This window comes from Novosphingobium sp. FW305-C-111 (assembly GCF_058783565.1).
Genome location: NZ_JBYSYP010000001.1, coordinates 385,745 through 438,171, shown reverse-complemented (window position 1 = coordinate 438,171; position 52,427 = coordinate 385,745). Strand labels below are relative to the sequence as shown.

The window sequence follows — 52,427 nt, the reverse complement described above, 5'->3', positions numbered from 1 at the left end:
GCGCCCCCGCCGCCGCACCGCCGATGATCAGCATCTCGTGCGGGATTGCGTGCATGACCGGACCGAGCGCGCCGCCGGTGAGGGCAAATCCGCCGAAGACCATGACGATAAGGATGACAATTCCGACAACTGAAAACATGGGACGGGTTCCGGATGGGGGCGGCGCGGCTCAGCCGAGCGCGTCGAACAGGGAGAGGCGCGAGAGGCGGGCGAAGCTCGCCTGGCTCGCTTCGAGGACGGTCATGGTTTCCTGCAGGCGGGCGACAGTCTCGGCGAGGTCGGTCGCCCCGATCTCGCTCTGCTCTCCGGCGCGTAGTTCTGACAGGGTCTCGCGGCGCTGGGTGTTGAGCTCGATCCAGGCGAGACGCGAGCCCACCACCGTTTGCGCCGTCGTGACCGACTGCAGGCCGCTTTCCAGGGGGTCGAGGGCGGCCTTGGCGGCGGCGAGCGGGTCCGCAACCCCGCCTTGCAGCGCATCGGACAGCCCCTTGATCGTCGCCATGAGATCGGTGCCGCCGAAGCTCAGGAACTCGGGGCCCGTGATGCCGCGCATGACCGACTGGCCCTCGCCCAGCGACAGCTCGCCCGCGCTGGCGGTGCCGACGTATCCGGCGTTGCCGGCGGCATCGAGCGTATAGGCCGGGCCGCTCACCTCGCCGCCGAACAGCGCGTGGCCCGCACTGTCACGACTGTTGGCGAGGGCGACGAGGTCGCCGTGGAGCTGGCCGAGCTCGACGCCGATCCCGGCGCGCTGGGCGGCCGTGAGCGTTTGGTTGGACGCCTGCGTCGCGAGTTCCTGCGCCCGGATCACGAAGTCGGCGAACGAGGACAGGGCATCGTCCGCCAGCTGGAGATCGGCATTGGCGCGATCGGCGTTGGTCGTGTCGATCTTGGTCAGCGACTGTGCCCGGGCAAGCACGCGAAGCCGCGAGGCGGCAACCGGGTCATCCGAGGAGCGCGACAGCCGCTCGCCTTTCCCGATCTGCTCCTGCAGGTCCTCCGCGCGCTGGCGCAGGCCGCCGATCGAGAGCGTGGCCCGGTCATAGAAAGCGCCGGTGCTGGTGCCGCGAATTTCGGTCGTCATGGGATCCTCACCTGATGGACAGCAAGGTTTCGAACAGGCTCGAGGCGACCTGCATCACCCGCCCGTTGGCCTGGAACGCCTGCTGGTAGCGGACGAGGTTGACGGCCTCCTGGTCGAGATCGACCCCAGCCTGCGACTGAAGCGAGATCCGGGTGGTGTCGGCGATGGTCTTCAGCGCATCGCGGGTCACGGTGCGCCCCGCAACGGTGCCCGAAATGTCGAACAGCAGCTTGTCGGTCTCGCCCGCCGGGTCGCCGCTGGCCAGGGCGGCGCGCAAGCCGTCGAGCGCTGCCGGGTTGCGACTCTGCGGACCCGAGCCGGCCGGTGCGGTTGCCATCTGCGAACCGTCGTTCAGCGCCAGCGTCATGCCGCCCGCCCCGCCACCGACCCCGGTGAAGAAGGGCTGAGCCGCATTGCCGGCGAGGTCCACGCCGCCCGCCTGCGCGGTGTTCGCCGCCGACATGATCGCCTCGGCCACCGTATCGAGCCGGCCGCGGGTGTCGACGAGCTCGGCCAGTGCCAGCGCCTTGCCGGCGAGCGAGCCGCCCGAGACCGTCACCGGACCGCCCGCAAGCGTGAAGGACAGCGTGCCGTCGGCTGCCTTGCTGACGGCCAAGGCGCTCGCCGTCCCGCCGCTGACCAGCGTCGGCCCGGTCGGTCCGCCAAGGCTCACCTCCACGGTGTCGTCGGCGGAAATCCTCGTGGCGACATCGGTGTACTGGCTCAGCTGTTCGAGCAGTGAATCGCGCTGGTCGAGCAGGGCCGACTTATCGCTGGTCGAATCCGCTGCGCGCGAGAGGCGCAAGTTGGTTCGCGCCAGTTCGCCTGCCAGGCGGTTGACCTGCGTCACGTCGTCGTCCGCGGTGAAGTGAAGGCCGTCGCGGGCGGAATCGAGCGCGCTGGAAGCGATGTTGAAGGTGCGCACCAGCGTGCGCGCATCTTCGAGCACGGCCGCGCGCAGCGACGGATCGACCGGGTCTCCGGCAAGTCGCTCGACCGCGCCCTCGAAGCCCACGATCGCCGGATAGACGCCCGATTGCTCGACCGCGGTTTCGATGTTCTCGAGCCCCGCGACTTCGGCGTCGGCGCGGGCGAGGTCGGCGCCGGTGCGGCGGACCTCGGCCTGGCGGAACAGGTCGGCCTGGCGGACCACGCTGCGCAGGCGCACGCCCGACAGCGAAATGTCACCGATCCGCCCCTGCCCGCCCGCCGAGGCGACCTCGGCCAGGCTGACGGTGCGGCGCACGTAGCCGTCGCTCGAGGCATTGGCGATGTTCTGCGCGGTGACGTCGAGCGCGATCCGCGCTGCCTGCGCGCCGCTCTTGCCGATGGAGAGCAGGTCGGAGGGCACTTACACCTCCCGGTCCCAGATTACGCCAGTGCTGTCCGTTCCCCTCCCGCTTGCGGGAGGGGTCAGGGATGGGCCGGGAGCCACTGTGCTGTCCGGATCAGGCCCACCCCCGGCCCCTCCCGCATGCGGGAGGGGAGAAATGCGCGCCGCCAGCGCCGCCTCGACCTGCCTCGCAATCCCCAGCGCGCCGGTCTCGGCCGCGATCTCGGCGAAGCGTTCGTCCTGCATCTGGCGGAAGGTGCCCAGCGCCTGGCCGCCCAGCAGCGCATCTGCGCCGAACGAGGTCTTGCGCGCCTCGGCCAGCATCTGGCGGACGAAGATCGCCTCGAACTGCTTCGCGGCGGCGGTCAGCTGCGCACGCTGCGTGTCGGCACGGGCCGCGGGAGGGATAGGGGCGATGGTCATATCACCACCATCTCCGCCTTGAGCGCCCCTGCCTGTTTCAGCGCCTCGAGGATCGCAACGAGATCCGAGGGACTGACGCCGAGCGTGTTGAGCGCATCGACCAGCGAAGACAACGACGCGCCGGGTTTCAGCAGTGCGACGCGGTCGCCCTGCTCCTCGGCGCTGATCGCGCTGTTGGGCGTGACGGTGGTCTGCCCGTCGCTGAACGGCGCGGGCTGCGAGACCTGGGGCTTCTCGTCGATCCTCACCACCAGCTTGCCGTGGCTGATCGCGGCGGGGGAGAGGCGCACTGCCGAGTTGATCACGACCGTGCCGGTGCGGCTGTTGACGATGACTTTCGCGGCGCTTTCCGCCGGGGTCACGTCGATCATCTCGATTGCCGCCATGGACGAGGCGCGGAGGTCCGCTCCATCGGGGAGGTACAGGGCGAGGGTCACCCCGTCCTCGACCATGGCGGTGCCGGGGAAGCGGGCGTTGATCGCGTCGCGCACGCGCGCGGCGGTGAGGAAGTCGGCGGTGAACAGGTTCCAGCGCAGCACTTCGCCCGATGCGAAGCCGGTCGGCACCGCACGCTCGACGCTCGCACCTTCGGCGATTCGGCCGACGGTGGGCACGTTGACGGTGAGCTGCGAGCCGTCCTTGGCGGAAATGCCCAGCCCGCCGACCGCGAGGTTGCCCTGCGCCATCGCATAGATCTGCCCGTCCGCGCCGTAGAGCGGCATCAGGATCAGCGCCCCCCCGCGCAGGGACTTGGCCTTGCCGAGCGTGGACACGGTCACGTCGATCCGCTGCCCCGGCTTGGCGAAGGGCGGCAATTCGGCTGTCACCAGCACCGCGGCGGCGTTCTTGAGGCTGGGATTGACGCCCTCGGGCAGGTTGACGCCGAGCCGCCCGGACACGCCCTTCATCGCCTGGCCGAGGTATTCGAGGTTGTCGTCGCCCGTTCCGGCGAGACCCACGACCACGCCGTAGCCAGTCAGCTGGTTCGAGCGCACGCCCTGGAACGCGCCAAGATCGCGGACGCGCTCGGCGTGAGCGGGGAGGGCGGCCAAAACCATGGCGAACAGGAAAAGCACCGCGATCGCGGCGCGGTGGATGCGGCGGGAGGTCTGGATCGGCATGATTCCTCGCCTTCAGAACGGGCTGATCGTGTTGAAGAAACGCGACAGCCAGCCCTCCCGGCCGGCCCGTTGGACCGATCCGTTGCCAGCGTACTCGATCCGCGCATCGGCGACGCGGGTCGATGCGACGCGGTTGTCGGGGCTGACGTCGGCGAGCCGGACGATCCCCGAGAACTGCACCCATTCCTGGCCCTGGCTCAGCAGCAAGCGCTTTTCTCCGCGGACGAGAGCGGTGCCGTTGGCCCGCACCTCGGCGATGGTGACGGACACCTCGCCGCCGAGCGAACTCGTCTGCGTGGCATTGCCCTGCCCGTTGAACGACGAACCGCCCGACGCTTTAAGGGCATCGGGATTGAGGAACGACAGCGGTCCGGCGCTGGGCGGGACGACATTGAAGCTGCCCTTGCGGTCGCTCTTGCTGCCGGCGGACTTGGTCGTGGTCATCTGCTCGACCAGCACGATCGTGAGCGGATCGCCGACCGCGCGGGCGCGCTGGCCTTCGACGAGGCCGGCGTATCCGGCGGAGGCGTTGAAGATCGCCCCGTCGGCCGGCTTTTCGGCCGGGGCTGCAGGGAGCACGGGCTGGAACCCCTGCGGCGCCTTGCGGGCCTGGGCGGGGGAGAAGACAACCAGCAGCGCCGCGAGCGCAACCATGCCCCCCTCCCGCAAGCGGGAGGGGCTGGGGGTAGGCCAGGAGCCGGTGTGCTTTCCGGGCAGGCCCACCCCCCGGCCCCCTCCCGCTTGCGGGAGGGGGAGACAGGAGCTTCGTTTCATTGCACCGCTCACAGCGTCTGGTTCGCGTTCTTGAGCATCTCGTCGACGGCCGAGATCATCTTGGAATTGATCTCGTAGGCGCGCTGGCACTCGATCATGTCGACCAGCTCCTCGACGACGTTGACGTTGCTCGCTTCGAGGTAGCCCTGTCGCACGTTGCCGCGCCCGCCTTCGCCGGGAACGCCAAGCTGCGCCGCGCCGCTGGCCGCGGTTTCGAGCAGGAAGTTGTCGCCCTTTTCCTGCAGCCCCGCAGGATTGGGAAAGCTGGCCACGGTGATTTGGCCAAGCTGGCTTGGCTCGGCCTGTCCGGCGAGCGCGGCCGACACGGTGCCGTCCGCAGATACCGTCAGCGAAGTCGTGCCTTCGGGCACTGTCACCGGCGGCTGGAGGGCATAGCCTTGCGCCGTCACCAGCAGGCCCTCGGCGCTGCGGCTGAAGTTGCCGGCGCGGGTATAGCCAAGCTGTCCGCCGGGAAGCTGGACCTGGAAATAGCCGTCGCCATCGAGCGCGAGGTCGAACGCATTGCCGGTCGCCTGGAGCGATCCCTGGGTATCGATCCGGCTGGTCCCCTGCACGCCGACCCCGGTGCCGAGGTTCAGGCCGACCGCATAGGCGCTTTCGCTGCTCGACTGCTGCCCGGCGACGCGGGCGTCCTGGTAGGCGAGCGTGGCGAAGTTGGCGCGGTCCTTCTTGAACCCGGTGGTGCCGACGTTGGCGAGGTTGTTGGCGATGACCTGCATGCGCAGGTCCTGCGCCTCCAATCCGGTGCGGGCGACGTGAAGGGCGGAAGTGGGCATGGGCGGAATTCCTTCAGTTCAGGCGCATCAGGCTGGTCCCGCCCTCGTCGATGTCGCGGGCGGTGGCGATGATTTTGGTGCGGATGTCGAACAGGCGCTGGGCCTCGACCATTTCGACGAGGACCTGGGTGGGATCGACGTTGGATTGCTCGAGGGTGCCGGTCATGACACGGGCTTCCTCGTCGCCGGGCAGCGCGCCACCCCCCTCCACGCGGAACAGCCCGTCGAGCCCCTTGGCGATCTTCGTGCCGGCGGGTGACGCCAGCTTGATCCGGGCGAGCGGCGCGGGCGGGGCTTCGGGCGTTGCCGGATTGGCGACGAGCACGGTCCCGTCGGGCGATATCGAGACCTTCGATCCCGGCGGCACCGTGATAGGTCCTGCATCGCCGATCACCGGGCGACCATCGCCATTCTGGAGCACGCCGGTCGGCGACAGCGATAGATCGCCGCGCCGGGTATAGGCCTCTTCCCCGTCCGCGGCCTGCACCGCGAGCAGCGCCTTGCCGGTCATAGCGAGGTCGAGCGCATTGCCGGTCTGGACCAGCGAGCCCTGCTTCATGCTCGCCCCGCGAACCTCGCCGCTGGTCATGGCCCGCGCTTCGAGCTGCGGACCCTTGAGCGTCATCGGCGTGAAGTTCAGCGTCTCGGCGCGAAAGCCGATGGTCTGGGCGTTGGCCATGTTGCTGGCGATGACCCGCTCGCGCACGTGGCTGCCGGTCATGCCGGAATAGGCGGTGAAGATGAGGCGGTCCATTTCGGCTCCTGGTTCCCCTCCCGCGAGCGGGAGGGGTTGGGGGTGGGCGCGGACCGGGGCAGGGCACCAGGCCCACCCCCGGCCCCTCCCGCATGCGGGAGGGGGGGGACGTTACGTCCGCAGGTTGATGATCGTCTGCGAGATCTGGGTCGCGGTATCGATGGCCTTGGCGTTGGCCTGGAAGTTGCGCTGGGCGGTGATCAGGCCGACCAGTTCCTCGGCGATATCGACGTTCGAGCGTTCGAGCGCGCCCGACAGGAGCTGGCCATACTGCGCGGTGCCCGGCTGGCCGTACTTGGGCGCTCCCGACAGCCCGGTCGCCTGCCAGTTCGAAGAACCGACCTGCTTCAGCCCGGTGGGAGCGATGAACGAGCCCAGCGCGACCACGCCGACGACTTGGTTGGTGCCGTCGGCGAACGAGGCCACCACAGCTCCGTCGCCATTGACTGTGAGCCCGGCGAAATCGGCCCCGGCAGCGTTTGTGGCCGGCACCTGCGCGTCGACCGGGGTCGTGCCCGAAATCGCTCCGGCGGCATCGACCGGGAATACCTGCAGCCGATTGTTCGACCCGTCGTGGATGAACCCCGAATCGTCGATCGTGAAGCTGCCGTTGCGGGTGAAGAGGGTCTGCCCGGTCAGCGCCGACTTGGTCGTGAAGAACCCGTCGCCGTTGATGGCGAGGTCGAGGGCGGAGCCGGTCTGCTCGACCGGGCCGAGCGCGAAGTTCTGGCTGATCGCCTCGACCGTCGCGCCGATCCCCTGGATCAGGCGCGGGTTGGTGTAGGCCGAGCCCGCGACGATGTCGGCGAAGTCGGTGCGGCTCTTCTTGAAGCCGGTGGTCTCCACGTTGGCGATGTTGTGGGCGATCACGCCGAGGTCGGTCTGGGCGTTCTTGAGGCCGTTGAGCGAAGTGTAGAAGGACATGGCTTTCTCCGGTTCAGGCGGAAGTCGTGGGCGCGGCGGCGGCCTGCTGGGCGAGCACGGCGTCGAGCTTGGTGGCGATCTGCTTGAGCGTTTCGCCCATCTCGGTGACGCCCGAAAGCGAGGAGAACTGCGCCATCTGGGCGAGCATCTCCTTGTTATCCATCGGGCTGAACGGGTCCTGCTGCTGCAGCTGGGCGGTCATCAGCTTGAGGAAATCGCCGGCACCAAGCGCGGCGAAGCCGGCCTTGGCGTCCTTGGGCAGGATCGTCGCCGATCCGGCGGAATTGACGGCAGATACGGTCATGGGAGGCTCCCGGTCACTTGTTCCTGAGGGTTTCGAGCATCAGCTGCTTGGCGGTGGACAGCGCCTCGACCAGGTTCTGGTACTGTCGCGAGGCATCGAGCATCTCGACCATCTCGGCGTTCTCATCGACCGGCGCCGACCAGACATCGCCATTGGCGTCGGCCAGCGGATGATCCGGATCATGTTCTCGCAGCGGAGTTGCAGAGGACCGGTAGACGCCCTGCACGCGAACGGTGGCGAGCCCCGTGGTGCGATCGAGCTGTTCGGCGAAGACGGGACGGAGCGGGCGGTAGGCGTCCTGCTCGGACGCCGCGACCGACCCGGCGTTGGCGAGGTTCGAGGCGGCGGAATTCATCCGCACGAGCTGTGCCGACATGCCCCGCTGGGCGACGTCGAACAGGGTCATGGGGGCAGGCATCGTCATTCGCCCTTCAGCGCGCGGGTCACCGTCTCGACCCGGCCGCGGATGAACGAGAGCGTGGCGGAGTAGCCGACGGCGTTCTCGGAAAACGCGGTCTGTTCGGTCGCCATCTCGACGGTGTTGCCGTCGAGGCTGGGCATCACCGGCACCCGGTACTGCGCCGCGCCGCGCATCGCCTCGTCAAGACCGGCCCCGCCGGTTCGCGCCTTCAGTGCGGCGGCGAAATCGATGTCGCGCGCCTTGTATCCGGGGGTCGCCGCGTTCGCGATGTTCGAGGTGATCAGGCCCATGCGCTGCGAACGCAATTCCAGCGCCGCGCCGTGAATGCCGAACAGGGTCTCGCTCATTGTTCCTCCGCAGGGGATCGTGCGACCGACAATCAGCAAAGCGCGTGCCAAATGCCTAAAAGCGCAGAAGACTGTGGAATTGCGCAAAGCTGCGGGGCATCACCCGGCCAGTTGCTGCCGGGTCCGGCAAAATCGCGCCGCCGGGTGAAATGCCCCGCTGCCCGGCCGTCCTAGGAAGTCCCGGCACACGAAAGGCGCGACGACGGCGATGGAACTGGCAAATCTGCTCGACGGACCATCAGGCGCGATCGTCGTCGGGGGGACTTTCCTCGCAACCGTGTTGCGCGCCGGTCTCGGCGACAGCATCGCCGCCGCCCATGCGGTCGCCGGGCTGCGCCGGCGACACTTCGATGCGGCCGAAACGAAAGCGGTGCTCGCCGGGCAGGTCAGCGCGATCCGCCAGGACGGGCTGCTGCGCGCGGCCGTCCGGCACAGCGGCGATGCCGAGTTCGACGAGGCGACCGACGCGCTGCTGGAAAGCCGCTCGCTCGCCGCGCTGATCGAACGCCACGAGACGCACAAGGCGCGCCGCACCGCCAGCGCGGACAAGGCGGTCCGCACGCTGGCCCAGGCGGCGGAGCTGGCACCGGCCTTCGGGCTGGTCGGGACACTGGTGTCGTTGTCGCAGCTCCCGGCGGGCGGCCTTGCCCAGGGTGCGTTGTTCGGGGCCATCTCGATGGCGGTGCTGACCACGCTTTACGGCGTCCTTCTGGCGAACCTCGTGCTCGCCCCGCTGTCACGCGCGGTCGAACGCGCTGCCGAGGCCGAAGAGCGCCAGCGGCAGGAGGTGCTCGACTGGCTGGCCCTGCAGGTGGCGCCCGCCATCCCCCATCTCGCGCCCGTTGCCGAGCGGCCGCGCGCGCGTCGCCGCGCATGAAGGCGCGCGCTGGAAGCGGCTGGCAGACCGTGCTCGCCGACCTTTCGCTGATCCTGTTCATGCTGACGGCGGCCGCCGTTTCGAGCGCGCCTGCCGCGCCGAAGCCAGGGGTCGAGCCGGCGCCCATGCGGGGCGATCCCGTCGCGGTCTGGCGGCCCGGCCCCGGCGCGCCGCTGCTCAGCGAATGGCTCAAGGCGCAGGCCGCCGACCCGCGCCTGCGCCTGACGATCGTCGTGACCTATGGTCCGGGGCGGCGCGATGTTGCGCTGGCGGAAGCACAGCGCCTTGCTGCGGCGGGCGACACACCCTCCCGGGTGATCGTCGAGCCGGGACAGGAGGGCGGGGCCTTCGCGGCCCTGACCTATGACCTCGATGGGCTGGCACGCGGCTTGCAGTGATCCGGGGCAAAGCCACCGGAAGGAATCCTGTCGATGAAACGCCTGATCTTGCCGCTCGTGCTGGTGGCCGTTGCGCCATCCGCAAAGGCCGAAACGTTCGCCGATCTCGCCGCCATCGATGCCGCCGTGGCGCAGTTTGCGGGGGCCGCCATCGGACAGGCTGGCGGCGCGACGCTGCCGGTCGACCGGCGCCTTCGCCTTGCCGCCTGCCGGCAACCGCTTGCCCTCGGCTGGAACGGAGCGCGCCGCGACGCCGTCGTCGTGTCCTGCCCGGACGCGGGGTCTTGGCGCATCTTCGTGCCTCTGCTGGTCGCCGCGCCGGCCGTCGCCGCCACTCCCGCGGTTGCCCGCGGCGAAGCGATCACGATCGAGGCGAGCGGTGAGGGATTCTCCGTCTCCCAGCCCGGCGAGGCGCTCGAGGCCGGCGCGGTCGGGGCGTGGATTCGCGTCCGTCCTGCGGGCAAGAGCGAACCGCTGCGCGCCCGGGTGATCCGTCCCGGCCTCGTCTCGCTGCCGGTCCGTTAGGCCGGCGGCAGGAATTTTCCGGATGCGCCCTTAAACCCGGCAGCGTCCGTCCGTCCTTGCCCATGGAGACCAACCATGGAGCACGACCATGCCCCCGATTGAAATCGGACCGACACGGCCGGTTGGGCCGGTGCAGGTCAGGACTGTCACCGTTTCCCCGGGCAACAGCCGGGGCAACGCCAACGCCCGCCCAGCCGCACCCGCATTGGAGCGCAGCGCCGCATTCGATGCCGGTGCGCCGCCCGTCGATGCCGAGCGCGTCGCGGTCATCCGCAAGGCGGTCCAGCAGGGCAGCTATCCGGTGATCCCGACCAAGATCGCCGACGCGATGATCGCCGCCGGCATGTTGCTGAGGAGCCCCCAGGAATGACCATGACCAAGGCCGAACTGCGCGAGACGCTGCGGCAGATGCTGGCCGTTCTCGAAGACGAGCGGCAGGCGCTTGCCGGCCTCGACGTCGAGGCAATCACCCTCGCGGCGACTGGCAAGGAGGCACTCTGCGGTCGGCTCGACACGGCGAGCCCGCTTTCGCTCGACGCCGAATGCCGCGGCCTTGTCGAGGCGGCGCGGCGGCTCAACGAGGTCAACCGCCAGGTCCGCAACCTCGTCGCCGCCAACGTCTCGGCGCGGCTGGACGCCCTGACCGGCTCGGCCGCGCTCTACCGGGCGAAACCGGCGCTGGTGCTGGCGGCCCGCCGCAATACGTAATCACCCGTAGCCGCACGTGGCACGGCCTTTGCTGAACCCCCTTCGTCGCAACAGACGGAGCGCGTTCGTGGGGTCAGTAACGGCAATCGGACAAGGGGATGTGCGCGCGGCCATCGCGGTGGCGGCGCAGCGGACCGGGGTCGATTTCGATTACCTGCTTGGCCAGGCCCGGCTGGAATCCAGCCTCGACCCTTTGGCGCAGGCCGGCACCTCGAGTGCGGCCGGGCTTTACCAGTTCACCGGTGGCACCTGGCTGGCGACGCTGGACCGGCACGGCGCGGAGCACGGCCTCGGCTGGGCCGGGGCCGCCATCGAGGGCGGGCGCGTCGATGATCCGGCGTTGCGGGCGCAGATCATGGCGATGCGCTTCGATCCCCAGATGTCCGCGCTGATGGCCGCAGAACTCGCCAACGACAACAAGGCCGCCCTGACCGGCGCGCTGGGGCGCACGCCCGACAGCGCCGAACTCTACCTCGCGCACTTTCTTGGCGCGGAAGGCGCGGCGAATTTCCTGGCCGCACTCGCCGCCGACCCGTCGCAGAGCGCGGCGGCGGTCAACCCGCGCGCCGCCGCTGCCAACCGCGCGATCTTCTATGACAAGGCCGGCGCGCCGCGCTCGCTGGGCGCGGTGATGGACCTGCTGCGCGGAAGGCTGGACGCGGCGATGGAGGGCGGGTCGCTGCCCCAAGGCGGCTGGGCCGGAACGGCCGGAGTGCCCGCCTGGGCGCGCAGTGATGCGTCGGCCACCGAGCCCGCCCCATCCCCGAGCGCTCCTTCCATGGCCGACACCCTGCGCGATGCCTTCGCGCTTGGCGACCGCTCGGCCGCCCCGGCCCATGTCCAGGCCGCCTATGGCGCGCTGCGGAGGTTCGGGCTTTGAGCCTGATGAAGCGCATCGGCAGCCCTGCCGCGCTCGCGCTTCCGGCGGGCATCCTCACGCTCATCGTGCTGATGATCGTGCCCACGCCGGCGGTGCTGCTGGATGTGTTCTTCGTCCTCAATATCGCGCTGTCGGTGGCGATCCTGATGGCGGCGATGAATGCGGAGAAGCCGCTCGACTTCTCCTCGTTCCCTTCGGTGCTGTTGTTCGCGACACTGCTGCGGCTGGCGCTCAACGTCGCATCGACCCGCGTCGTCCTGGTCAACGGGCACGAAGGCGGAGCGGCGGCGGGCCACGTGATCGAGGCGTTCGGCGCGTTCCTGATCGGCGGCAATTTCGCGGTCGGCCTGTTCGTGTTCATGATCCTGATGATCATCAACCTGGTCGTGGTGACCAAGGGCGCGGGCCGCGTGTCCGAAGTCTCGGCGCGCTTCACCCTTGATGCCCTGCCCGGCAAGCAGATGGCCATCGACGCCGATCTTGCAGCGGGACTGATGACCGCCGACGAAGCCAAGGCCCGCCGCCGCGAAGTCGCGACCGAAGCGGATTTCTATGGCTCGATGGACGGCGCGAGCAAGTTCGTGAAAGGCGACGCGATCGCCGCGCTGCTGATCCTCGGCGTCAACATCATCGCCGGCTTCTGCCTCGGCATGCTCAGCCACGGCCTCACCGCTGCGGACGCCGCGCAGAAGTACGTGACGCTGGCGGTGGGCGACGCGCTGGTGGCGCAGGTGCCCGCGCTGCTTCTGTCGATCGCCGCCGCGGTGATCGTCACCCGCGTTTCCGACAGTCGCGATCTCGCAGGACAGATCGGCGGCCAGTTCTCCGACCCGCGCACGTGGCTCCCGGTGGCCGGCATACTCGGCGCGATCGGGCTCATACCCGCGATGCCGCAAACGGTGTTCCTGCCTGCGGCGGGCCTGGCCGGATGGCTGTGGTGGAGCCTGCGCAAACGTGCCGCCCGCGCCGCCGAGCCCGTCGTGGCCGAACCGGTCGCGGTCGATCCCGCGCGGATCACGCTCGACGACGTGTCCGATCATACGCTGGTGACGATCGAACTGGGATATGGCCTCGTTTCGCTGATCGACGACCGCCGCGGCTCGCCGCTGGTCACGCGCATTACCGGCGTGCGCAAGCAGCTCAGCCAGGGGTTCGGGTTCGTGGTCCCGCAGTTCCGGGTCCGCGACGCGCTGGAACTGCCGCCGGACGACTACCGGGTGCTGCTCGGCGGGGTGCCGATCGGCGGCGCGGCCATCCGCGCCGACCGGGTTCTCGCGATCGACGCCGGGGAAGCGCGGGCGGATCACGGGCTCAGCGGCGAAGCCACGGTCGATCCCTCGTTCGGCTGCCCCGCCTTGTGGATCGACCCGGCCCAGCGCGACCACGCCATCGCCGAGGGGTTCCTCACCGTCGATGCCTCGACCGTCATCGCGACCCACCTCAACCAGCTGCTCGGCGACCGGCCGCAGGAGCTGCTCGGGGCCGACGAGGTCCGCGACCTGCTTGACGCGGTGAAGGACCGCGCGCCGGGGCTCGTCGAAACCATTCATCCGCAGCCGCTCTCGCTCGGAGCGCTGACCCGCCTGCTGCGGGCCCTGCTGGCGGACGGGATCCCCATCGGCCATCCCCTGCCGCTGCTCTCGGCGCTCTCCGAAGCGGTCCAGCAGACCATCGAGCACGACCGCCTCGTCGACCTGCTTCGCGCCGAGCTGGGCGCCTTGCTGGTGGCGCGGTGCTGCGGACCTCACGAGCGGCTGGCGGTGCTCACGCTCGACGCCGGGCTCGAGAACATGATCGTCCAAGGCATGCACGACCCGGCGACGGGGCAGCCGGTGATCGAGCCCGATCTTGGCCGCGCCATCGGCGAGCGGATCGCGGCGATCGTCGAAGAGCGCGGGCCGGGCGCTTCGGCTGTGGCGCTGATCGTCCAGCCGCGGGCCCGCCGCGCTCTGGCCGCCCTGCTCAAGCTGCGCGCGCCCGCGTGCCAGGTCCTGTCGATCTCCGAGCTCCCGCCGTCGCAGCCGATCGAAGTGATCGCGGTGATCGGCGAGCAATCTCAACCCGCGCCGCCCGCGCTGCCGCAACCGGAGACGGTTCCCGCATGAAACACGACCGCACATGAAGCATGATCACAGGGGCTTCGCCGCCGCCCGTGCTTATCAGGACGATGCCGCAGACCGGGTCCGCCGCTTCCTGCCGATGGTCCGCCGCCTCGCCTGGCACGTCCATGGCTCCGGCCGGGCCGGGATCGAGCTGGAAGACCTGGTCCAGGCCGGGCTCGTGGCCCTGACCGAAGCCGCACAGCGCCATGCCGGGCCGGGCGAGGACGGCTTTGCCGCCTATGCCAAGCTGAGGGTGCGCGGGGCGATGGTCGACCTTGTCCGCCGCGCAGCCCCGCTGTCGCGAGGGGCGGCAGACCGGCGGCGGCAGTTGCGCGAGAAGATTGCGGAGCTGACGGCCCGTTTCGGCCGCCCGCCGCACGACGCGGAACTCGCCGAGGCTCTCGGACTGAGCGCCGAGGAGCTCGAGGAGCGCCGCGCGTCCAGCGAGCCCTTGCGCTTCGAATCGATCGACGAGGCCTATTCCGAAAGCGATCTCGCCTTCGCCGACGAGCGGCCCGACGCCTTCGCATTGCTCGCCGACAGCGAGCTGCGCAGCGCGGTCGCAGAAGCGATCGCGGCCTTGCCCGAGCGCCTGCAAATGGTGATCCAGCTGTACTTCGTCGAAGAGTTGAACCTTGCGGAGATTGCCGGGGTGCTCGACGTGTCGATACCGCGTGTCCATCAGCTGAAAGCGCAGGCGCTCGACAAGCTGCGGGCCGCGCTCGGCGATGGCTTTGATATTTTCTGACCGGAGCGGCTTGACCAATGCCGCTTGCGCCACCTAAGGCCGGTTTAACCGCACAGTTAAATCTTGACGTAGCACTCGAGTTATATAACCAGGTGCAATACCTGATTTGAGGGGGATCGTCGACGATGGCCATCAAGACCCGCATCACCGAACTGCTCGGCATCGAGCGCCCGATCGTCCAGGGCGGAATGCAGAGCGTGGGCATCGCCGAACTTGCCAGTGCGGTATCGAACGCCGGCGGTCTCGGCATCCTGACCGCGCTCACCCAGCCCAGTCCCGACGCGCTGCGCGCCGAGATTGAACGCTGCCGGTCGATGACCGCCAAGCCGTTCGGGGTCAACATGACCGTGTTCCCGACAATCAACGCGCCTGACTACAAGGCTTATGCCCAGGCCGTCATCGACAGCGGTGTGAAGGTGGTCGAAACCGCGGGAACCCCCGCGGTGCGCGAGATCTGGGAGATGCTGAAGCCCCACGGCATCACCATCCTGCACAAGTGCACCGCGGTGCGTCACGCCGTCTCGGCCGAGAAGGCCGGCGTCGACGTGATCTCGATCGATGGATTCGAGTGCGCCGGCCATCCCGGCGAGGACGACATCCCGGGCCTGATCCTGATCCCCGCCGCCGCAGACAAGGTCTCGATCCCGATGCTCGCCTCGGGCGGGTTCGGCGACGGGCGCGGCCTTGCCGCCGCCCTTGCGCTGGGGGCCGAAGGGATCAACATGGGCACCCGGTTCTGCGCCACGCAGGAGGCGCAGATTCACGGCAACGTGAAGCAGGCCTACATCGACAATGACGAGCGCGGCACGCACCTCATTTTCCGCAGCTTCAAGAACACCGCCCGCGTCGGCAAGAGCCCGGTTTCGGACGAAGTCGCTCGCCGGCTGGCCCAGCCCGGCGCGCAGTTTTCCGACGTGCAGGAACTGGTCGCCGGATCGGCGGGCCGGGAACTGCTAGAGACCGGAGACCTCTCGAAGGGGATCTTCTGGGCCGGGATGGTCCAGGGCCTGATCCATGACATCCCCACCTGCCAGGAACTGCTCGACCGGATCGTGGGCGATGCCGAGGCGATCATCCGCAGCCGCCTCGCCGGCATGCTCGGCTGAACCTATTCTCGCCGTGGCGGCGACGGGAGGGGTCGCGGGGAGAAGCCTTCCCCGCGGCCCCTCTTCGTTTCAGCCGCGCATGACCCAGCCGCCATCGACATTGAGCACCTGCCCGGTCATCCACCGCCCGGCGTCAGACACGAGCATCAGCAATGGCCCGCACAGCTCATCGGGGTCGGCCATGTGGTGGATCGGCGTTCGCGAGGCGACGGCCTGGACCAGCGGGCTGTCGGGCGGGGTCAGCGACAAACCCGCCGCGCTGGTGGTCATTCCCGGAGCGATGGCGTTGACCGTGATGCCGTCGGGCCCGAGCTCCTTGGCGAGCGTCGTGGTCAGGCCCAGCAATGCGACCTTGGTAACGCCGTAGACGGTCTGTGCCGGGAAGGCCCCGGCGGAAAGCTGGTTAACGATACGCCCGCCGCCGCGCGCCTTCATCGCCGGAAGCACGGCCTGCGTGCAATTCAGCGCACCAGTCAGGTTGACGGCGAGCGCCCGGTTCCACTCGCCTTCACCGATCACGCTGGCGGGCGACCAGCCGATGTCGACCATCAGCGCGGCGTTGTTGACGAGGATGTCGATTCCGCCGAACGCCGCCTCGACCTGCTGCGCCATGGCCATGGTCGAGGCACGGTCGGTAATGTCGACCGCGATGCCGATGGCGTTATCGCCGATCTCTGCCGCAACCCCTGCCGCACCCTCGCCCGAAATGTCGGCGACCGCGACCTTCGCGCCCGCCTGGGCCAGGGCCAGGGCATAGGCACGCCCGATACTGTGCTCTCGCGCGCCCGCGCCGGTCACGATGGCGACCTTGCCGTCGAGGCGGAATTCCTGGTTGGAGAATGCCATATGTGCCTCCCTCAGCTGAAAATGCCGGCACCGACGCCGATCGTGACGGTCTTCATATGGAGGAACTCCTCGATCCCGGCCTTGCCGCCCTCCTTGCCGAAGCCGGAAATGCCGACTCCGCCGAACGGCGTATGCGGATTGATCTGGGTCGCGCCGTTGACATAGACCCCGCCTGCATGGAGCCGCTCCGCGACCCGGTGCGCGCGCTCGAGGTTGTCGGTCTGGATATAGGCGGCGAGCCCGTATTCGCTGTTGTTGGCGATGGCGATCGCCTCGTCCTCGTCGCGGAATTTCATCACCACCAGCGCCGGCCCGAAAATCTCGACCTGCGCGATCTCGCTGTCGGGATCGACGTCGGCGATGATCGTCGGCTCGATGAAGTTGCCCTTGGCGAGCGCGCCGCCGCAGCGGTTGCCGCCCAGCACGAACCGGCCCGAGCCTTGCTCTCGCACCCGGTCGAACATACCGGTGATCCGCTCCGCCGCGGCTGCGCTGATGACCGGGCCGACCCAGACGCCGGGCTCCATCGGATTGCCGACGGTAAAGCCCCTGGCGATCTCGACGAGGTTTTCGAGCACCTCGTCATAGATGTCCGCGTGGACCAGCAGGCGCGTCGGCAGCGCGCAGCCTTGCCCGGCGAGGATGCCGATGGTCCAGAAGATCGCCCGCTCGCACGCCTTGCGGATGTCGCAGTCCGGGAACAGCAGGCTGGCCGACTTGCCGCCGAGCTCCATGACCGACGGCTTGATCTGCTCGGCCGCGGCGGTGAGGATCTTGCGCGCGGTAAGCGGACCGCCGGTGAAACTGATCTTGCGAACCTTCGGATGGCGAACGATCGCCTCACCCGCCTCGCCGGTGCCGGGGATCAGCGAGAGCACGCCATCGGGAAGACCGGCCTCCTTCGCGCAGCGCGCGAACAATTCGGGCGCGAAGGGGGTGATCTCGGCCGGCTTGCAGATGACGCAGTTGCCGGCGGCGAGCGCCGCGGTGACCTTCATGCCAAGGCCGATCAGCGGTCCGTTCCAGGTGTTGATGATGCCGACGATCCCGATCGGCTCGGGCACCGAGTAGGACAGCTCGCCCCGCGTGTCGAAGGTCGACATCAGGTCGCCGGTCAGCTTGTCGCACCAGCCGGCGTAATAGCGGGTCCACGCGACGGCGGTATCGACGCCGCGTTCACCCTGGAACACCGGCGTCCCGCCGTCGAGCGCGGCGGCCTCGGCGAACTCGCGCTTGCGGGCCTCGATCAGGTCGGAAAGCCGGTTCAGGATCTGGCGGCGCTGCTCGGGCGCGGTCCGGCGCCAGCCCTCGCGGGCAGCTTCGGCGCGCTCGACGGCCTCCGCGACCTCGTCGGGTCCGGCGAGGGGGATCGTCGCGAGGACTTCCCCGCTGACCGGATGGATGTGCTCGCGGCTGCCGCCGCTGCCGCTCGCGCGGGCCTCCAGTCCAAGATGCAGGTGGACCGACGGAATGGCGAAGCCTGTCGACATGCTTTTCTCTCCCATGCGTTGACCACATGTAAACGGATGATTACTTGTCGTGTCAAATGAAATTGACGAAGCATCAGCATTCCGTCGGCCCAGCCCGCGACGCGGCCCGCACCCGCGAGGCGATCCTGCACGCGGCCCAGGATGCCTTTTCGAGCAGGGGATATGCCGCCGCTGGCGTCCGGGACATCACGGCCGCGGCGGGGGTCAACCCGGCTCTGGTCAACCGCTACTTTGGATCGAAGGAGAGCCTGTTCGAAGCAGCGCTCGACGCCGCGCTGGATGTCGCATTGCTCACCGAACGCAACCGCGCCACCTTCGGCAGGGATCTTGTCGCCGCGTTCACCGCGCCCGGCCTGCGCCGCAATCCGTTGCCGATGCTCGTGCTGGCAACCGCTGATCCGGTGGCCCGGGCCATTGCCGACCGGTTGCTCAGGTCGCGGGTGATCGGACCTTTGACGCGCTGGTTCGGCGAACCCGAGGGCGCGGTGCGGGCGGCGCGGCTGCTGCTCGTTTCGGCCGGGCTCTATACCTACCGACTGCTTTATCCACTGACGCCGCTGGAGGGTGATCTCGACCCGGCGATGCGCGCCTGGCTTGAGCAGGAGTTCCAGTCCTTGGTCGACTGACTTCGCGCAAGGTGCGGGAACCCAAGGCAAAAAAAGGGCGGCCTCGCCGATATTCGACAAGGCCGCCGTAAAGTCGAGAACCCGATACATTCCTGCACCGAGCCCTTCGGGTCGCAAGGCCGTCCTAAGCCAACCTTATGAGTCGAGATTGTATGGAATCGACAAATCCTCCCCGCATTGGCGCAAGAAAGCAGTTGCAAACGATATCACCGGCGTTCGAATTTTTCGCGGCGATGCTGGCATCGTCGGGAATTGCGGGATAACCGCCCCGCCATGACCGCCTATTCGCTGATCAGTCCGCTGCTTTTTGCCATCGATTCGGAGCGCGCCCACCGCATGACGGTCGCGGCGCTTGCGAACCTGCCGCTGCCGGCCGCGCCCGCCGCCGATCCAGTCCTGCGCATCGACCTCGGCGGCCTGTCGTTCCCCAATCCGGTCGGAATCGCGCCGGGATTCGACAAGAATGCCGAAGTGCCGGATGCGCTGCTGCGCCAGGGGTTCGGCTTTGCCGAAGTCGGGACCGTGACCCCGCGGCCGCAGGAGGGCAATCCGAAGCCCCGCCTGTTCCGGCTGGTCGAAGATCGGGCCGTGATCAACCGGATGGGTTTCAACAACGAGGGCGCGGAAGCCGCGGCGCGGCGGCTGCGTGATCGCGCCGGCCGCATCGGGATCGTCGGCGCGAACATCGGCGCGAACAAGGACTCCGAAGACCGGATCGCCGACTATGCGGCGATGACCCGGATCATGGCTCCGCTGGCGTCGTATCTCACCGTCAATATCTCGTCCCCGAACACCCCGGGTCTTCGCGCGCTGCAGGATGAAGGTGCGCTGGCCGCATTGCTCGATGCCGTGATCGACGCGCGCGGCACGCTCTCTGTCCCGATCTTCCTGAAGCTCGCGCCCGACCTCGAGCCAGCGGATATCGACGCAATTTGCCGGATCGCCCTCGACCACAAGCTCGATGCGCTGATCGTGTCGAACACCACGATCAGCCGCCCCCCGCTGCGCTCCCGCCATGCGGGCGAGGCAGGCGGCCTTTCGGGCGCGCCGCTGAAGGACCTCGCGCTCCAGCGGCTCAAGGACTTCCGCAGCGCCAGCGGCGGTGCGATTCCCCTGATCGGCGTCGGCGGCATCGCCAGCGCCGACGACGCGTGGGAGCGGATCCGGGCCGGGGCAAGCCTGGTCCAGCTTTACAGCGCGCTTGTGTTCGAGGGGCCGCGGCTGGTCCGACGGATCGTGCGCGGCCTCGCCGACCGGGTGAAGCGCGAGGGCATGAGCAGCATTGCGCAGGCGGTCGGCACCGCCTAGCTTTTACGGCATGGCCGCAGTCCGAATTCGCTCGCTGATCCCGATACTTGCCGCGAGCCTGCTGGCGGCGTGCGTGCCCCCGCCTCAGGGCCCGGGCGAGCTTGCCCCGCCTCGCCCCGCCGCGCTCGCGCCTGGCCGGCTCGACAGCGTGGCCGTCGGGCAGAAGGGCCTCGTCTCCGCCGCCGATCCGCGCGCGGCTGACGCCGGCGCGCAGATTTTGCGCCAGGGCGGCAGCGCCACCGACGCGGCCATCGCGACGATGCTGGCGCTGACCGTGGTCGAACCGCAAAGCTCTGGCATCGGTGGCGGCGGGTTCCTGGTTCTCGACGACGGGACAGGCGCGGTCGAGACGATCGACGGGCGCGAGACCGCCCCGATGGCGGCGAACGGCCAGTGGTTCTACAAGGACGGCAAGCCGCTGCCCTTCAACGAAGCGGTCCCGGGCGGCCGCAGCGTCGGCGTCCCCGGCAATCTCCGCCTCGCCGCGAGGGCGCACGCCGACCACGGCAAGCTGGCCTGGCGGGCGCTGTTCCGCCCCGCCATCGAACTGGCTCGCAACGGCTTCAGGATCACCCCTCGCCTTCACGACGCGCTCGGCACGTGGAGCGTCGCACCGCTGGACGCCGCGAGCCGCGCGCTGTTTTTCGGTGCGGACGGCAAGCCGCTCCCGGTCGGCACCCTGGTCCGCAACCCCGCGCTGGCCGATACGATGGAGGCCCTGGCCGCGCGCGGGGCGGACAGTTTCTATGTCGGTCTCAATGCGCAGGCGATCGCGACGAAAGTGGGGACCAGCCCGGTCAATCCCGCGCCGATGACCACCGGCGACATCGCCAGCTACGACGCGAAGGAGCGCGCCGCCGTCTGCGGCGCCTATCGCGGCTGGAGGATCTGCGGGATGGGCCCGCCCAGCTCCGGCACGATCGCCGTCTACGCCGTGCTCAAGCAGCTCGAAGGCTTCGACCTCGCCGTGCTGGGGCCGGGCTCGCCGACCTCGTGGCACCTGATTGCGGAAAGCCAGCGCCTCGCTTATGCGGACCGCGCGCGCTACCTCGGTGATCCGGACTACGTGAATGTGCCGGTGGCCGGGCTGATGGACCCGGCGTACCTCGCTTCCAGAGGCAAACTGATCTCGGCTGACCGGTCCATGTCGGGTGTCACGGCCGGGATGCCTGCGGGCGCGCTGGCTTACGCGGATCCCCAGCCGCAGGAGGAACACGGCACTTCGCACTTCACGGTGGTCGATCGCTGGGGCAGCGCGACTTCGTATACCTCTACCGTCGAGGCCGGCTTCGGCTCGGGCCTGATGGTCGGCGGGTATTATCTCAACAACGAGCTGACCGATTTCGACTTTGTGCCCGAACTGGACGGCAAGCCGGTCGCCAACCGGGTCGAAGGCGGCAAGCGGCCGCGCAGTTCGATGGCCCCGCTGCTGGTCTATGCCCCCGATGGCAAGCTGACGCTGCTGGTCGGCGCTGCGGGCGGGGCGACGATCCCGATGCAGGTCGCCAAGGCGCTGATCGGGGTGATCGACTGGAAGCTCCCCGCCCAGCAGGCGATCGCCCTCCCGGTGATCTTCGCGCCCGGCGACGTGGTTTTCGTGGAAAAGGGCTCGGCGCTCGAGGCGATGATCCCTGAACTCGTTGCGCTCGGCCACAAGGTCCAGCTGCGCGACCCCTCGTTCAAGGCCAACGCGATCGAGCGGGTCGGCAATCGCTGGCGGGGCGCGGCCGATCCGCGCAGCGAGGGCGCTGCGGTGGCGGAGTAACCGGAAGCGAGCGCCCTGCAACTGGCCCGTTGCCGTATCGACGGCTCCGTTTTAGGCTGTCCGGCAAAGCTGCGCAGCGACGTAGCAAGCGAGAGGGGCCCTTCGCGTGCAGTTGTCCGATTTTTCGACGGTTACCAATCTCGTCCGCCTGTTCCTCGACCGCGCCGACGAGCGCGGCGACGCGCCCTTCCTGTGGGCCAGGCGCGGCGGGACATGGCAATCGATCTCGTGGCGCGAGGCTGCGGACCAGGTGTGCCTGCTGGCGGAGGGCTTGCGCTCGCTGGGACTGGCCGATGGCGACCGGGTCGCGCTCGTTTCCGAGAACCGCCCCGAATGGTGCATCGCCGACCTCGCGATCATGGCGGCCGGGCTGGTTTCGGTGCCGACCTACATCACCAATACCGAGCGCGACCATCTCCACATCCTCGAGAATTCGGGCGCGCGGGCTGTGATCGTATCGACCGCCAAGCTCGCCCAGCCGCTGCTGCCGGCGGTGCTTCGCAGCGACTGCGTGGGGCATGTCATCGGGATCGAGGCGCTCAAGCCGATGCAGGGCACCCGCTTCCACGAATGGTCGAGCCTCATCCAGGGCGACGCTGCGGCGGCGCGCAAGGCGGTCGATGCGCGGATCGCCGGGATCGGGCGCGAGGACCTCGCCTGCCTGATCTACACCAGCGGCACCGGCGGCGCGCCGCGCGGGGTACGCCAGCACCACGGGGCGATTCTCTGCAACGTTGGCGGGGCGGCGGAAATCCTTGCCAACGACTTCGGCTGGGACGACGAAGTGTTTCTCTCGTTCCTGCCGCTCAGCCACGCCTATGAACACACCGGCGGGCAGTTCCTGCCCATCGGCATGGGCGCGCAGATCTATTATTCGGAAGGGCTCGAAAAGCTCGCCTCGAACATCGAGGAAGTGCGCCCGACGATCATGGTCGTGGTCCCGCGCCTGTTCGAGGTGTTGCGCACCCGGATCATGAAGCAGGTCGAAAAGCAGGGAAAGGTCGCGAACTACCTGATGGACAAGGCGCTGGGATTGGGCGCGCGCAAGGCTGCCGGGCGCGGCAAGCTGCTCGACGCTCCGCTCGACCTGGTGCTGGAAAAGACGCTGCGCCCCAAGATCCGCCAGCGCTTCGGCGGGCGGATCAAGGCGATGGTTTCCGGCGGCGCGCCGCTCAATCCGGACGTGGGCGTGTTCTTCCAGGCGATGGGGCTGACCATGCTCCAGGGCTACGGCCAGACCGAGGCCGGACCGGTAATCAGCTGCAACCGGCCCAAGGTCGGGCTCAAGATGGATACCGTCGGCCCGCCGATGCAGGGCGTCGAGGTGCGGATCGCCGATGACGGGGAAATCCTCGTGCGCGGCGAACTGGTCATGCACGGCTACTGGCACAACGATGCGGAAACCGCGCGGGCGCTCAAGGACGGCTGGCTCCACACCGGCGACATCGGCCACCTCGACGAGAAGAACCGCATCGTCATCACCGACCGCAAGAAGGACATGATCGTCAACGACAAGGGCGACAACGTCTCGCCCCAGAAGATCGAGGGGATGCTGACCTTGCAGCCCGAGATCGCCCAGGCGATGGTCCACGGCGACAAGCGCCCCTACATCGTCGGTCTGATCGTCCCCGATCCCGAATGGTCGCTCGAATGGTCGCGCGCCGAGGGCGAGAAGTTCGACTTCCACGACCTTCAGGACCTTCCCGCGTTCAAAAGCGCGATCCGCGCCGCGATCGACCGGGTCAACAAGGACCTCTCGGTGACCGAAAAGGTCCGCCAGTTCGCCTTCGCCGACGAGGCGTTCGCCATCGACAACGAGGAAATGACCCCGAGCCTGAAGATCAGGCGGCACAAGATCCGGGAGCGGTACGGAGCGCGAATCGACGCGTTGTACAAGGGGTGATCGAAGCCCTTCGGATCATCGGCTTTTGCATACTGGCCGCGGTCGGGTACGGCTTGGTACACGACCAGGTCACGGCCCGCGTCTGCGTTGAGTATTTCTCGATAGCACACCCTCCCATGCTCGTGACGGACTCCGCGTTCCAGCTGGCGCTCGTTTGGGGCGTAGTTGCGACGTGGTGGGTCGGATTGATCCTAGGGACCGGACTGGCGTTTGCTGCACGAGCCGGATCCGCCCCCAAGGAAGGACTTGTAAGCATCTGGCGGCGGGTGCTGGCGCTGATGCTGTGGAGCGGCGTATTTGCTTTGATGGCCGGGAGCGCCGGGGCATTGATTGAAGCGACAGCCGGCATGGGTATGCCCGTGATGTGGAAGCCCTACATTCCGCCAGAAAAATGGACCGCGTTCGCTTTCGACGCCTGGGCGCATAGTGCCAGCTATGCAGGCGCGGCACTGGGCGGCCTCTGGGTCATTGTCCAGACGTACCGCAGGCGATTCGCAAAAGGCATAAATCAGTGATCGACCCCGACGCCCTCCCCTGGGACCAGCCCGCGACCATGCTCGACCTCGAAGGCCGCGCCCCGATCATCGGCACGATCCGCGACTGCGCGATGCACTTCGCGCTCTACAAGCCGCACGCCAAGGGCAACGCCCGGGTCCTTCTGACGAAGCCGGTCCACCGCGAGGGCCGCGCGACGCGGACCTGGGTGCTCGAGCCGGATGAGATCGCCCAGCTCTCCGAACGGCTGAAGCGCGAGACGAACTAGGCCTTTACGGCACCAGCGTGATGAACAGCCAGGTGGCGAAGATCACCAGGTGGATCACGCCGTGGACCACGGTCGTCCGCCCGGTGCTCAGCGTCAGCGTGGAAACGAGCAGCGTCAGTGCGACCAGGACGATCCCCCGCATGGACAGCCCGAGTTCAAGTTCGAGGCCCAGCACCAGCGCGGTCACCGCGACCGCCGGAATGGTCAGCCCGATCGTTGCCAGGGCCGAGCCGATCGCGAGGTTGAGACTGGTCTGGACCCGGTTGAGCCGTGCGGCGCGGTAGGCGGCGAATCCTTCGGGCGCCAGCACCACGGCCGCGATGATGATCCCGACCATCGCCTGCGGAGCGCCGGCCGCGACGACGGCCGCCTCGATAGTGGGCGACAGCGCCTTGGCCAGGAGAACTACGGCGACGAGCGCCGGCAGGAGCAGCGCAGCGGCGGTCAGGGCCTTTGCCCGGCTGACAGGCTCCTCGTGGTCGCGGTCGCCCTCGCCGGGATAGAGGAATTGCTCGCGGTGGCGGATCGTCTGGGCGAAAACGAAGGTGCCGTAGAGGACCAGCGAGACCACCGCCACGAACGCTAGCTGCGCCTGGTTATAGAACGGACCGGCTTCGCTCGTCGTGAAGTTGGGGAGGATCAGCGTCAGCACTGTCAGGGTCGCCAGCATCGCCAGGCCGACGCTGACGCCCGAGCGCGTGTAACCCTGTTCGTGGTGACGCTGCCCGCCGGCGAGCAGGCACACGCCGACGATCCCGTTGATGGTAATCATGATCGCCGCGACGAGCGTGTCGCGGGCCAGCGCGCTGGTCCCTGCCGGATCGCCCAGCATCAGCGAAACGATCAGCGAGGTTTCGATCACCGTCACTGCAAACGCCAGGATCAGGGTCCCGAACGGCTCGCCGAGATAATGCGCGAGAACTTCGGCGTGGTAGACCGCCGCGACAACCACCCCGCCGAGAAGCGCGGCCAGAACGAGGGCAAGCGCGATGCCGTCCGGCTTTCCGAGCAGCAGGGCGGACAGGCCCAGCACAGGCACCAATGCTGCCCACGGCGCAACGCCGTTCAAGGTGCGGCGCAGCGACGAGTCAGTCTGGGATGGCGGCATTCAGTCGATATAGTGACGATGCGGGTGAAGCCAACCGCGCGGGCGGCTGTTTCAGGCCGCCTCTGCCTCCACCCACTCCGGGTAAAAGCTGGGTTCCCTGCTCGACCAGCCGGGCGCGGTCGCCGCGGCTTCGCTGATCGACTGGAGCAGGTGCTTGCGCCGTTCGGGGCGGATCACCGGCAGCGCGGCGGCGGCGCAGAAGGCGGCCGGCAGCCACGGGCGGGCTTCGGCCCCCAGCAGCCGCTCGTACAGGAACCGGTAGGCGGAAAAGCACCCGAGCCGTTCCTGCGCGAGGTCGAAGGCGGTGACCTTGATCAGCTTGCCGAGATAGCCGGGGATTTCGTCGAGCCCCTCGCCCGCCGGGCGGCTGGCGCGCAGGGTCTTGAGGTCCTGGTACATCACGTACTGGGTGCGGATCGAGGCGGTTTCCTCGCTATCCCGCGCCCACAGCCGGAAGGCGTCCTGCCGGCCTAGCCCGACATCAAGGCTGCGCTTGATGTAGCGCTGCTCGCACGGGGAAAAGCTGGCGAACTCGCGCAGCTCGTTGATCGTCAGCGATGCGGTACCGGTCTGCGCCATGTGCCCCACTCCTGCCGCTCGAATCCCTTTGCGGCACGGGAAAAGACACCACACGATGGTTAGCATCGCGTTAACCTGGGGGTGGTGGGCGGTGCGGGATTAAGATTCGCGCGGGGTTGCCGCTCAGATCAACCCGGCCAGCGGGCTCGACGGGTCGGCATACTTGCGGGTCGCCATGCGCCCGGCGAGATACGAATCGCGCCCTGCCTCGACCGCAAGCTTCATCGCCCGGGCCATGCGGATCGGGTCCTTGGCCTCGGCGATCGCGGTGTTCATCAGCACCCCGTCGACGCCGAGCTCCATCGCCACCGCCGCATCGCTCGCCGTGCCGACCCCGGCATCGACCAGCACCGGCACCTTGGCGCCTTCGACGATCAGGCGGATCGTCACCCGGTTCTGGATGCCGAGGCCCGAGCCGATCGGCGCGCCCAGCGGCATGACCGCAACCGCCCCGGCATCTTCCAGCTGCTTCGCCGCGATCGGATCGTCGACGCAGTAGACCATCGGCAGGAAACCCTCCTTGGCGAGCACCTCGGTGGCGCGGATGGTCTCGATCATGTTGGGATAGAGGGTGCGCGCCTCGCCCAGCACTTCCAGTTTGACGAGGTCCCAGCCCCCGGCTTCACGCGCCAGCCGCAGCGTGCGGATCGCGTCTTCGGCGGTAAAGCAGCCGGCGGTGTTGGGAAGATAGGTGACCTTCTTCGGATCGATGTAGTCCGTCAGCATCGGCGCCTTCGGGTCCGACACGTTGACCCGGCGCACCGCGACGGTGACGATCTCCGCGCCGCTCGCTTCGAGCGCGGCGGCGTTCTGGGCGAAGTCCTTGTACTTGCCGGTGCCGACGATCAGGCGCGACTTGAAGGTGCGGCCCGCGACGCTCCAGGTGTCGTTCGGGTCACGTTCGGAGCCGCCAATGTGCGGCTGCGTGTCCGCCTGCCCGCCACCCACGAAGTGCACGATCTCGAGGACGTCGCCATCGGCCAGCGCGACTTGCCCCAGCGTCGAGCGCGGCACGATCTCGCCGTTGCGTTCGACCGCGACTTTCTCCGGGTTCAGCTCGAGGCTGCGGACGAGGTCGGCGATCGAGCCGGCGGGAGCGCGGCGCGGTTCGCCGTTGACGGTGAGCGAAAGCAGGGTGCTGGACATGGCCTCGCGTCTTAGCGGGCGGGCCCGGTCATGCAAGCGGTCAGCAGCCGGCCTTGCGGATGTTGATGAAGTGGGCCAGCGCCACCAGCGCGACGCCGCCGATGGTCAGGGCCGCCTCGTAGGCGCTGTGACCGGCCCACAGGGCGAGGCCCATCAGCGACAGGCCCGCCGCACCCAGGATGAGCGGCACCCGGTGGCCGTGGCGAATCGCGCCGATGCCGATGGTCGCACCGCCGACCACCAGCGCGACCGCAAGGCCGATGCGGTGGATCGAGGGATCAAGCAGCACGCCGCCTCCAAGGCCCATCACGGTGACCACCATGATCCCGGCCAGGCAATGCACCGCGCAAAGCCCGGAAAGAAGCATGCCGACCTTGTCGAGTCGTCCGCGCAGGCTGAGGAGGGTGTCCACCATGGTCACTGCCATATATGTAATGTTGTAACATGGCGCAAGCACTGCTCGCCAGGTTAACCTTGATTCCACGGTGGCTTGAATTGGGCTTGCGAATCCGTCGCTCCGGTCGCAATGCCGCGAGGTCCATGGAAGCGGTCGCCCACGCCTCGCCGGCCCGTCTGGCCCTGCACGCCCCGGCCCCGCTGGCGCTGGCGCGCTGGCTGTTCTTCGTTGCTGCGCTGATCGTGATGATCGTGGCCGTCGGCGGGATCACCCGCCTGACCGAATCGGGGGTTTCGATCACCGAATGGAAGCCGGTGACCGGCACCCTGCCCCCGCTCAGCGAGACGCAGTGGCAGGCCGAATTCGACGCCTATCGCCAGACCCCGCAGTACCTGCAGATCAACGGTCCGGCGGGGATGACCCTCGCCAGCTACAAGTTCATCTATTTCTGGGAGTGGGTCCACCGCCTGATCGCCCGGGTCATCGGGCTCGCGTTCGCGCTGCCACTGCTGTGGTTCTGGGTGCGCGGGCAGATCCCGCAGGGATACAAGCCGCGGCTCCTGGCTCTGCTGGCGCTGGGCTCGCTGCAGGGCGCGATCGGCTGGTGGATGGTCAAGTCGGGTATCGTCAACGATGTGAAGGTCTCGCACTTCCGGCTGGCCGCGCACTTGCTGACCGCGCTGATCACCTTGGGAGGGCTGGTCTGGACCGCCCTGGATCTCAGGGCGCTGGCCCGGGGCGAGCGCCGCGCCCGGCTGACCCCGTTCGCCGCGGGTGTTCTTGCGATCCTGTTCCTCCAGCTCATGCTCGGGGCGTTCGTCGCCGGAATGCGCGCCGGCACGAGCGCAGGCGGCGGCTGGTTCAACTGGGATGCCTGGCCGCTGATGCAGGGCCGCTTCTATCCCGCCGGGGTCGATTGGGCGCTGGGTGCGGTCCATGCGCTGACGAGCGATCCGTTCCTCGTCCACTTCCTTCATCGCTGGTGGGCATGGGCGGTCGTTGCCGTCCTGATCGTACTGGCGCGGCTGATCCGCCAGTCCGACCGCCGGGCCTCGATCGCGATCCACTCGGCGTTCGGCTTCCAGATCCTGCTCGGGATCGCCACGGTGTGGAGCGGGGTGTCGCTGTGGATCGCGGTGCTGCACCAGCTGGTCGGGGCGCTGCTGGTCATCGCGGCCGTGTGGGGTGCGCACAGCCTGGGACTGCTGCGAGGCGCGAGGGCATGACCGGCCCCGGACCGGACGCCGCGCTGATCTGGTGTCCGTTCGGGGATGAGGACAGCGCCGCGAATGTCGCCGGCCAGTTGCTCGACGAGGGACTGATCGCCTGCGCGAACATCATCCCGGCCGTTCGCTCACTTTATACCTGGAACGGCGAGCGCGGGGAGGGCGGCGAAGTCGGGGTGCTGTTCAAGACCCATCCCTCGCGCCTTCCTGCCGCGATCGCCCGCATCGAGGTTCTGCACCCGTACGACTCCCCGGCGGTGACCGGATGGACTTGCGAGGCCGGGACCGCGACCGCGGCATGGCTCGCCGGAATGGCCCGATGAACCGCCGCTTCGTCGCCGCGCTGTTGATCGGGATTCCCGGCACCCTTGCGCCTGCTACCCATGCCGCCGCGCAGGAATCGGCGACATTCGCGCCGCCGCTCGACCGCCCTTTGATCCTGCGCCGCGAGCTGACCCGCAACCTTTTCGACGGGAACCGGATCGTGGTGACCCGCAGCTGGCGGATCACGATTACCCGTGAGGCCGGGGGCTACCGGGTCGCCGGAGAGCAGGTCGCGAGCCGCGTCGATGCGCCGCCCGCGCTCGCCTCCCTCGCAGCGATGGAGCGCGATCGTGAGGAACCTTTGCTGTTCCCGTTGCAGCTCGACGAGGCCGGCCGGCTGATCGACGATGCCGCCGGCTACGGCGGAGAACGGGCGGCGTTCGAACGGGCCGCTGCGCTTGTCGAAGGCAAAGTGGCGCATGGTCTGGACGGAGCGGACGCCGAACGCTTCCTCGCCCAGCTTTCCGCGATGGCGCGGGGGCCGATCGCCAGTCACTGGCCAAGCCTGCTGTTCGTACCGGGCGATTCCGAGACGCTGTCGCGCGAATTCGTCCTGCCTGGCGGTGGGGCAGGGCGCGTTTCCAGCGAGGTCGAGCGCGTCGGCGGCGGCCCGGGCGGACTTCCGGCGACGGTCGAGCGCCGGATCGTGACCGACATCGCGGGCAACGAGAACGCCACGACCGAACGCTGGACCTTCGCCTTCGAATGACCCTGTTGGCGGGACGGTATTATTTTACCTCTCCGCAAACCCGCACAATCCTTGACTTCCGGAGCGCTTTCCGCGAATGGCCCGCCTTCCCCGCGGTGAGGCGATTCCGTCTTGCCCGGTCCACAAGCCAGGGAATTCGTCAGCCATGAAGGCTCTCAGCAAGGTCACCCGGTCGATCAAGCCGGCCGAGGTGGAAAAGAAGTGGCATCTGATCGATGCCGAAGGCCTGGTGGTCGGCCGTCTCGCCGTCATCATCGCCAACCGCCTGCGCGGCAAGCACAAGCCGAGCTTCACCCCGCACGTCGACTGCGGCGACCATGTCGTCGTGATCAACGCGGACAAGGTCAAGTTCACGGGCAACAAGCTCAAGGACAAGACCTACTACAAGCACACCGGTTATGCCGGCGGCATCAAGGCGGTCACCGCGGACAAGGTCCTCGACGGCCGCTTCCCTGAGCGCGTGCTGGAAAAGGCGGTCGAACGCATGATCCCGCGTGGTCCTCTGGGCCGTGCGCAGATGCGCGCGCTGCACCTCTATTCGGGCGCCGAGCACCCGCATGCGGGCAACCAGCCCGAAGCGCTCGACGTCGCTTCGCTCAACCGCAAGAACAAGGTGGGTGCTTGATCATGGCCGATACCGATACCGTTTCGAGCCTGGCGGATCTTGGCAACCTGACCGCCGCCGCTCCGGCCGCAGCCGCTCCGGCCGCTGCTGCCACTGACGCCCCGGTCCAGCCGGCTGCGCCTTCGGCTCCTCTGCGTGCCCAGGAAATCGACGCCCAGGGCCGGGCCTATGCCACCGGCCGCCGCAAGGACGCGGTCGCCCGCGTTTGGATCAAGCCCGGTTCGGGCAAGGTCATCGTCAACGGGCGCGACCAGGAAGTCTATTTCGCGCGTCCGACCCTGCGCCTCGTGATCGACCAGCCGTTCCAGGTTGCCGACCGCGCCGGCCAGTACGACGTGGTCGCGACCGTCAAGGGCGGCGGGCTTTCGGGCCAGGCCGGCGCCGTCAAGCACGGCATCGCGCAGGCGCTGTCGAAGTTCGAGCCCGCGCTGCGCAGCGCGGTCAAGGCCGCCGGGTTCCTGACCCGCGACCCTCGCGTCGTCGAGCGCAAGAAGTATGGCCGGGCCAAGGCTCGCCGCAGCTTCCAGTTCTCGAAGCGCTAAGCGCCTCGGACACTGCCGCTATCAGGAAAAGGGGTCGGCTCGCCGGCCCCTTTTTTCGCATGTGGCTACCTGGCGGCTTGCCAAGGCGGGAGCCGGGCGACAGTCTTGGTCGAGGGACGATCGGAGGGGCGGCGTTGAGGAGAACGGCAGGCAAGCGGTGGCCCGCGCTGGCGTTCTTCGCGATTTGCGGCGCAGTCCTCGCGGGCATCATAATGGCCGGCTGGCGCGAGACGTGGAGCCTGTTCGGATTCCGGCCGCTCGTCCCGGTATTCGCCGATCTCCGCACCGTGCAGGCTGGACTGGTCGCCGCGGCACAGGGCATCGACCCGCAGCTCAGCAATCCGGCAGACCCTTGGGGCCGGACGATGAACTATCCTGCGATCTGGCTGAAGATCGCCGAAGTCCTGAACTGGCGGAGCGAGACGGCCTATCTGGTGTCGATCGCCGCACTGGCCGCAGCATGGCTGGCCTGCTGCCTCGACCTACTGCGCCGCTATCCCTCGTGGTGGCTGCTGGCGGTGATCGCATCGGGTGCGGGGGCCATGCTGGTCGAGCGCGGCAACAATGACATGGCGGTGTTCGTCCTGCTGTACGGAGCCGCGCTGATGGCGGGTCGGTGGCCCGCTGCACTGCTGGTGCCGGCCGCCACGCTACTGAAGGTCTATCCGGTAGTCGCCTTGGTCGCCCAAGTGCGCTCGCGGCGCGCGCTGATCGCGGCGAGCGTGCTCTCGGGCGCCATGCTCGTGTTCCTCTCGCCGCAACTCGCCGCGATCAGGGCGGGAACTCCGGCGACGCTTGCCAACAGCTATGGCGCGGCGACGGCTGCGGCGGTGCTGGCGCAGCATGGGCTGATGCTTGCGCCGCTGGCGCTGGCGGCGGCAACAGTCGCGGCTGGCCTCGCGCTTTCGGTTCTTGCGCCGCCGCTATTTCGGGGCGGGTCAGGACGAACCGAGCAGGCCTTGTCGCTTACGGGAAGCGCGATTTTCCTCGCGACCTTCGTCGCGGGGGCGAACTTCGACTACCGGCTCGCCTGCCTTTCGTTCAGCGTTCCCGCGGTGATACGGCTTGCGAACCCGGTGACGCGTCTGGTCCTGTGTGGGGCACTGGTCCTCGCGGTCAACCAGCCCTGGATCGTACTGGCGATGGGGCAAGGCGGGCTGTTCCTCAACACCCTGGCCAAGCTGACGCTGGTGGCGCTGCTACCCCCGCTCGCGCTGGATGCGCTGCGATCCGACGTGCCCTCGCTGCGGAGCGGCCGCCCGGGTCAGTGAACCGGTGGATCGACAGCGGGCACCATTCCGACCGGCGCAACCGGTTCCTCTGGCCGGCGCGGAGGCAGGGCGTTCTCTGGGACGGCTTCGATCTGCATGGCCGAAGTCGGGACCTTCTCGAGATTGCGGACGCGGACTTCGATCCGGTCGCCGAGGATGCGCAGTTCGTTGAAGCTCGGTGGGGTCGACCGTACCCGGCGCGACAGCGTCCCCGCGCCGATCATGCGCAGCCCGCCGGACGGAGTATCGGCGGCGATGTCGAATGCGTCGTGGACGTGGCCGGTCAGGATCGCCAGTACGCCGCGCCGCGCCAGTTCCTTCATCGCCCGGTTGCCATTGATAGTGAGCCGCTTGCCCTTCGGGTCGCGCTCGGTCAACGGGTGGTGCGCGGTCACGATGGCGCGGGTGCCGCGCGGCAGGGCATCGAGCGCGGCAAGCGTCGACGCCAGCGCCTTGTCGGTCACCCAGCCGTTCGACCACGGAAAGCGCCACTGCGCGCGCGTGGTGGTCTTTAGCGGCACGATGGCGAGGCCGGGGAGGTCGATCTCGCGCTCGACCAGCGCTTCGATCGAACGGAACCGGCGATAAGGATCGATGAATCGCTCGGCGAGGTTGAAGTACGGCATGTCGTGGTTGCCGACCTCGACCGTCACCGGCGGACCCAGATCGGAGATCCACTTGCACGCGGCGCGAAACTCGCGGTGACGGGCGCGCATGGTGAGGTCGCCGGTGACCGCGATCGCATCGGGTTTTTCGGTCGCAACGCAATGCTCGACCCAGGCGAGCGCCGCGGTGTCTTCCAGCCCGAAGTGAATGTCCGAAAGGTGGAAGATCCGCTGCATCGGATGAGCCATAACGCCTATCCGGTGCCGCTCAATCCGCCGAGCCGAGAAAATTGACGGGGCACGGTGCAATCTCGAACCGTTCTTCGGTCGAACCGGTGGCGCGTTCACCGTCGAGCATCAGCTCGATCGGCGCGTCGGAGCGGCAGGTGACAGCCTTGTGCTCGCCGAGTTCGTCGTGCGGGCCGGTGCGAAAGTCGCGGCGCAGGATCGCGACGCCTTGGCGGGCGTAGTCGCCAACGTTGTCGGCGCCATAGCCATCGACCTTTATCGCGTCGTTTGCCGGGGAGAGCCGCACCGCCGGATAACCCTCGGCCTTGCCCAGCCGGGGCTCGCTCACTGCCACCGTCGGACCATTGGCGCTCTGGCGAATGGCTTCCGTCAGTGTCTGCGCGACCCCGGCGACGTCCCCGTCGCGCATGGTTTCGCGCACGTCCGACCAGGTCGCGCCGGGTCCCGTCACGATTTCGCAGAGAGCTTCGCCGTGCGCCGAGCAGATCATGTCGAGCGAGCGCGGGACGAGCTGTCCGCCAGCCAGGGCGGCGACGATCTCTTCCGCGCTGCGGTCGCCATGCAGGCGCTTGGCGAGGAGGTTCTGGGTGCCGCCGGGCAGGATCAGGACCTGCCCGCTCCAGTCGTGCAGGCGCGCGACTTGCGCATTGGCGGTTCCATCGCCCGTAAATGTGACGATCAGTTCCACGTCCTCCCGATCGAGGTCGGCGGGGGACGGCAGTTCGTCATCAGGCAGCCGCACGATCCGTGCAGGGCCGCAGCCGACACCACCGAGCGTATCCGCCAGCCCCGAAACGGCCTCGTCGTCGTTGCTGCCGCTGGCGGCATTCACCACCAGCCAGGTTTTTTGGGCGTTCATGCCGCGGTTAAACCCCCAGCATCGCTGCGGTTCCCTCGGCGTGCCGTCAGACTCGCCCGCTGAGGATCAGCCATGCCGCCGCGAGGTTGAGCAGAGAGTAGCCGAAATACGCGCCCGTCACCCAGCCCGCCCCCTGATTGGCCAGCAGCATCGCAGCGAGCAGGACGACGAACTCCACCATCAGACTGAAGCGTCCGGAGAGCTGGTGATAGTACCACGGCATCTGCCCGAGAAGCGGATGGCCGCTGTCGAGGACCGCCTTGTGCAAGGTGAAGTTGCCGATACCGAGCAAGAAGGTGAGGACGAGGAACATGGCGGTATCATGATACGCCTCACGAACGCGTTCGCCAGCAATTCCTGCGGCGAATCATCGCTCTGAGCCCGCGAGCGGTCGCGCTTGCCCCAACACATGTCGTTCGCCGGGTGCGGTTTGCGCTTTGTCGGCAGGCGATGCGCCCGGTCGGCGCGCAGCGGATTCCCGTCGAGCCGGGCGCGCCTTGAGCCCCGGCGGCGGGTAGCAAAAGGATGTGCCCGGCGACCCGCCCCCGGTTCCGGGCACAAGTCCTGACACTCCGCGGGGGTACACGTGAACGAAGAGGCGACGACCATGACCCGAACCCTGACCCACCGGTCCGTCGCAGCGCCCGGGCAGCACCCCGCCTGACGCGAAAACTGGCCCGGGACGATCCCCAGTCCCTTCGTTCCGGGCCGCCTTCTTCGCTCGAACCTCCGCCCTTCGGGGCGACACCAGAAGGAACCTTGCCATGATCCGTCCGATTCTCGCCGCCGCTTCCGCCTTCGGCCTCGTCCTTGCCGCGCAGGGCCATGCCGCCACCCAGATCACGGTCGATCATTCCGACCTCGACCTCTCGACCAGCGCCGGACAGGCCGAACTCGACAAGCGCATCGACAAGGCCGCCAAGAAGGCCTGCACCGTCGTCGCGCCGACCGGGACGATGATGAAGAAGCTCGATCGCGATTGCTACGAAGCCGCGGTCGGCTCGGTCCGCCAGAACGTCGCCCTTGCCCAGCGCGGGCCGGTCTCGGGCCGCTGAGCGCCCGCCGCTGACAGAGGAGCCCGCCGGTTCTCCGGCGGGCTTCGCGTGTCCCGTTAAAACGCTCAGACTGCCGCGATTCGCCTGTCGGCTGCCGGCTCTCCGATCTCCGAGGTGTCGCGCCAGGTCAGGTCCTGCGGTGTAAGCAAGCGGCCATCGTGGGCATGAAGCGCGATCGGCTGGATCGGCCGGCCGTCCCGCTCGTCGCAGAGCACCGGATTCGACGGCACGCCGAGCGCCCATTTCTCACCCCACTGGCGCAGGGCGATCATCGTCGGCAGCAGGTCGAAGCCCTTCTCGGTCAGGCGGTATTCGATGCGTCGGCGGTCGTCGCAGCAGTGTTCTCGCTTGAGAATGCCCGCCTCGACCAGTCGTGACAGCCGGTTCGACAGGATGTTGCGGGCGATGCCGAGGACGTCGAGGAAATCCTCGAAGTGGCGGATCCCGTTGAACGCGGCGCGCAGGATCATGAACGACCAGCGCTCTCCCATCGCCTCCAGCGCCACCGGAAGACCGCATTGGCCGATGTTGTCGAGCGGTTCGCGCAGCTTGCCCATCGGCACTCCTCAATCCAGTTCGAGCGACAATACCGCAGGCTGGCCCGCGGTGCAAAAATTTTCAGTTGCTAGTTGCAACTAGAAACCTATTCGATTAGGTAGCGATTCGCAACGGAAATGCGCATCCTCTCCAAGCCAACCGCGCCTTCCCTTTGCAAGATCAGGTCCGCGCCGGCGTCTGCGCCGCGACGGGCCCATGAAAAGGGGAAACACCATGACTGCCATCCGCACCCATTCGCTCCGCAACGCGGTCTTCGCCGGCGCGGCCCTGCTCGGCACGGCGCTGAGCTTCGGGGCCACCACGCAGCCGGCTTTCGCCGCCTCGCAGCAGACCTACTACACCGCTTCGCTCGCCGCCCCGGTCGCGGCCCAGCAGGTGATCATCCGCGGCGTCCTGTGGAAGTGCGAAGGCTCGACCTGCACCGCCGCCCGTGATGTCTCGCGCGACGTCAATGTCTGCGCCCGCCTGGCGAAGAAGGTCGGCGCGGTCGCCACCTTCGCCACGCCGAAGGGCGCCATCACCGCGGAAGACCTGACCCGGTGCAACGCTGCCGGATAAGGTCCTGACCAGCTCCAGCGCGTGTCCCCCAGCCCCCTGCCGGACACGCATCTCCTGACGGGCCGCCGCGGGTTCCAATCCCCCCGCAGCGGCCCGCTTTTTTCATTGGAGCGACAGGCGCGGTGCCGCATAAGGCGCACCATGCGCCTGATTGCCCTTGCTTCCGCCCTCGCCATGACCCTCTCCGGCGTCGTGTCCGCTGCCGATAGTCCCGCTCCCGACCTCTCGCTGGTAACCCCCGAGCACATGGCAATGCTGGAATGCGCAACGGTCTTCGCGGTCGTTGCCTATGGCCAGGCCGAAGGCGACGATGCCGCGCTGCGCTATCCGCCGCTGGGCGAGCGCGGGAAGGAATACTTCGTTCTTGCCAGCACCCGGGTGATGGATGAGGCGAAGCTCTCGAAAGAGGCCGTTTCCGGCCTGCTCGCCGCAGACGCCGCCGCGCTTCAGGAAAAGACCAAGGTCAGCGATCCGGATGCGGTGGTCGCCGCGGCGATGGCGCCGTGCCTGCCAAAGCTCGATGCCGCCGTCGCTCCGCTTAAGACGCCCGATCTGCTCCAGTGCAGCGCGATTCTCCAGGTCGCCTACGAAGAGGTCCATTCGCGCGAGGGCCTCTCGCCGACCGCGCAAGACCTTGCCACGCTCGCCTCGGTGCTGCGCTCGCGCGAGCACGAGGCGCTGATCGCCAAGGGTGCCAGCGGGGACGAGGCCGACCGCACGATTGCCGAGGCGCACGATGCGCTGCTCGCCGATGCCTTCGCCGGCGGCGGGGCCGGCAAATACGACATCAGCCACTGCTACGATCTCGCCAAGCCGGATCCGAAGTCGCATTACTGACCGGGAATGGGCGCTGTGCCCGATTCCACTTGGAACCGCGCCGCAACCGGCTAATCTCCCCTTCGCAATCAATGGGGGAATGTCATGGGCGGGCTGCTGCTTCTGATCGTCATTCTGGTGGTGGTCTACCTGATCACCGGCGTGCGTGTGGTGCGCCAGGGTTATGTCTACACCATCGAGCGGCTGGGCAAGTTCACCCTTGCGGCCACGCCGGGGCTGCACTTCATCGTGCCGTTCGTCGACCGGGTCGGCCACAAGGTCAACATGATGGAGCAGGTGCTCGACATCCCGGGGCAGGAGATCATTACCCGCGACAATGCCATGGTCGGCGTCGACGCGATCGTGTTCTTCCAGGTGCTCGACGCCGGCAAGGCTGCGTACGAAGTGTCGAACCTGTTCGTCGCGATCATGCAGCTTACCACCACCAACCTGCGCACGGTGATGGGCTCGATGGATCTCGACGAAACCCTGTCGAAGCGCGACGAGATCAACGCGCGGCTTCTCTCGGTGGTCGACCATGCGACCTCGCCGTGGGGCCTCAAGATCACCCGCGTCGAAATCAAGGACATCCGTCCGCCGGCCGACATTTCCAATGCGATGGCCCGGCAGATGAAGGCCGAGCGCGAGAAGCGCGCCCAGATCCTCGAGGCCGAGGGCCTGCGCGCCGCCGAGATCCTCCGGGCAGAGGGCGAAAAGCAGGGCGCGATCCTCTCCGCCGAGGGCCGCAAGGAAGCCGCCTTTCGCGACGCGGAGGCGCGCGAACGTTCGGCCGAGGCCGAGGCCAAGGCGACGCAGGTCGTCTCCGAGGCGATCGCCACATCGGGTACCCAGGCGCTCAACTACTTCATCGCCCAGAAATATACCGAGGCGGTCGGCAAGTTCGCGACCTCGCCCAACGCCAAGACCATCCTGTTCCCGGTCGAGGCGACCCAGCTGATCGGCTCGCTCGGCGGGATCGGCGAACTGGTGAAGGACGCGGTCGGTGGATCACCCAGGCCGGCGGCCCCGGCCCCGGCCCCGCGCGCGCCGCGGCCAACCGTCCCGCCGGTGGGTCCGTCGCAATGATCGAGTGGATCGAGTCGCTCGCCCCGCAATGGGGATGGATGGCGCTCGGGCTGGCGCTGGCCATCGCGGAGCTCGTCGCGCCGGGCTATTTCATGATCTGGCTGGCGGCGGCGGCATTCCTCACGGGCGTGCTGACCGTGGCCCTGCCGATTGCGCTCCCGATCCAGGTGCTGGCATTCGCTGCGCTTTCGGCCGTGGCGGTGGTGCTTGGCCGGCGCTGGCTGATCCGCAACCCGATCGAGTCCGCCGATCCCATGCTCAATGACCGCGGTGGTCAGCTGGTCGGCCAGAGCGTGGTGGTGACGCACGCGATCGACGGCGGCTCAGGCCGGGTCCGCGTGGGCGACAGCGAGTGGCTGGCGCGCGGGCCGGATGCTCAGCCGGGCACGCGGATGCGGGTATCAGGGCACGACGGCGTCGTGCTGATCGTCGAGCACCTGAACTAGATCAGAGGGGCCGGTGCCCGAACGAAGGCGGGCGGACCGGCTGGGGCGGAACGGCGTCTTCGTCCTCGGACCCCGCCTTGTTTGCCATGTAGCGGGCAAACGCCGCATCCGGATCGAACTCGCCGGCGCGGCCCGAGACCGGGCGGTTGCCGAACGCGCCTGCGACATCGGAAACCCCGTCCGGCGGGCTCCCGGCGATCGCACGGAAAGCGAGCAGTGCGCCGCGCACGAACGCGGCGATCGCGAGCAGGTTCACCGCGAGCGCCAGCAGGTGGTAGGTGGTCCGGGCAGTGCCCATCGGCTCGAGATCGCCCTCGATACCGATCCGTTTCGCCGCGAGGTAAAGCACGAAGCCCGCGGCGATCCACGGCAGGGAGTTGTTGCTGCGCTGTCCGGCCATTGACGAATCCTTTCGCCGCGATCCGTACACTCACGGTGCTAAGAACCGGTGAACGCCTTGCGGGCGGGAAGCGCGCTATCCATATCCCAGATGACCCATGAAGGAGCCTACGGATGGCCGACAAGATCAAGCTGACCGACGAGGAATGGCGCGAGAAGCTCACCCCCGAACAGTACCATGTCCTTCGCCAGGCCGGGACCGAACGGGCCTTCACCGGCAAGTACGACAAGAACTATGCCGACGGCGAGTACACCTGCGCCGGCTGCGGCCAGCCGTTGTTCACCAACGAGAGCAAGTTCAACTCGGGCTGCGGTTGGCCGAGCTTTTCCGCGCCGGCCGAGGCGGATGCGGTCGAGGAATTCCGCGACACCAGCCACGGCATGGTCCGCACCGAGGTCCGGTGTGCCAAGTGCGAAGGGCATCTCGGCCACGTGTTCCCGGATGGCCCCGGGCCAACGGGCCTGCGCTATTGCATGAACAGCGCGGCGCTCGATTTCACGCCCAAGACTTAGGCCGCCGGCCGTTCGCCGGAGCCTGCGCGCCGTCCGTCGAAACTCCCCATTAACCCTGCGTTATATTTGTCCTATGCAATGGCGCGACGAATGACCCGTCCGGCTCTCGCCGGCGGGGTCCAGAGGGGACTGACGAAGACTGCATGGCCAGAACGGACATCCCGCGCCGCCGCTCCGAACCGGAGGGCCGCGGTCCTCGCAGCAAGCCGCCGGCAACCGGCTGGCGCAAGTGGCTGCGCCGGCTCGTGGTGTGGGGGGGCAGCGTCGCCCTGCTTGGCATCATCGCGCTCGTCGTCGCAGTCGCGCTGACCGCGCGCTCACTTCCCAGCTACGACAAGCTCAAGTCGAGCCAGGCCGGGCAGACCATCGTCGTGCGCGCCGCCGACGGCAGCGAGATCATCACCCTGGGCCCCAGCTATGGCCAGTGGCTGCCGATCGCGCAGATCCCCGCGCCGATGAAGAACGCGATGGTTTCGGTCGAAGACCGCCGCTTCCGCGATCACTGGGGCGTCGATCCGATCGGCATCGCCCGCTCGTTCTGGGTGCGGGTCGAGAGCGGCCGCTTCCGCCAGGGCGGCTCGACCATCACCCAGCAGCTGGCCCGCAACATCTTCCTCAACAACTCGAAGACCTTCGACCGCAAGATCCGCGAGGCGATCCTCGCGCTGGCGCTCGAACAGAAGTTCTCGAAGGACCAGATCCTCGAGCTCTATCTCAACAAGGTCTATTTCGGCGGCGGCGCCTATGGCGTCGATTCCGCCAGCCGCAAGTTCTTCGGCCATCCCGGGACCGAGCTGAACCTCGCCGAATCCGCGATCATCGCCGGGCTGGTCAAGGCGCCCTCGCGCTACTCGCCGACCGCCGACGCGAAGGCCGCCGTCGACCGCGGCACTGTCGTGCTCGAGGTGATGCAGGCCAACGGCACGATCAGCGCGAGCGAGGCAGCGGGCATCGACCTCAAGGCGGTCAAGCTGGCCGATGAGCAGACCCACGATTCGGCTCGCTACTTCACCGACTGGGCGCTGCCCCAGCTCGACGTGATCCTGCCCGACAACGACCAGCCGATCGAGGTCTGGACCACGCTCGACATGGGCATGCAGCGCGCGGCGACTGCTGCGGTTCAGGCCAACGTGCCCAAGGGGGCGCAAGGTGCACTCGTCAGCCTCGATCGCGACGGCGCGGTCCTGGCGATGGTCGGCGGGACCGACTACGCCACCTCGAACTACAACCGCGCGACCAACGCCGTGCGCCAGCCGGGCTCGGCCTGGAAGCTGTTCGTCTATCTCGCCGCGCTCGAGAATGGCTATACCCCGCAGGACAGGGTGGTCGACCAGCCGGTGACGATCGACGGGTGGAGCCCGCGCAATTCGAATGGCAGCTATGCCGGCGAAATCGACGTGCGCACGGCGTTCGCCTACTCGAAGAACACCGTGGCTGCGCAGCTCGGGCAGGAGGTCGGCTTCGGCGCGGTCGCCAACATGGCGCGGCGATTCGGGATCACCACCCCGGTCGCCACCAACCCGGCGATGGTGCTCGGCACCTCCAACGTTCGCGTGATCGACATGGTGCGCGCCTTCGCGGCGGTCGAGGCCAAGGGCCAGGCCGTGACGCCTTACGGCATCCGCAAGATCACCACGACCGACGGGCAGGTGCTCTACCAGCACCGCACCGAAGGCGGGCAGCAGCTCGTTCCGCCGTATGTCGCGGCGGGGATCACCGATCTGCTCCAGTCGGCGGTTGCCACCGGCACCGGCCGCGCGGCGCAGATCGGCCGACCGGTCGCGGGCAAGACCGGCACGACCACGTCCAACAAGGACGGCTGGTTCCTCGGCTTCTCGAGCGGGATCACGACCGGCGTATGGATGGGCCGCGATGATGCCAAGGCCGTCGGCGGTCTTCAGGGCGGGACCGCTCCGGCCCGCGCTTTCGCCAGCTACATGCGCTTCGCCACCGCGCGTCGTCCGGTCGAGAAATTCGACACCGACCTCAAGCTTCCCGAATGGCAGCTCGAGCCAGACGAGGAGTACATGGGCCAGCCCGGCGACTATTCCTATGTCGACGAGAACGGCAACCTGATCGATCCGGGGAAGATGGACGAACAGCAGCCTGCGCCCAACGACGACCGCCCGGTTCCGGTCGAACCGGACGAGGGTGTGCCGGCGGCGGCGGGCGATGACTTTCTCAACCAGGCGACCGGACGCGGGCAGGCGGGCACCCCGCGGCCCAGGCCGACTTCCTCGACCGCGCCGCGCACAGGCCCGACCCCGCGTCCCGGCAGCCAGCCGCCACCACTGCCGCAGTAGGTTCAGTCGTCGTCGAGCGGGTCCTCGATCGACTGGTCGTGCCCGGTCCCGCTGGAGAGGAAGACCAGCGCCATCAGAGCCGATCCCAGCATCATCGTGAACCACACGCCCAGCGCCGTCGCGATGTAGAAGTGGATCGAGAGGAATCCGAACGAAACGTACATGAACCCGCACACGGCCAGCGCGACCAGCGCCGAGACCGCGGCCATGACCTTCATCAGCCGGCGATAGCGGGCCCAGGCATATGCGGCGTTGCGGGGGTCGTCGAGCGGGGAAGGGCGCGTCATGGGCGCAGCCCATGCGCTTCGTCGCGGGGGCTGGCAACCGCTTTCGCAGAGGGGCATTTCATGTCACACTTGGCCCGTCCGGAGCCTGCGCCAGACAGGTCGGACGCGTGCAAGAGGAGGCCCAGATGACGATAGGCAGGATTACAGCGGACCGGGGCGGCGAGGTCTGGACGATCTCGGCCGATCGCACCGTTGCCGAGGCCGTCGCCCTGCTCGCCGAAAAGCGCATCGGCGCGCTGCCGGTGTCGGACGGCGAGGGCGGGGTCGCCGGGATCTTCTCCGAGCGCGACGTGCTCTATTGTCTCAACGTGCATGGTGCGGGCGCGCTGTCGCTGAAAGTCAGCGACGCAATGACCGCGCCGGTCATCTCCGTCGACCCCGGCACTCCGGTGCTCGAAGCGCTCTCGCTGATGACCCGCCGCCGCATCCGGCACCTGCCGGTGGTGGAAGGAGGCCGGATGGTCGCGTTCGTGTCGATCGGCGACCTCGTCAAGCACCGGCTCGACAGCGTCCAGGCCGAGGCCGAGGCCATGCTCGCCTATATCCAGACCGCCTGAGGCTTGAGAGCAGGGGGCGGAGCGCCTATCTTCTAATCATGAGCCAACCGACCATCACCCTCGCCCCCAGCGCCGCCGCCCGCGTTGCCGCCATCGCGGCCAAGCAAGGCAAGCCGGCCGCGCTGCGCCTAGCGGTCGAAGGCGGGGGCTGTTCCGGCTTCCAGTACAAGTTCGAGCTCGCCGGGGAGCCTGAGGGCGACGACACCGTGGCCGAAACCGACGGGGTGATGCTGCTGGTCGACCCGGTCAGTCTGGACCTCGTGTCGGGATGCACGGTGGAATTCGTCGAATCGCTGGGCGGCGCGGCGTTCCGGGTGAGCAATCCCAATGCCACTGCCGGCTGCGGCTGCGGATCGAGCTTCGCGGTCTGAATTTCACTTCGTCATTGCGGGACGCGCAGCGACGAAGCAATCCATCGCCATGCGGCAGCAACCGGATTGCTTCGCTGCGCACGCAATGACGGACTCGCCATGATCAAGGTCGCCAGCTTCAACATCAACGGGATCAAGGCGCGCCTGCCGCGGCTGCTCGAATGGCTGGAGGAGACGCGGCCTTCCGTCGCCTGCCTGCAGGAGATCAAGACCCAGGACGAAGGCTTCCCCGCCGCCGAGTTCGAAAAGATTGGTTATCATGCGATCTGGCACGGCCAGAAAGGCTTCAACGGCGTGGCGATCCTCGCCGACGGGGTCCAGCCGGTCGAGGCCCACCGCGGCCTTCCCGGCGATCCCGAGGACGAGCATTCCCGTTACCTTGAGGCCGACGTGTTCGGCATCCGGGTGGTGTGCATCTATCTGCCCAACGGCAACCCGCAGCCGGGGCCGAAGTTCGACTACAAGCTTCGCTGGATGGAGCGGCTGCGCCAGCGGATGGCCGAAATCTCGGCGCAGGAAATCCCGGCGCTGGTGATCGGCGACTACAACGTGATTCCCGAGGACAAGGATACGTTCTCGGTCCGGGCGATGGCCAGCGACGCGCTCATGCAGCCCGAATCGCGCGACGGCTATCGCCGTCTGCTCAACGACGGGTGGACCGACGCGATCGATACATTGAACCCGCGCGGCGGTGTGTGGACCTTCTGGGACTACCAGGCCGGTGCATGGCAGCGCGACCACGGCTTCCGCATCGACCACGCGCTGCTCTCGCCCGAACTGGCCGACCGGCTGGTCGCGGCCGGCGTCGACAAGGAATACCGCGGGCGCGAGAAGGCGAGCGACCATGCACCGGTGTGGGTGCAATTGCGCGACTGAGCGACATGGCCCCTCTTTCGTCATTGCGAGGAGCGCAGCGACGAAGCAATCCAACCTTGCGCCTTGGATTGCCGCGGCCTTCGGCCTCGCAATGACGAATCTAGTGGTTGGCGGCAGAACCTGTGGCCTTGTTCACAGCGTCGCAACAATCGCCGGGGCAAAGGCGGGTGCAGATAGACCAGTCTTGCGAGTCGCCACGATGGCCCTGTTCAAGTCCGACCTCTTCCGCTCTTTCATGATCGGCTTCCTCCTCGGCAGCGCCGGGATCGCCGCCGCGATCGGCGCCGATGCCCGCACCGAGATCGTAATGAAGCTCCTCGGATGAAGCGCGGTCTCCCCGCCCTGATCGGCGCGGCGCTGCTGGCCGTAGCCTGCCAGCAGAGCGCGCATGCAGAAGGGCTGCTGACCCCGGCGCCCGAAGTCCAGGCGCGCGAGAGCGGCGGGCTCAAGACCGCAGTGTTCGCCGGCGGCTGCTTCTGGGGCGTCGAGGCGGTGTTCAGCCACGTCAAGGGCGTGACCAGCGTCGTTTCCGGCTTCCACGGCGGCAGCGCCGCCACCGCGCACTACGACCGCGTGAGCGACGGCAACACCGGCCATGCCGAGGCGGTGCGGGTGACCTACGATCCCTCGAAGGTCCGCTACGACCAGCTGCTCCAGGTGTTCTTCTCGGTCGCGACCGATCCGACCCAGCTCAACCGCCAGGGACCGGACACCGGCACCCAGTACCGCAATGCGCTGGTGCCGCTGAACCGCGAGCAGAGCCGGGTCGCGGCAGGCTATCTCGCGCAGCTCAAGGTCATGGACCCGTGGCATCGGCCCATCGTGACCGCGGTCGAAAGTTACGGCCGCTTCTACCCGGCCGAGGATTACCACCAGGACTTTGCCCAGAAGAACCCCAACCACGGCTATATCCAGCGCTGGGACAAGCCCAAGGTCGAGGCGCTCAAGCGGCTGTTCCCGGGCCTGTGGAAGAGCGGCTTCACCACCGGCTGAGCCACCGGCTGAGCCACCGGTTTGCCTAAGTGGTCGGGGGCCCTTATCTAGACCCCATGGCTGGGCATAATCATCACCACTTCCACGGCGAGCAGCTGGTCGATGCGGCGCGGCACGCGCTGGTCGGAAGTGGCGAACAGTGGACCGAGATGCGCGCCGACGTGTTCGAGGCGCTGGTCGGGCATGACCGCCCGGCCTCGGCCTACGACATTGCCGAGAGCGTCGGCACGCGCCGGGGGAAGCGGGTCGCGGCGAACTCGGTCTACAGGATTCTCGACCTGTTCGTGCGGACCAACCTCGCCCGCCGGGTGGAGAGCGCCAACGCTTATCTTGCCAACAGCCATCCCGGCTGCCGGCACGACTGCATCTTCCTGATCTGCGACCTGTGCGGCAAGGCCGTCCACATTGACGACGACCGCCTGACCGGCGCGCTTCGCGGTGCCGCGCAGGAAGCCGGGTTTGCCGAGGTTCGGCCGGTGGTCGAGATCCGCGGTCACTGCGGCGATTGCGCAGGCGCCGATTTGACCTGAGCCCCGCCGCCCGGCTGCTATCGATTCCCGACCAAGGTATTCGACAGCACGCCCCGGCGCGTGTAAGGCAAGCCCATGTCCGCCAATCCGGTCACCCCGCTGCTCGACACGGTCGATACCCCCGCCGATCTCCGCAAGCTCCAACCCAGCCAGCTGCGCCAGCTGGCGGACGAACTGCGTGCAGAGATGATCTCTGCCGTTGGCCAGACCGGGGGGCACCTCGGTTCGGGGCTCGGGGTGGTCGAGCTGACCACGGCGATCCACTATGTCTTCGACACGCCGGTGGACAAGCTGGTGTGGGACGTCGGCCATCAGGCCTACCCGCACAAGATCCTCACCGGGCGGCGGAGTCGCATCCGCACCCTGCGCCAGGGTGGCGGCCTCTCGGGCTTCACCAAGCGCAGCGAGAGCCAGTACGATCCGTTCGGCGCGGCCCATTCCAGTACTTCGATCTCCGCCGCGCTCGGCTTTGCCATCGCCAACAAGCTGGCGGACCGCCCCGGCAAGGGCATCGCGGTGATCGGCGACGGGGCGATGAGCGCGGGCATGGCCTACGAGGCGATGAACAACGCCCGCGACGCCGGCAACCGGCTTGTCGTGATCCTCAACGACAACGACATGTCGATCGCGCCGCCGGTCGGCGGGCTCTCCGCGTACCTTGCCCGGCTGGTCTCGTCGCGCCCGTTCCTCGGCATCCGCGACATTGCCCGGCGGATCTCGCGCAGGCTGCCCGAACCGCTCCACCGCGCCGCCAAGAAGACCGACGAGTTCGCCCGCGGCATGGCGATGGGCGGCACGCTGTTCGAGGAACTGGGGTTCTATTACGTCGGCCCGATCGACGGCCACAACCTCGACCAGCTGATCCCGGTGCTGGAGAACGTCCGCGATGCGGCGGAAGGGCCGTGCCTGATCCATGTCGTGACCCAGAAGGGCAAGGGCTACGGCCCGGCCGAGGCGGCGGCAGACAAGTATCACGGCGTGCAGAAGTTCGACGTGGTCACCGGCGAGCAGGTCAAGGCGCCGGCCAAGGCGCCCGCCTACCAGAACGTCTTCGGCGAGACACTGGCGAAGCTGGCCGATACGGATCCGACGATCTGCGCGATCACCGCGGCGATGCCCTCGGGCACCGGGGTCGACCGGTTCGCGAAGGCGCACCCGGACCGCAGCTTCGACGTCGGCATTGCCGAACAGCACGCGGTGACTTTCGCCGCGGGACTTGCCGCTGAAGGGATGCGCCCGTTCTGCGCGATCTATTCGACCTTCCTCCAGCGCGCCTACGACCAGGTAGTCCACGACGTCGCGATCCAGAACCTGCCGGTGCGCTTCGCCATCGACCGCGCCGGGCTGGTCGGTGCGGACGGGGCGACCCATGCCGGCTCGTTCGACATCACCTATCTGGCGAGCCTGCCGAACATGGTGGTCATGGCCGCCGCGGACGAGGCGGAGCTGGTCCACATGACTTACACCGCCGCGCTGCACGACAGCGGGCCGATCGCCTTCCGCTACCCGCGCGGCAACGGCACCGGCGTACCCCTGCCGGAGGTGCCCGAGCAGCTCGAGATCGGCAAGGGCCGCATCGTCCGCCACGGCAGCAAGGTTGCGATCCTCTCGCTCGGCACGCGGCTGGTCGAGGCGCTGAAGGCGGCCGACCAGCTCGAGGCCAAGGGGCTGTCGACCACGGTCGCCGACCTGCGCTTCGCCAAGCCGATCGACAGCGACCTGATCCGCCAGCTGATGGCGACGCACGAGGTCGTGGTGACGGTCGAGGAAGGCTCGATCGGCGGGCTCGGCGCGCATGTCTTGACGATGGCGAGCGACGAGGGGCTGACTGACGCCGGCCTCAAGATACGCACGATGCGCCTGCCCGACGCGTTCCAGGATCATGACAACCCTGACAAGCAATACGACGCCGCCGGCCTCAACGCGCCGCAGATCGTCGAAACGGTGCTGAAGGCGCTGCGCCACAACAGCGCAGGGGTCAGCGAGGCGCGGGCTTAACCCGGTCGCATCAATCCCCGGGCAAAGTCCATGTGATCGCCTGCGTCCGGTCCTGAGCCATCGCATAGCCATTGTTGTCGCGCGCCGGTTCGAAGCGAAAGCGTTCGGCCACGGCCTTGCAGGCGGCCTCGTCGAGCGAATTGTGGCCGCTTGACCCGGCCACGTGGACGTTGCCGACCGTGCCGGTTTCATCGACGGTGAAGCCCACCACGGTCTTGCCCTGAGCGCCGTCGCGAATGGCGTCGGCGGGGTAGTCCTCCATCGACAGCCCGCCGTCGATCATCCGAGCCGGCGCGGCGAGGACAGGAGCCTCGTTCCAGCTATCGACCTCGGGCTCCGTCTGCATCCGGGAAAACCCGCGGATCATCTGGATGAATCCGAACAGGATCGCCCCCCAGGCGACCACATAAGAGCCGCCGTCCTCTGCCGCGCTGAAGGTCACGATCGTGATGGCCAGCCCGCCGAAAAAGAACAGCGCGCCGACGATGGCTTCGGATTTTCCGTTCATGCCCCAAGTCCCCCAACCGGAAGACGCGACGATCACTGATCAACGGCCTGCTGACAAGCATTGTTTGCCCGAGGGTTGCGGCTCACGCCCAATTGATCCCCACCCACTTCCACACGCCCGCCGGGACATAGCCGAGTGGTGCGTGCAGCCAGGTCACGCCAAGCCACAGTGCCACACCTGCCAGCCACAACCATCCCGGCGCGGCCAGCTGCGATAGGCGCGGCCAGTAGCTGGTCTTTGCCTCCCACGCCTGCCATTCGGCACCGAGCAGGGCTTCCTTCTTGCGGTCCTGAAGATGCGCGCCGAGCAGCGCGAGGGTTCCGATCGCGCCGGTCAGGATCAGGGTGCGCGGGGTCGGCGCGACTAGGGCGTGGGCGATGGCCCACAGCGCGAAGCCCCACATCATCGGGTGGCGGGTCACGCGGAACACGCCGTGCGGCGTCTTGCCGGAAAGGCCGGCAGTCTTCTGCTGCGGCAAGGCCGGGTTACCGATCAGCGAGCCGATGAACAGCGTAAGCGCCACGATCGTCAACACGCTGGCAATCGCCCACGGCAGGTCCTCGAATCCGTCCCACAGCCTCGGTTCGTAGGGCGCGGAGAGGAACGCCCAGACCATCCATCCGAACGTGGCGAAGGCGACGAGCGAGTACAGCCCGAGGAATCCCTGCTCGCCCAGCTTGCGGACCAGCGGCGCGCGCAACGGGTGGGAGAGGACGAAATGGCTGCCGAGAAACGCGACCGAAGCCGCGAAGAGCGAAGTCAGCGCCTGTTCCATCCTGTCCCTTTCCTGAAATGTTTACGCCCTTGCAGTCACCGTAATGTCCGCATCGGACCCCGGTTCGGCGCCGCGATCTTCCAGCGTGTCGAGGTGCATCCACCGCTTCACGAACGGTGAAACCGCGAGGACCACGACCGCGATGCCGATGGTAACCCAGCCGATGGTCGAGTAGATCGACAGGGTGAGCTCCTTGCTCATTTCCCCGCCCTCGCCTCCGGTGGCCTCGCCGATCTTGCCCGCGACGAAGTTGCCTACCGCGGTCATGTAGAACCACGCGCCCATGATGAAGCTGCCGAGGTGGAGCGGGGCGAGCCGGGTCATCGCCGAAAGTCCGACGGGCGAAAGGCAGAGCTCGCCGGTGGTGTGGAGCAGATAGATCAGGAACACGAACAGTACCGGGGTCATCGTGCCGATGCCGACCGCGTTCGCGCCCCACACGAATACGAGGAATCCAAGACCGACCTGGACCAGCGCGAGGCCGAACTTGGCGGGCGCGCTCGGTTCCAGGCCCTTCTTGCCCAGCACCTGCCAGAGACCGGCGAACAGCGGGCCGAACAGCACGATATAGATCGGGTTGATCGACTGGAACAGGCTGGTCGGCACCCCGCCGCGATCGACGAACTTGTCGGTATAGAGCGAGAGCGAACCGCCCGCCTGCTCGAACAGGCCCCAGAAGATTGGGTTCAGCGCGATCAGGAACAGGATCGCGAACATGCGGTCGCGCGGCTCGCAGGCGATTGCCGCCTTCTCCATAGCGCACAGAACGAGCACCGCGATCGTGGCTGCAAGGATGACCAGCAGAGCGAGCGAAACCGTATAGCCGAACAGCGGGACCCCAATCTTGCTGATCGCCCAACCGCTGGACATCGCGAGCATTGCGTAAATCAGCAAGATCATCAGACTTGCAACAGTGATGACCCGTCCACGCGGTGCGCTCCCCAGCGATCCATAGGGAAGCTGAAAGAGCGCGACGAAAAGCACGTAACCAAGCATTGCCACGCCCGAGACAATCAACAGATTCTGGACGGCATTCCCCGGACTGAAAAGTGACGCCTTGTCGGCTGGATCGGATGTGCCTGTCAGCGCAACCAGAACCCAAATGACCGCAACTGCAGCTAAACCAGTGGCGTAAAGCGCGAACTCGTTCTTCTTGGGCAGAGGCTTTGGCGGTTCGCCTTGGCCTTTCAGGGCAGGTTTGCCGATCACAAAGATGATCAGGCCGAGCACCATGCCGATTCCGGCCAGGCCGAAGCCCCATGACCACCCGACTGTCTCACCGAGGTAGCCGACGAGGATCGTGCCCAGAGCTGCGCCCGTGTTCACGCCCATGTAGAAGATCGTGTAGGCGGCATCCCGGCGGGTGTCGCGCATCCGGTAGAGCTGGCCGACGATGACCGAGATGTTGGCCTTGAGGAAGCCCGAGCCGACGATGATCAGCGCCAGCGCCAGCCAGAACACGTTGATCGCCGGATCGGCCTGCTTGGCCAGCGGATCGGTGACGCCCTGCAGGCCTTCGTAAGCCATGAACAGGTGGCCGAAGGCCAGGACGACGCCGCCGAACAGCACGGCCTTGCGCTGGCCAAGCCAGCGATCGGCGAGGTAGCCGCCGAGGACTGGCGTGATGTACACGAGGCTGGTGTAGGTGCCATAAATGAAAGTGCCCTTGCCGTCGGTGAACAGCCAGAACTTCACCAGGTACAGGATCAGCAGCGCGCGCATCCCGTAATAGGAGAAGCGCTCCCACATCTCGGCATAGAACAGCACGAACAGGCCGCGCGGATGGCCCACGAATTCCTCGCTCTTGCGGCTGGCGATGACCGCACCGATCGTGAGCACAATGAACAAGGCGACTGCGGCGATCGCCGCGATCCAGTCACCTTCGCTCCACAGGGCCATGTCCTTCATTCGCGCATCCCGTATCGTTTTCGCCTCTGCCCGCTTGTGCTGCGGGCATTTGCCGGCACCCTAGCGGGCAAATCGGCGCAGCAAAGCCTTTTGTTGCAAGTGAAAGCAGTTCCGGCGAACGCGGCCGGGCATCCAACAGGCTTGGCTGCATCGCTGTATTATGGCACTATGGCACCCATGTCCCGGACCGATCGCCCCGTCTATCTGCGCCTGCGCGACCTCATCGCGGCGGGGATCATCGAGGGGACTTATCCGGAGGGCGCGATGCTCCCTTCGGTCCGCGCCTTTGCGGCCGAGCAGGGGGCCAACCCGCTGACAGTCGCAAAGGCTTACCAGCAGTTCCAGGACGAAGGGCTCGTCGTGGTCCAGCGCGGAGTCGGATTGATGGTCGCGCCCGGTGCCGCGGAAGCCTTGCGAGCGCGCGAGGCAGAGCGCTTCATGGCCGCCGAATGGCCGGAGATTCTGGATCGGATACAGCTCCTCCGGATCGATCCGGCGATGCTGATCGAACGAATCACCGCCTGACCGGCGCGGCGTGCCGCTTCGGACCATTTGTCTCTAACATTTGTTAGTGGAAACGATTGTTTTCACGGGGCCTCTCTGGCAGGATGCGGAATCGCCGGGCCGGGGGGTCGGACGGCATGGAATGGGGCGGGTCGCAGTCGCTCCGCCTGCCCGGGGGGGCAGGCAGCAGAGGGGACGGAGAATGATAAGGTCTGAGCTGTTGCAAGCGCTCGCCAAGGAAAGCCCTGGCATGCGCAGCGAGGAAATCGAGAAGGTCGTCGACGTTTTCTTCGACGAGATTGCCAAGCGCCTGGCCGAAGGCGGGCGCGTGGAGCTCCGCGGCTTTGGCGCGTTCTCCACCCGCGAGCGTGATGCCCGCAAGGGGCGCAACCCGCGCACCGGAGATTCGGTCGACGTCCCCGGCAAGCGCGTGCCGTATTTCAAGCCCGGCAAGGAAATGCGCCAGCGCCTGAACGCCGAGTAGTTTCTCCGACAATCCGGCTTGCCGCCGTGGGCGATTGCCTGGCGCGCTCTCCTGTGCCATCCGCGGCACGGCCCGTGCGGACGTGGCGGAATGGTAGACGCAGGGGACTTAAAATCCCTTGAGCTTTGCTCGTGCGGGTTCGAGTCCCGCCGTCCGTACCAGCGGGTAGCAATGCCTCCTTGCCCTTGCCCGCCAGTTCTATAACCAGCATCCCGACCGCCGCGCTGTGCGGCCAACGGGAGCAGGAAGATGAGCGCTGAATCGGTCGGAGCCGGAACCATCGAGGTCGTGGACGGGGTGGGCGTGCTCACCGTTGACTATCCGCCGGTCAACGCGCTCAGCATCCACACCCGCAAGGCGCTCGACGCAGGCTTCCGCCGATTCGCTGCCGACGATACGGTCGAGGCCATCGTCCTGATCTGCGCCGGGCGCACCTTCATCGCCGGGGCCGACATCTCCGAGCTCGGAAAGCCCCCGCAGGAGCCGGGGCTGCAGGCCGTGTTCGACATCATTGAGGGCGGAGACAAGCCGGTCGTTGCGGCGATCCACGGCACGGCGCTGGGCGGCGGGTACGAACTGGCGCTGACCTGCCACTGCCGCATCGCGGTGCCCTCGGCCAAGGTCGGCCTGCCCGAAGTCGCGCTCGGCCTGCTGCCCGGCGCAGGCGGGACCCAGCGCCTGCCGCGCATCGTCGGGATCGAGGCCGCGCTCGAGATCATTGGTGGCGGCGCGCCGATCCCCGCGAAAGAGGCACTGGAGCTTGGCATGATCGACAAGCTCGCGGGCGAGGAAAGCCTGCGCGAGGATGCGATTGCCTTTGCGCGCAGCCTTGTCGGCCAGCCGCTCGCCCGGGTCCGCGACCGGCAGGAGAAGGTCGAGCCATACCGCGGCAAGCGCGACGCCTATGATGCCTATCTCAAGAAGAACGCCCGCGC

65 protein-coding genes and 1 tRNA gene (2 of these 66 running past the window's edge) are annotated in these 52,427 nt (G+C 67.8%); 39 read left to right on the top strand and 27 right to left on the bottom strand.

From position 1 onward, the window contains the following. The 12 genes from motA to flgB all read right to left on the bottom strand — a co-directional run. A protein-coding gene (motA, locus tag AC3WLD_RS02275) for a flagellar motor stator protein MotA (RefSeq protein ID WP_492555276.1) crosses the window boundary here: on the bottom strand, nucleotides 1-139 show its 5' portion. Its footprint begins 725 nt before the window's first position; the window shows 139 of its 864 coding nt (coding positions 1-139); it begins with the start codon at nucleotides 137-139; its stop codon lies off the left edge, out of view. Between the two features lie 30 nt (nucleotides 140-169). Continuing rightward, nucleotides 170-1,084, bottom strand: coding sequence for a flagellin N-terminal helical domain-containing protein (locus AC3WLD_RS02270; RefSeq protein ID WP_492555275.1), 915 nt, complete (start codon nucleotides 1,082-1,084; stop codon nucleotides 170-172). Between the two features lie 7 nt (nucleotides 1,085-1,091). Next, a complete protein-coding gene (gene flgK / locus AC3WLD_RS02265; RefSeq protein ID WP_492555274.1) occupies nucleotides 1,092-2,435 on the bottom strand; it encodes a flagellar hook-associated protein FlgK in 1,344 nt (447 codons plus the stop codon). Next, entirely contained in the window at nucleotides 2,436-2,840 is a 405-nt protein-coding gene (locus AC3WLD_RS02260) for a rod-binding protein (protein ID WP_492555273.1), read from the bottom strand. It abuts the gene before it with no gap. Beyond that, complete coding sequence (locus tag AC3WLD_RS02255; RefSeq protein ID WP_492555339.1) at nucleotides 2,837-3,898, bottom strand: flagellar basal body P-ring protein FlgI; 1,062 nt, start codon at nucleotides 3,896-3,898, stop codon at nucleotides 2,837-2,839. The genes AC3WLD_RS02260 and AC3WLD_RS02255 overlap by 4 nt, the downstream gene beginning before the upstream one ends. A gap of 75 nt (nucleotides 3,899-3,973) precedes the next feature. Further along, on the bottom strand, nucleotides 3,974-4,615 hold the full coding sequence (locus AC3WLD_RS02250) for a flagellar basal body L-ring protein FlgH (protein ID WP_492555272.1): 642 nt from the start codon (nucleotides 4,613-4,615) through the stop codon (nucleotides 3,974-3,976). A 128-nt stretch (nucleotides 4,616-4,743) separates the two neighbouring features. Next, on the bottom strand, nucleotides 4,744-5,532 hold the full coding sequence (flgG, locus tag AC3WLD_RS02245; protein ID WP_492555271.1) for a flagellar basal-body rod protein FlgG: 789 nt from the start codon (nucleotides 5,530-5,532) through the stop codon (nucleotides 4,744-4,746). Between the two features lie 13 nt (nucleotides 5,533-5,545). Further along, the gene (locus AC3WLD_RS02240; RefSeq protein WP_492555270.1) at nucleotides 5,546-6,286 is read right to left on the bottom strand and encodes a flagellar basal body rod protein FlgF; all 741 of its coding nucleotides are present in this window, start codon (nucleotides 6,284-6,286) and stop codon (nucleotides 5,546-5,548) included. Between the two features lie 111 nt (nucleotides 6,287-6,397). Beyond that, a complete protein-coding gene (locus tag AC3WLD_RS02235; protein ID WP_492555269.1) occupies nucleotides 6,398-7,210 on the bottom strand; it encodes a flagellar hook-basal body complex protein in 813 nt (270 codons plus the stop codon). A gap of 13 nt (nucleotides 7,211-7,223) precedes the next feature. Then, nucleotides 7,224-7,514 (bottom strand): flagellar hook assembly protein FlgD, encoded by a 291-nt coding sequence (locus AC3WLD_RS02230; RefSeq protein WP_492555268.1) that lies wholly within the window; start codon nucleotides 7,512-7,514, stop codon nucleotides 7,224-7,226. Between the two features lie 13 nt (nucleotides 7,515-7,527). Further along, a complete protein-coding gene (flgC, locus tag AC3WLD_RS02225) occupies nucleotides 7,528-7,938 on the bottom strand; it encodes a flagellar basal body rod protein FlgC (RefSeq protein ID WP_492555267.1) in 411 nt (136 codons plus the stop codon). After that, a complete protein-coding gene (gene flgB, locus AC3WLD_RS02220) occupies nucleotides 7,935-8,282 on the bottom strand; it encodes a flagellar basal body rod protein FlgB (protein ID WP_492555266.1) in 348 nt (115 codons plus the stop codon). The genes flgC and flgB overlap by 4 nt, the downstream gene beginning before the upstream one ends. A gap of 208 nt (nucleotides 8,283-8,490) precedes the next feature. On the opposite strand from flgB, the gene AC3WLD_RS02215 reads away from it, so the two are divergent. The 9 genes from AC3WLD_RS02215 (at nucleotide 8,491) to AC3WLD_RS02175 (ending at nucleotide 15,626) form a co-directional block, all read left to right on the top strand. Further along, nucleotides 8,491-9,159, top strand: a complete 669-nt coding sequence (locus tag AC3WLD_RS02215) for a MotA/TolQ/ExbB proton channel family protein (RefSeq protein ID WP_492555265.1) — start codon at nucleotides 8,491-8,493, stop codon at nucleotides 9,157-9,159. Next, on the top strand, nucleotides 9,156-9,557 hold the full coding sequence (locus AC3WLD_RS02210) for a hypothetical protein (protein ID WP_492555264.1): 402 nt from the start codon (nucleotides 9,156-9,158) through the stop codon (nucleotides 9,555-9,557). The genes AC3WLD_RS02215 and AC3WLD_RS02210 overlap by 4 nt, the downstream gene beginning before the upstream one ends. Nucleotides 9,558-9,590: 33 nt before the next feature. Next, on the top strand, nucleotides 9,591-10,082 hold the full coding sequence (locus tag AC3WLD_RS02205; protein ID WP_492555263.1) for a flagella basal body P-ring formation protein FlgA: 492 nt from the start codon (nucleotides 9,591-9,593) through the stop codon (nucleotides 10,080-10,082). Nucleotides 10,083-10,170: 88 nt separating this feature from the next. After that, nucleotides 10,171-10,452, top strand: coding sequence for a flagellar biosynthesis anti-sigma factor FlgM (gene flgM / locus AC3WLD_RS02200; protein WP_492555262.1), 282 nt, complete (start codon nucleotides 10,171-10,173; stop codon nucleotides 10,450-10,452). Continuing rightward, on the top strand, nucleotides 10,449-10,790 hold the full coding sequence (locus tag AC3WLD_RS02195) for a flagellar protein FlgN (RefSeq protein WP_492555261.1): 342 nt from the start codon (nucleotides 10,449-10,451) through the stop codon (nucleotides 10,788-10,790). Before flgM ends, AC3WLD_RS02195 begins: the two co-directional genes overlap by 4 nt. A 100-nt stretch (nucleotides 10,791-10,890) precedes the next feature. Then, complete coding sequence (locus AC3WLD_RS02190) at nucleotides 10,891-11,670, top strand: lytic transglycosylase domain-containing protein (RefSeq protein ID WP_492555338.1); 780 nt, start codon at nucleotides 10,891-10,893, stop codon at nucleotides 11,668-11,670. Between the two features lie 5 nt (nucleotides 11,671-11,675). Continuing rightward, nucleotides 11,676-13,775, top strand: a complete 2,100-nt coding sequence (locus tag AC3WLD_RS02185; RefSeq protein ID WP_492555260.1) for a flagellar biosynthesis protein FlhA — start codon at nucleotides 11,676-11,678, stop codon at nucleotides 13,773-13,775. 13 nt (nucleotides 13,776-13,788) lie between these two features. Further along, nucleotides 13,789-14,520, top strand: a complete 732-nt coding sequence (locus tag AC3WLD_RS02180) for a sigma-70 family RNA polymerase sigma factor (protein WP_492555259.1) — start codon at nucleotides 13,789-13,791, stop codon at nucleotides 14,518-14,520. 125 nt (nucleotides 14,521-14,645) lie between these two features. Beyond that, nucleotides 14,646-15,626, top strand: coding sequence for an NAD(P)H-dependent flavin oxidoreductase (locus AC3WLD_RS02175; protein ID WP_492555258.1), 981 nt, complete (start codon nucleotides 14,646-14,648; stop codon nucleotides 15,624-15,626). Nucleotides 15,627-15,695: 69 nt separating this feature from the next. On the opposite strand, the gene AC3WLD_RS02170 is transcribed toward AC3WLD_RS02175, so the two are convergent. Both AC3WLD_RS02170 and AC3WLD_RS02165 read right to left on the bottom strand, forming a co-directional pair. Then, a complete protein-coding gene (locus AC3WLD_RS02170; protein ID WP_492555257.1) occupies nucleotides 15,696-16,472 on the bottom strand; it encodes an SDR family oxidoreductase in 777 nt (258 codons plus the stop codon). An 11-nt stretch (nucleotides 16,473-16,483) separates the two neighbouring features. Beyond that, complete coding sequence (locus tag AC3WLD_RS02165) at nucleotides 16,484-17,962, bottom strand: aldehyde dehydrogenase family protein (RefSeq protein WP_492555256.1); 1,479 nt, start codon at nucleotides 17,960-17,962, stop codon at nucleotides 16,484-16,486. Nucleotides 17,963-18,018: 56 nt separating this feature from the next. On the opposite strand from AC3WLD_RS02165, the gene AC3WLD_RS02160 reads away from it, so the two are divergent. The 6 genes from AC3WLD_RS02160 (at nucleotide 18,019) to AC3WLD_RS02135 (ending at nucleotide 24,327) form a co-directional block, all read left to right on the top strand. Next, on the top strand, nucleotides 18,019-18,588 hold the full coding sequence (locus AC3WLD_RS02160) for a TetR/AcrR family transcriptional regulator (protein ID WP_492555255.1): 570 nt from the start codon (nucleotides 18,019-18,021) through the stop codon (nucleotides 18,586-18,588). Between the two features lie 273 nt (nucleotides 18,589-18,861). Next, nucleotides 18,862-19,896, top strand: a complete 1,035-nt coding sequence (locus AC3WLD_RS02155) for a quinone-dependent dihydroorotate dehydrogenase (protein WP_492555254.1) — start codon at nucleotides 18,862-18,864, stop codon at nucleotides 19,894-19,896. Nucleotides 19,897-19,906: 10 nt separating this feature from the next. Beyond that, a complete protein-coding gene (ggt, locus tag AC3WLD_RS02150) occupies nucleotides 19,907-21,661 on the top strand; it encodes a gamma-glutamyltransferase (protein WP_492555253.1) in 1,755 nt (584 codons plus the stop codon). 106 nt (nucleotides 21,662-21,767) lie between these two features. Continuing rightward, on the top strand, nucleotides 21,768-23,564 hold the full coding sequence (locus tag AC3WLD_RS02145; protein ID WP_492555252.1) for an AMP-dependent synthetase/ligase: 1,797 nt from the start codon (nucleotides 21,768-21,770) through the stop codon (nucleotides 23,562-23,564). Next, nucleotides 23,561-24,079 carry a hypothetical protein gene (locus tag AC3WLD_RS02140; RefSeq protein ID WP_492555251.1) on the top strand — a complete coding sequence of 173 codons (519 nt, stop codon included), beginning with the start codon at nucleotides 23,561-23,563 and terminating at the stop codon, nucleotides 24,077-24,079. Before AC3WLD_RS02145 ends, AC3WLD_RS02140 begins: the two co-directional genes overlap by 4 nt. Nucleotides 24,080-24,117: 38 nt before the next feature. Then, nucleotides 24,118-24,327: a hypothetical protein gene (locus tag AC3WLD_RS02135; protein WP_492555337.1), complete on the top strand. Its 210-nt coding sequence runs from the start codon at nucleotides 24,118-24,120 to the stop codon at nucleotides 24,325-24,327. Nucleotides 24,328-24,331: 4 nt separating this feature from the next. Here the strand turns inward: AC3WLD_RS02135 and AC3WLD_RS02130 are convergent, their stop codons facing one another. The 4 genes from AC3WLD_RS02130 to AC3WLD_RS02115 form a co-directional block, all read right to left on the bottom strand. Beyond that, entirely contained in the window at nucleotides 24,332-25,360 is a 1,029-nt protein-coding gene (locus AC3WLD_RS02130; protein ID WP_492555250.1) for a calcium:cation antiporter, read from the bottom strand. Nucleotides 25,361-25,486: 126 nt separating this feature from the next. Then, on the bottom strand, nucleotides 25,487-26,014 hold the full coding sequence (locus tag AC3WLD_RS02125; protein WP_492555249.1) for a hypothetical protein: 528 nt from the start codon (nucleotides 26,012-26,014) through the stop codon (nucleotides 25,487-25,489). Nucleotides 26,015-26,137: 123 nt separating this feature from the next. Further along, a complete protein-coding gene (gene thiS / locus AC3WLD_RS02120) occupies nucleotides 26,138-27,160 on the bottom strand; it encodes a sulfur carrier protein ThiS (RefSeq protein ID WP_492555248.1) in 1,023 nt (340 codons plus the stop codon). A gap of 40 nt (nucleotides 27,161-27,200) precedes the next feature. After that, nucleotides 27,201-27,575 carry a MerC domain-containing protein gene (locus AC3WLD_RS02115; protein ID WP_492555247.1) on the bottom strand — a complete coding sequence of 125 codons (375 nt, stop codon included), beginning with the start codon at nucleotides 27,573-27,575 and terminating at the stop codon, nucleotides 27,201-27,203. Nucleotides 27,576-27,700: 125 nt separating this feature from the next. Here AC3WLD_RS02115 and AC3WLD_RS02110 point away from each other — a divergent pair, with 125 nt between their 5' ends. The 6 genes from AC3WLD_RS02110 (at nucleotide 27,701) to AC3WLD_RS02085 (ending at nucleotide 32,254) form a co-directional block, all read left to right on the top strand. Continuing rightward, complete coding sequence (locus AC3WLD_RS02110; RefSeq protein WP_492555246.1) at nucleotides 27,701-28,783, top strand: COX15/CtaA family protein; 1,083 nt, start codon at nucleotides 27,701-27,703, stop codon at nucleotides 28,781-28,783. Further along, on the top strand, nucleotides 28,780-29,106 hold the full coding sequence (cutA, locus tag AC3WLD_RS02105; RefSeq protein WP_492555245.1) for a divalent-cation tolerance protein CutA: 327 nt from the start codon (nucleotides 28,780-28,782) through the stop codon (nucleotides 29,104-29,106). The genes AC3WLD_RS02110 and cutA overlap by 4 nt, the downstream gene beginning before the upstream one ends. Beyond that, entirely contained in the window at nucleotides 29,103-29,816 is a 714-nt protein-coding gene (locus AC3WLD_RS02100; protein WP_492555244.1) for a hypothetical protein, read from the top strand. Before cutA ends, AC3WLD_RS02100 begins: the two co-directional genes overlap by 4 nt. Before the next feature lie 145 nt (nucleotides 29,817-29,961). Next, nucleotides 29,962-30,441: a 50S ribosomal protein L13 gene (rplM, locus tag AC3WLD_RS02095; protein WP_492555243.1), complete on the top strand. Its 480-nt coding sequence runs from the start codon at nucleotides 29,962-29,964 to the stop codon at nucleotides 30,439-30,441. A 2-nt stretch (nucleotides 30,442-30,443) separates the two neighbouring features. Next, complete coding sequence (gene rpsI / locus AC3WLD_RS02090) at nucleotides 30,444-30,983, top strand: 30S ribosomal protein S9 (RefSeq protein ID WP_492555242.1); 540 nt, start codon at nucleotides 30,444-30,446, stop codon at nucleotides 30,981-30,983. A 212-nt stretch (nucleotides 30,984-31,195) separates the two neighbouring features. Further along, on the top strand, nucleotides 31,196-32,254 hold the full coding sequence (locus tag AC3WLD_RS02085; protein WP_492555241.1) for a hypothetical protein: 1,059 nt from the start codon (nucleotides 31,196-31,198) through the stop codon (nucleotides 32,252-32,254). Here AC3WLD_RS02085 and AC3WLD_RS02080 read toward each other — a convergent pair. The 3 genes from AC3WLD_RS02080 to AC3WLD_RS02070 are packed head-to-tail and all read right to left on the bottom strand — an operon-like array spanning nucleotide 32,248 to nucleotide 34,280. Then, entirely contained in the window at nucleotides 32,248-33,096 is an 849-nt protein-coding gene (locus AC3WLD_RS02080; protein WP_492555240.1) for a metallophosphoesterase family protein, read from the bottom strand. The two genes, AC3WLD_RS02085 and AC3WLD_RS02080, sit on opposite strands and share 7 nt — an antisense overlap. Before the next feature lie 31 nt (nucleotides 33,097-33,127). Beyond that, the gene (locus AC3WLD_RS02075) at nucleotides 33,128-33,967 is read right to left on the bottom strand and encodes a diacylglycerol kinase family protein (RefSeq protein ID WP_492555239.1); all 840 of its coding nucleotides are present in this window, start codon (nucleotides 33,965-33,967) and stop codon (nucleotides 33,128-33,130) included. 46 nt (nucleotides 33,968-34,013) lie between these two features. Then, nucleotides 34,014-34,280, bottom strand: a complete 267-nt coding sequence (locus tag AC3WLD_RS02070) for a hypothetical protein (protein ID WP_492555238.1) — start codon at nucleotides 34,278-34,280, stop codon at nucleotides 34,014-34,016. Between the two features lie 451 nt (nucleotides 34,281-34,731). Between AC3WLD_RS02070 and AC3WLD_RS02065 the strand changes: the two genes are divergently transcribed. Next, nucleotides 34,732-35,022: a UrcA family protein gene (locus AC3WLD_RS02065; RefSeq protein WP_492555237.1), complete on the top strand. Its 291-nt coding sequence runs from the start codon at nucleotides 34,732-34,734 to the stop codon at nucleotides 35,020-35,022. A gap of 65 nt (nucleotides 35,023-35,087) precedes the next feature. Here AC3WLD_RS02065 and AC3WLD_RS02060 read toward each other — a convergent pair whose 3' ends face one another. After that, entirely contained in the window at nucleotides 35,088-35,579 is a 492-nt protein-coding gene (locus tag AC3WLD_RS02060; protein WP_492555236.1) for a winged helix-turn-helix transcriptional regulator, read from the bottom strand. Between the two features lie 214 nt (nucleotides 35,580-35,793). On the opposite strand from AC3WLD_RS02060, the gene AC3WLD_RS02055 reads away from it, so the two are divergent. The 4 genes from AC3WLD_RS02055 (at nucleotide 35,794) to AC3WLD_RS02040 (ending at nucleotide 38,486) form a co-directional block, all read left to right on the top strand. Continuing rightward, entirely contained in the window at nucleotides 35,794-36,138 is a 345-nt protein-coding gene (locus tag AC3WLD_RS02055; RefSeq protein WP_492555235.1) for a DUF8200 family protein, read from the top strand. A 141-nt stretch (nucleotides 36,139-36,279) separates the two neighbouring features. Continuing rightward, nucleotides 36,280-36,975 (top strand): hypothetical protein, encoded by a 696-nt coding sequence (locus AC3WLD_RS02050; protein ID WP_492555234.1) that lies wholly within the window; start codon nucleotides 36,280-36,282, stop codon nucleotides 36,973-36,975. A gap of 84 nt (nucleotides 36,976-37,059) precedes the next feature. After that, on the top strand, nucleotides 37,060-38,040 hold the full coding sequence (locus AC3WLD_RS02045) for an SPFH domain-containing protein (protein WP_492555233.1): 981 nt from the start codon (nucleotides 37,060-37,062) through the stop codon (nucleotides 38,038-38,040). After that, nucleotides 38,037-38,486: an NfeD family protein gene (locus AC3WLD_RS02040; RefSeq protein ID WP_492555232.1), complete on the top strand. Its 450-nt coding sequence runs from the start codon at nucleotides 38,037-38,039 to the stop codon at nucleotides 38,484-38,486. Before AC3WLD_RS02045 ends, AC3WLD_RS02040 begins: the two co-directional genes overlap by 4 nt. 1 nt (nucleotide 38,487) lies before the next feature. Here the strand turns inward: AC3WLD_RS02040 and AC3WLD_RS02035 are convergent, their stop codons facing one another. Next, the gene (locus AC3WLD_RS02035; RefSeq protein WP_492555231.1) at nucleotides 38,488-38,886 is read right to left on the bottom strand and encodes a hypothetical protein; all 399 of its coding nucleotides are present in this window, start codon (nucleotides 38,884-38,886) and stop codon (nucleotides 38,488-38,490) included. A 113-nt stretch (nucleotides 38,887-38,999) separates the two neighbouring features. Here AC3WLD_RS02035 and msrB point away from each other — a divergent pair, with 113 nt between their 5' ends. Beyond that, complete coding sequence (gene msrB, locus AC3WLD_RS02030; protein ID WP_492555230.1) at nucleotides 39,000-39,398, top strand: peptide-methionine (R)-S-oxide reductase MsrB; 399 nt, start codon at nucleotides 39,000-39,002, stop codon at nucleotides 39,396-39,398. 143 nt (nucleotides 39,399-39,541) lie between these two features. Continuing rightward, nucleotides 39,542-41,701 (top strand): transglycosylase domain-containing protein, encoded by a 2,160-nt coding sequence (locus AC3WLD_RS02025; protein WP_492555229.1) that lies wholly within the window; start codon nucleotides 39,542-39,544, stop codon nucleotides 41,699-41,701. Between the two features lie 2 nt (nucleotides 41,702-41,703). On the opposite strand, the gene AC3WLD_RS02020 is transcribed toward AC3WLD_RS02025, so the two are convergent. Further along, nucleotides 41,704-41,988 (bottom strand): hypothetical protein, encoded by a 285-nt coding sequence (locus AC3WLD_RS02020; RefSeq protein WP_492555228.1) that lies wholly within the window; start codon nucleotides 41,986-41,988, stop codon nucleotides 41,704-41,706. A 125-nt stretch (nucleotides 41,989-42,113) separates the two neighbouring features. On the opposite strand from AC3WLD_RS02020, the gene AC3WLD_RS02015 reads away from it, so the two are divergent. The 7 genes from AC3WLD_RS02015 to dxs all read left to right on the top strand — a co-directional run bounded on the left by AC3WLD_RS02015 (nucleotide 42,114) and on the right by dxs (nucleotide 47,313). Continuing rightward, nucleotides 42,114-42,545, top strand: a complete 432-nt coding sequence (locus tag AC3WLD_RS02015; protein WP_492555227.1) for a CBS domain-containing protein — start codon at nucleotides 42,114-42,116, stop codon at nucleotides 42,543-42,545. A 38-nt stretch (nucleotides 42,546-42,583) separates the two neighbouring features. Then, entirely contained in the window at nucleotides 42,584-42,916 is a 333-nt protein-coding gene (locus tag AC3WLD_RS02010) for a HesB/IscA family protein (RefSeq protein ID WP_492555226.1), read from the top strand. A 99-nt stretch (nucleotides 42,917-43,015) separates the two neighbouring features. Next, nucleotides 43,016-43,792, top strand: a complete 777-nt coding sequence (xth, locus tag AC3WLD_RS02005; RefSeq protein ID WP_492555225.1) for an exodeoxyribonuclease III — start codon at nucleotides 43,016-43,018, stop codon at nucleotides 43,790-43,792. Nucleotides 43,793-43,991: 199 nt separating this feature from the next. Beyond that, entirely contained in the window at nucleotides 43,992-44,117 is a 126-nt protein-coding gene (locus AC3WLD_RS02000) for a hypothetical protein (protein ID WP_492555224.1), read from the top strand. After that, nucleotides 44,114-44,785, top strand: a complete 672-nt coding sequence (gene msrA / locus AC3WLD_RS01995) for a peptide-methionine (S)-S-oxide reductase MsrA (RefSeq protein ID WP_492555223.1) — start codon at nucleotides 44,114-44,116, stop codon at nucleotides 44,783-44,785. Before AC3WLD_RS02000 ends, msrA begins: the two co-directional genes overlap by 4 nt. 56 nt (nucleotides 44,786-44,841) lie before the next feature. After that, nucleotides 44,842-45,315 carry a Fur family transcriptional regulator gene (locus tag AC3WLD_RS01990; protein WP_492555222.1) on the top strand — a complete coding sequence of 158 codons (474 nt, stop codon included), beginning with the start codon at nucleotides 44,842-44,844 and terminating at the stop codon, nucleotides 45,313-45,315. Between the two features lie 75 nt (nucleotides 45,316-45,390). Further along, entirely contained in the window at nucleotides 45,391-47,313 is a 1,923-nt protein-coding gene (gene dxs / locus AC3WLD_RS01985) for a 1-deoxy-D-xylulose-5-phosphate synthase (RefSeq protein WP_492555221.1), read from the top strand. A 10-nt stretch (nucleotides 47,314-47,323) separates the two neighbouring features. Here dxs and AC3WLD_RS01980 read toward each other — a convergent pair whose 3' ends face one another. The 3 genes from AC3WLD_RS01980 to AC3WLD_RS01970 all read right to left on the bottom strand — a co-directional run bounded on the left by AC3WLD_RS01980 (nucleotide 47,324) and on the right by AC3WLD_RS01970 (nucleotide 50,504). Continuing rightward, nucleotides 47,324-47,821, bottom strand: coding sequence for an energy transducer TonB (locus tag AC3WLD_RS01980; protein WP_492555220.1), 498 nt, complete (start codon nucleotides 47,819-47,821; stop codon nucleotides 47,324-47,326). Between the two features lie 82 nt (nucleotides 47,822-47,903). Continuing rightward, complete coding sequence (locus tag AC3WLD_RS01975; protein WP_492555219.1) at nucleotides 47,904-48,596, bottom strand: NnrU family protein; 693 nt, start codon at nucleotides 48,594-48,596, stop codon at nucleotides 47,904-47,906. 21 nt (nucleotides 48,597-48,617) lie between these two features. Next, nucleotides 48,618-50,504 (bottom strand): peptide MFS transporter, encoded by a 1,887-nt coding sequence (locus AC3WLD_RS01970; protein WP_492555218.1) that lies wholly within the window; start codon nucleotides 50,502-50,504, stop codon nucleotides 48,618-48,620. A 177-nt stretch (nucleotides 50,505-50,681) separates the two neighbouring features. Between AC3WLD_RS01970 and AC3WLD_RS01965 the strand changes: the two genes are divergently transcribed. The 4 genes from AC3WLD_RS01965 to AC3WLD_RS01950 all read left to right on the top strand — a co-directional run. Further along, nucleotides 50,682-51,029 carry a GntR family transcriptional regulator gene (locus AC3WLD_RS01965; protein WP_492555217.1) on the top strand — a complete coding sequence of 116 codons (348 nt, stop codon included), beginning with the start codon at nucleotides 50,682-50,684 and terminating at the stop codon, nucleotides 51,027-51,029. A 181-nt stretch (nucleotides 51,030-51,210) separates the two neighbouring features. Beyond that, the gene (locus AC3WLD_RS01960) at nucleotides 51,211-51,492 is read left to right on the top strand and encodes an integration host factor subunit beta (protein WP_492555216.1); all 282 of its coding nucleotides are present in this window, start codon (nucleotides 51,211-51,213) and stop codon (nucleotides 51,490-51,492) included. A 76-nt stretch (nucleotides 51,493-51,568) separates the two neighbouring features. Beyond that, nucleotides 51,569-51,653, top strand: a tRNA-Leu gene (locus AC3WLD_RS01955). Between the two features lie 88 nt (nucleotides 51,654-51,741). Next, on the top strand, nucleotides 51,742-52,427 hold the 5' end (the start) of the coding sequence (locus tag AC3WLD_RS01950; RefSeq protein ID WP_492555215.1) for a 3-hydroxyacyl-CoA dehydrogenase NAD-binding domain-containing protein. Its footprint extends 1,369 nt past the window's final position; only the first 686 of its 2,055 coding nucleotides appear in the window; the start codon lies at nucleotides 51,742-51,744; its stop codon lies off the right edge, out of view.

Coding starts and splice junctions, on each gene's coding strand:
- AC3WLD_RS02235 (WP_492555269.1), bottom strand. CDS start 7,210: ATGTCCTTCTACACTTCGCTCAACGGCCTCAAGAACGCCCAGACCGAC.
- AC3WLD_RS02015 (WP_492555227.1), top strand. CDS start 42,114: ATGACGATAGGCAGGATTACAGCGGACCGGGGCGGCGAGGTCTGGACG.
- cutA (WP_492555245.1), top strand. CDS start 28,780: ATGACCGGCCCCGGACCGGACGCCGCGCTGATCTGGTGTCCGTTCGGG.
- AC3WLD_RS02000 (WP_492555224.1), top strand. CDS start 43,992: ATGGCCCTGTTCAAGTCCGACCTCTTCCGCTCTTTCATGATCGGCTTC.
- AC3WLD_RS02135 (WP_492555337.1), top strand. CDS start 24,118: ATGCTCGACCTCGAAGGCCGCGCCCCGATCATCGGCACGATCCGCGAC.
- AC3WLD_RS01970 (WP_492555218.1), bottom strand. CDS start 50,504: ATGAAGGACATGGCCCTGTGGAGCGAAGGTGACTGGATCGCGGCGATC.
- AC3WLD_RS02230 (WP_492555268.1), bottom strand. CDS start 7,514: ATGACCGTATCTGCCGTCAATTCCGCCGGATCGGCGACGATCCTGCCC.
- AC3WLD_RS02085 (WP_492555241.1), top strand. CDS start 31,196: ATGGCCGGCTGGCGCGAGACGTGGAGCCTGTTCGGATTCCGGCCGCTC.
- AC3WLD_RS01990 (WP_492555222.1), top strand. CDS start 44,842: ATGGCTGGGCATAATCATCACCACTTCCACGGCGAGCAGCTGGTCGAT.
- AC3WLD_RS02060 (WP_492555236.1), bottom strand. CDS start 35,579: ATGGGCAAGCTGCGCGAACCGCTCGACAACATCGGCCAATGCGGTCTT.
- rpsI (WP_492555242.1), top strand. CDS start 30,444: ATGGCCGATACCGATACCGTTTCGAGCCTGGCGGATCTTGGCAACCTG.
- rplM (WP_492555243.1), top strand. CDS start 29,962: ATGAAGGCTCTCAGCAAGGTCACCCGGTCGATCAAGCCGGCCGAGGTG.
- AC3WLD_RS02125 (WP_492555249.1), bottom strand. CDS start 26,014: ATGGCGCAGACCGGTACCGCATCGCTGACGATCAACGAGCTGCGCGAG.
- AC3WLD_RS02195 (WP_492555261.1), top strand. CDS start 10,449: ATGACCATGACCAAGGCCGAACTGCGCGAGACGCTGCGGCAGATGCTG.
- AC3WLD_RS02270 (WP_492555275.1), bottom strand. CDS start 1,084: ATGACGACCGAAATTCGCGGCACCAGCACCGGCGCTTTCTATGACCGG.
- AC3WLD_RS02205 (WP_492555263.1), top strand. CDS start 9,591: ATGAAACGCCTGATCTTGCCGCTCGTGCTGGTGGCCGTTGCGCCATCC.
- AC3WLD_RS02215 (WP_492555265.1), top strand. CDS start 8,491: ATGGAACTGGCAAATCTGCTCGACGGACCATCAGGCGCGATCGTCGTC.
- AC3WLD_RS02075 (WP_492555239.1), bottom strand. CDS start 33,967: ATGAACGCCCAAAAAACCTGGCTGGTGGTGAATGCCGCCAGCGGCAGC.
- AC3WLD_RS02170 (WP_492555257.1), bottom strand. CDS start 16,472: ATGGCATTCTCCAACCAGGAATTCCGCCTCGACGGCAAGGTCGCCATC.
- AC3WLD_RS02035 (WP_492555231.1), bottom strand. CDS start 38,886: ATGGCCGGACAGCGCAGCAACAACTCCCTGCCGTGGATCGCCGCGGGC.
- flgC (WP_492555267.1), bottom strand. CDS start 7,938: ATGACGATGCCTGCCCCCATGACCCTGTTCGACGTCGCCCAGCGGGGC.
- xth (WP_492555225.1), top strand. CDS start 43,016: ATGATCAAGGTCGCCAGCTTCAACATCAACGGGATCAAGGCGCGCCTG.
- AC3WLD_RS02165 (WP_492555256.1), bottom strand. CDS start 17,962: ATGTCGACAGGCTTCGCCATTCCGTCGGTCCACCTGCATCTTGGACTG.
- AC3WLD_RS01980 (WP_492555220.1), bottom strand. CDS start 47,821: ATGAACGGAAAATCCGAAGCCATCGTCGGCGCGCTGTTCTTTTTCGGC.
- AC3WLD_RS01965 (WP_492555217.1), top strand. CDS start 50,682: ATGTCCCGGACCGATCGCCCCGTCTATCTGCGCCTGCGCGACCTCATC.
- AC3WLD_RS02025 (WP_492555229.1), top strand. CDS start 39,542: ATGGCCAGAACGGACATCCCGCGCCGCCGCTCCGAACCGGAGGGCCGC.
- AC3WLD_RS02260 (WP_492555273.1), bottom strand. CDS start 2,840: ATGACCATCGCCCCTATCCCTCCCGCGGCCCGTGCCGACACGCAGCGT.
- AC3WLD_RS02070 (WP_492555238.1), bottom strand. CDS start 34,280: ATGTTCCTCGTCCTCACCTTCTTGCTCGGTATCGGCAACTTCACCTTG.
- thiS (WP_492555248.1), bottom strand. CDS start 27,160: ATGTCCAGCACCCTGCTTTCGCTCACCGTCAACGGCGAACCGCGCCGC.
- AC3WLD_RS02045 (WP_492555233.1), top strand. CDS start 37,060: ATGGGCGGGCTGCTGCTTCTGATCGTCATTCTGGTGGTGGTCTACCTG.
- AC3WLD_RS02180 (WP_492555259.1), top strand. CDS start 13,789: ATGAAGCATGATCACAGGGGCTTCGCCGCCGCCCGTGCTTATCAGGAC.
- AC3WLD_RS02020 (WP_492555228.1), bottom strand. CDS start 41,988: ATGACGCGCCCTTCCCCGCTCGACGACCCCCGCAACGCCGCATATGCC.
- AC3WLD_RS02065 (WP_492555237.1), top strand. CDS start 34,732: ATGATCCGTCCGATTCTCGCCGCCGCTTCCGCCTTCGGCCTCGTCCTT.
- AC3WLD_RS02240 (WP_492555270.1), bottom strand. CDS start 6,286: ATGGACCGCCTCATCTTCACCGCCTATTCCGGCATGACCGGCAGCCAC.
- AC3WLD_RS02175 (WP_492555258.1), top strand. CDS start 14,646: ATGGCCATCAAGACCCGCATCACCGAACTGCTCGGCATCGAGCGCCCG.
- msrA (WP_492555223.1), top strand. CDS start 44,114: ATGAAGCGCGGTCTCCCCGCCCTGATCGGCGCGGCGCTGCTGGCCGTA.
- AC3WLD_RS02040 (WP_492555232.1), top strand. CDS start 38,037: ATGATCGAGTGGATCGAGTCGCTCGCCCCGCAATGGGGATGGATGGCG.
- AC3WLD_RS02255 (WP_492555339.1), bottom strand. CDS start 3,898: ATGGTTTTGGCCGCCCTCCCCGCTCACGCCGAGCGCGTCCGCGATCTT.
- AC3WLD_RS02050 (WP_492555234.1), top strand. CDS start 36,280: ATGCGCCTGATTGCCCTTGCTTCCGCCCTCGCCATGACCCTCTCCGGC.
- AC3WLD_RS02185 (WP_492555260.1), top strand. CDS start 11,676: ATGAAGCGCATCGGCAGCCCTGCCGCGCTCGCGCTTCCGGCGGGCATC.
- AC3WLD_RS02010 (WP_492555226.1), top strand. CDS start 42,584: ATGAGCCAACCGACCATCACCCTCGCCCCCAGCGCCGCCGCCCGCGTT.
- AC3WLD_RS02155 (WP_492555254.1), top strand. CDS start 18,862: ATGACCGCCTATTCGCTGATCAGTCCGCTGCTTTTTGCCATCGATTCG.
- msrB (WP_492555230.1), top strand. CDS start 39,000: ATGGCCGACAAGATCAAGCTGACCGACGAGGAATGGCGCGAGAAGCTC.
- ggt (WP_492555253.1), top strand. CDS start 19,907: ATGGCCGCAGTCCGAATTCGCTCGCTGATCCCGATACTTGCCGCGAGC.
- flgM (WP_492555262.1), top strand. CDS start 10,171: ATGCCCCCGATTGAAATCGGACCGACACGGCCGGTTGGGCCGGTGCAG.
- AC3WLD_RS01975 (WP_492555219.1), bottom strand. CDS start 48,596: ATGGAACAGGCGCTGACTTCGCTCTTCGCGGCTTCGGTCGCGTTTCTC.
- flgG (WP_492555271.1), bottom strand. CDS start 5,532: ATGCCCACTTCCGCCCTTCACGTCGCCCGCACCGGATTGGAGGCGCAG.
- AC3WLD_RS02115 (WP_492555247.1), bottom strand. CDS start 27,575: ATGGTGGACACCCTCCTCAGCCTGCGCGGACGACTCGACAAGGTCGGC.
- AC3WLD_RS02055 (WP_492555235.1), top strand. CDS start 35,794: ATGACTGCCATCCGCACCCATTCGCTCCGCAACGCGGTCTTCGCCGGC.
- AC3WLD_RS02080 (WP_492555240.1), bottom strand. CDS start 33,096: ATGCAGCGGATCTTCCACCTTTCGGACATTCACTTCGGGCTGGAAGAC.
- AC3WLD_RS02210 (WP_492555264.1), top strand. CDS start 9,156: ATGAAGGCGCGCGCTGGAAGCGGCTGGCAGACCGTGCTCGCCGACCTT.
- AC3WLD_RS02160 (WP_492555255.1), top strand. CDS start 18,019: ATGAAATTGACGAAGCATCAGCATTCCGTCGGCCCAGCCCGCGACGCG.
- AC3WLD_RS02100 (WP_492555244.1), top strand. CDS start 29,103: ATGAACCGCCGCTTCGTCGCCGCGCTGTTGATCGGGATTCCCGGCACC.
- AC3WLD_RS02110 (WP_492555246.1), top strand. CDS start 27,701: ATGGAAGCGGTCGCCCACGCCTCGCCGGCCCGTCTGGCCCTGCACGCC.
- dxs (WP_492555221.1), top strand. CDS start 45,391: ATGTCCGCCAATCCGGTCACCCCGCTGCTCGACACGGTCGATACCCCC.
- AC3WLD_RS02250 (WP_492555272.1), bottom strand. CDS start 4,615: ATGGTTGCGCTCGCGGCGCTGCTGGTTGTCTTCTCCCCCGCCCAGGCC.
- AC3WLD_RS01960 (WP_492555216.1), top strand. CDS start 51,211: ATGATAAGGTCTGAGCTGTTGCAAGCGCTCGCCAAGGAAAGCCCTGGC.
- flgB (WP_492555266.1), bottom strand. CDS start 8,282: ATGAGCGAGACCCTGTTCGGCATTCACGGCGCGGCGCTGGAATTGCGT.